We start from the raw sequence: 56,479 nt of genomic DNA, 5'->3' as shown, positions 1-56,479 counted from the left end.
TCCCATCACCGCGCTTTCGGCGATCTTGTTCTTCTTCACGTAATGGAAGAATTTCGGGGTGTCGTCGTCGGTCGTCTCGTCGGTGGTGGTGTCGGGACGTTCCTTCGTCAAAGTGCTCACATCCCAATAATGCCGCAACCGCATGTGCAATTGCTTCGCGAGAGTGGAACAGTGGAACCCATGGCAAGAACATCGGGGTTCGACGAGTCGGCCGAGAGCGGCACACCCCGCAACCCGGCTCTGATCACCGAGGCTGCGCAGTCCATCGAAGATCAGCACCGGGCGCGTGTCCGGAAGTACCTGACGATCATGTCGTTCCGGTTCCCGGCGCTGATACTCGCGGCGATCGCGTACGGAATGTTCGGGAACGCCTGGATCTCGGTGGGCATCATCGCCCTCTCCATCCCGCTGCCCTGGATCGCGGTCCTGATCGCGAACGACAGGCCGCCGCGGTCGAAGGACGAGCCGAGCAGGTACGACCACCGCGACGCAGCGCATGCGCTCGAGTCCAGGCAACACCGCACGATCGAGGGTTGAGCGGCCGCGCTCGTCCGGTCCGGTAAGCGTGCGATGACGGCTGCAACAATGCTCGCGTGACCCGTGACCTCCTGCTCTCCATCTGCGGCCCGCTCCGAGAAGCGCTGACGCGCTGCGCGTACGACACCGACTCGATTCTCGATCTTCTCGGTGCCGACGCCCACGCCGCGCTCGACCGGCACGAACCGGTGCCGGTCCGCCGCGCCACCGCGAACGGCGGCGACCTGGGACAGCTCGTTCGACTGTTCCTCCTGTGCGACGACTGCGATGCGGCCGACGTCGCGTCCGCGCTCGCACCACTCGCGCTGGACGACGCGGTCGCGGCCGGCCTGCTCTCGCGCACCGGCGAGACGGTGCGCGCCGAACTCGACCTCCGCCCCCTCGACCTCGGCACGGGGAACCGGTGGGTGCTGTCGGATCTCGACGGCTCGATGCGCGCCCGACCGACCGCCGACGACCACGTCATCGGTGTCGGTCACGCGTCGCTGTCGCTGCTGCAGGGGACCCCCACCCGTCCGGTGGGCACCGTGCTCGACGTGGGCACCGGCTGCGGCATCCAGGCCCTGCGCGCCGCGGACTATTCGGGCACGGTCACCGCCACCGACATCAACCCGCGGGCACTGGATCTGACCGCGGCGACCGCCGCGCTCAACGGCCTGGACTTCGAACTCCTCGAGGGCTCGTGGTTCGAGCCGGTCGAGGGCCGGACGTTCGACCAGGTGGTCGCGAATCCGCCGTTCGTCGTGAGCGAGGCCCGCGTCGTCAACAGCTACCGCGACTCGGGCCTGGACCTGGACGAGGCGAGCGAGCTGATGATCTCCCGGTCGGCGGAGTACCTGAACACCGGTGGGACGGCGGCGCTGCTGGCGTCGTGGCTGCACGTGGAGGGCGAGGACTGGCGACACCGGATCGCCTCGTGGCTGCCGGCACACGGGATCGATGCCTGGATCGTCCAGCGCGACGTCGCCGATCCCGCGCTCTACGTCGGCACGTGGCTGCGCGACGGCGGCGGTGACCCTCGTGACCCGGCCGTGCAGGCCCGTGCCCAGAGATGGCTCGACCACCTGGAGCAGGCCGACGTCGAGGGCGTGGGCTTCGGCTTCGTCTATCTCCGGCGCACGGACGAGCCGTCGGACATCCTGTGCGAGGACCTGCGCCACGGCTTCACCGACCCACTCGGCGACGAGGCCCTCGCCTACTTCGAGCGTCTCGCGTGGCTGCGGGAGCACGATGTCCTGTCGGCACGGTTCGCGGTCCGGCCCGACACCGCCCTCGAGCGGGTGTACCTACCGGGCGAGGACGGCTGGGATCAGGTGGTGGCGCGCGTGCATCGCGGCAACGGACCGCAGTGGCAGCACGAGGTGGACGATCTCACAGCGGCACTGCTCGCGGGAATGCGTGACGACGGACTGGCGTTGGAAGAGCTCATCACGCTGCTCGCCTTCGCGCACGGTGAGGACGAGGAGTCGCTGACGGCCACGGCAGTACCGCTGGTCCATTCGCTTGTGCGTCACGGGCTGATCGAGCCCGCCTGACGCGCGTTCCCGGGCGGGTACCTTCTCAGGAACTTCTCAGGGGAGGCACCCGGAACGCGCAGGTCACGGGCCGCAGAGGTGAATCCGTTCGGGAACTTTCCCGGGCCGTCGGAGCGTTGAGGCATATGAGACACCCCGACGAGGAGGCACGTCATGACAAGCCCCAGCACCACTCGACCCCGCACCGCCGATTCCGATCTGGACAGCCAGAGCCCGGCCGCGGATCTCGTTCGCGTCTACCTGAACGGGATCGGCCGGACAGCACTGCTGACCGCTGCAGACGAAGTCGACCTGGCGCGGCGGATCGAAGCTGGGCTCTATGCCAAGCACGTGCTGGAGACCAAGAAGCGCCTCACGGCCGTCAAGAAGCGGGACCTCGCCACGATCGTCCGTGACGGCGAGGCCGCCCGGCGCCACCTGCTCGAGGCGAACCTGCGTCTCGTGGTGTCGCTGGCGAAGCGGTACACCGGACGCGGCATGCCGTTACTGGACCTCATCCAGGAAGGCAACCTCGGTCTGATCCGTGCGATGGAGAAGTTCGACTACGCGAAGGGCTTCAAGTTCTCGACGTACGCGACGTGGTGGATCCGTCAGGCCATCACTCGCGGCATGGCGGATCAGAGCCGCACCATCCGCCTGCCCGTCCACCTCGTCGAGCAGGTCAACAAGCTCGCCCGCATCAAGCGCGAACTGCACCAGCAGCTGGGCCGCGAGGCCACCGACGAGGAGCTGTCGCAGGAGTCGGGCATCCCCGAGCACAAGATCGCGGACCTGCTCGATCACAGCCGCGACCCGGTGAGCCTGGACATGCCGGTCGGCAACGACGAGGAAGCGCCGCTGGGCGACTTCATCGAGGACTCCGAGGCGACGTCCGCGGAGAACGCCGTCATCGCCGGGCTGCTGCACAGCGACGTCCGCAGCGTCCTCGCGACGCTCGACGAACGCGAGCAGCAGGTGATCCGGCTGCGTTACGGCCTCGACGACGGCCAGCCCCGCACGCTCGACCAGATCGGCAAACTGTTCGGCCTCTCGCGCGAGCGGGTGCGCCAGATCGAGCGCGAGGTGATGGGCAAGCTCCGCCAGGGTGAGCGTGCCGATCGACTGCGCTCGTACGCCAGCTGACCCGAACGCTCTCCCGCGCCTCCCGGCCGGTCGTGCCCCCTCCCCCCTCGGGGGCCACGACCGGCCGGGTTTTCGCATTTCCCGGCCGGGTTCCTGCGGTTCCCGGTCCGGTTCACCACTCCCGCAGTCGCCGCGGACCCAGATCCGCCATGCTCGGCTCCGGTCCGATCCGCACCCGGGCATCGGTCACCTCGGCACCCTGCGCCGACGCGAGCACCGGTTCGCACGCGAGCGAACGAACCTCCGGCAGGTCGTCGGCGAGGGCGGACACCCGCTGCACGAGATCGACGAGGGCCTTCTTGTTGACCGGGACCGCGCTGCGGTAGCCCGACAGCAGGGGTGCGGCCTTGGGCGCGTCGATCAGCTCGGTGGCCTCGTCCTCGGTCAGTGGCAGTACTCGGTAGGCGCGGTCCCCCAGTAGATCTGAGATCACGCCGGCCAGCCCGAACGAGATGAGCGAGCCGAACGACGGGTCGTCCTGGACCCCGACGACACAGCCGATGCCCTTGGTCGCCATCTTCTGCACGTGCAACAGGGGCTCACCGGACGCGGCCGCAAGATCGCGGTACGCCAACCGCACGGAGTCCGGTCCCACCAGGTCCAGCCGCACGCCTCCGAGGTCGGGGCGGTGCCGCCACTGTTCACCGGTCGCCTTGACCGCGACCGGGTAGCCGAGTTCGTCCGCCGCCTCGACCGCCTCGTCCTCGGTGGTCGCCGCGCGGAACTCCACCACGTGCACCCCGTAGCACTCGAGCAGTTGCGCCGCCTCGAAGTCCGACAGCCACCGCCCGTTCGACTCCCCCAGCCAACCGTCGATCAGCCGCTTCGCGCGGTCCGGGTCGATCCCGTTGGGGCGCACCACCTTCGACACCGGACGTCCACGCCACGCGGAGTACCGCCAGGCCCGCGCCAATGCCAACGCGGCACGTTCCGGGCCGGGGAACGACGGCACCGAGCCGCGCGTCGGATGCCCGTCCGGACCGCGCACCGCCAGGACGTCGGGGATGCCCTCGGTCGCCAGGAACGTGGTGAGAATCGGCTTGTCGGCGCCGATCACGGCCTCACGCAGGGCCTGCGCGTACGGCTCGACGGGCACCGCGACCGGCGGCGCGAACACCGCGATCACGGCGTCGACGTCGAACGATGCGAGTGCTCGCGACACGGCCCCGGCGAACATCTCGGGAGTCGCCTGCGCGCCGAGATCGACCGGCTCCCCCACCTGCAGCCCCTCGCGGCGCGCGGCATCGGAGGCGAGCACCCCGAGGGCGGTCGAGTTGCCGACCACCGCGACCCGCGGCCCGGCCGGCAGCGGCTGGTATCCGAAGAGCATCGCGCAGTCGAACAGCTGGGAGATCGACCCGACCTGCACGACACCGGCCTGTTCGAAGAGCGACCGCACGATGGAATCGTCCATCTCGACACCGGTCGCCGCCAGCGCCGGGGGCACCGCGTGGCGTCCGCTCTTGACCGCGACGATCGGCTTGTTCCGTGCCACCCGCCGGGCGATCCGGGAGAACTTGCGGGGATTGCCGAAGCTCTCCAGGTACAGCAGGACCACTTCGGTGTCGGGATCGGTGTCCCAGTACTGGAGCAGGTCGTTGCCGGACACGTCGGCGCGATTGCCGGCGGAGACGAAAGTCGACAGTCCCAGTTGACGTTTGGCGGCCTGGTCGAGGATCGCGATGCCCAGGGCGCCGGACTGGCAGAAGAAACCGACCTTGCCCGGATTGGGCAGCACCGGGGCCAGCGTCGCGTTGAGCGAGACGGCGACGTCGTTGTTGGCGACGCCGAGCGCGTTGGGGCCGATGAGCCGCATACCGTGCGCCCGCGCGGCGTGCACGAGCCGGCGTTCGGAGTGCCGTCCGTCCGGACCGGTCTCGCTGAATCCCGCCGACACCACCACCAGCGCCTTGACGCCCTTCGCGAGGCAGTCGTCGAGCACCGCGTCGATGGACTCCGCCGGCACCGCGACCACTGCCAGGTCGACGTCGTCGGGGATGTCGCGCACCGTCGGGTACGCCCGGACGCCACGGACCGACCGGTGCTCGGCGTTGACCGGATACACCGGACCGGAGAAGTTGCCACGCAACAGGTTCACCAGCACCGCGTTGCCCACCTTGGAGCTGTCGGTGGACGCCCCGATGACGGCGACGGACCGCGGGCTGAGGACGTTGCGGACGCTGCGCGCCTCGGCAGCGCGCTCGCGGGAGTTCCGCACCGACAGCAGCGCTTCGGTTGGGTCGATCGCGAACTCGAGGCGTAACACTCCGCCGTCGAAGCTGCGGCTCACCTGGTATCCGGCCTCACGGAACACCGAGACCATGTTCCGGTTCTCCGCGAGCACCTCCGCGACGAACATGTTCAGACCGTTCTCCGCCGCCGCACCGGCGAGGTGTTCGAGCAGGATCGGCCCGAGCCCGCGGCCCTGGTGGGCGTCCGCGACGACGAACGCGACTTCGGCGGACCGGCCGTCGCCCACGTCGAGCAACCGCTCGTAGCGGCCCACGGCGATGATCTCGTCACCCAGGATCGCGACGAAGGCGACGCGGTTGCGGTGGTCGACGGTGGTGAAGTTGACGATGTCGCGCTTGGACATCGTGGGGTACGGACCGAAGTAACGCAGATACCGGGTGCGCTCGGAGAGCTTGCTGTGGAACTCGACGAGCTTGTCGGCGTCGTCGGGGACGATCGGCCGCAGGTGGACGACGCCGCCGTCGGAGGCCAGCACGTCCGCCAGCCAGTGGCGCGGGAAGTTCCGTGCCCGTTCCACATCGACTTCCTTGGCGTCTTTGGCGGTGCCGTCAGTCACGGGGATCCTCCGGATCGAGTCCGAGCAGTGGGAACGTGGCGCGGCGGGTCGCGATGATTGCCGCGTCGATTCGGGTCAGGGCCCGGTCCATCGAGGCGACACCCGTTTCCGGCGTACCTCCGGGTCCGTCCCACGGCATGTACGCGGTGTCGCCGGACTCCCCCATCGTCGTCGGGAGATCGACGCTCGGTGCAAGGGAGTGTGCCTTCTCACGCCACGAGTCGGGAATCGTGGTGGCGGGATCGATCTCGCGATCCAGCGCCGCGGCGATGAGATGCGTCCAAGACCTCGGCACGACACGGATCAGGCCGTAGCCGCCACCGCCGACCGCGAGCCACCGCCCTTCCGCGTATCTGTCCGCGAGGTCGCGCATCGCCAGGTACGCCGCCCGCTGCCCGTCGACGGTCAGCGCGAGATCGGCCAGCGGGTCCTCCCGATGGTTGTCTGCGCCACACTGACTGATCACGATCTGCGGGCGGAAGGCTGCGATCGCGGCGGGAACCACCGCGTGGAATCCCCTCAGCCACAGCGCATCGCCGGTACCGGGCAGCACCGGGAGGTTGATGGCGGTGCCCTCGGCCGCGCCCGCCCCCACCTCGCTGGACCAGCCGGTGTTCGGCCACAGGGTCGCCGGGTGCTGGTGGATCGAGACCGTCAGCACCCGTGGGTCACCGAGGAACGCATGCTGCACGCCGTCGCCGTGGTGCGCGTCGATGTCGACGTACGCGATGCGGTCGAATCCGTTGTCGAGCAACCACGAGATCGCGATCGCGGCGTCGTTGTAGACGCAGAAGCCCGACGCCCAGTCGGCCATCGCGTGGTGCATTCCGCCGCCGATGCTGACCGCGCGCCGGGCGCGGCCGGATGCGATCGCCTCGGCCGCCGCCAGGGTTCCGCCCGCCAGGATCGCGCTGGCCTCGTGCATCCGGGGGAAGACCGGGTTGTCCTCGGTGCCCAGCCCGTGCCGGGTCTCGACCTCCGCGGGCAGCGGGCCGTCCTGAACCGATCCGGCAAGCTTCACCGCGTCGATGTACGCGGGGGTGTGGATGCGGAGCAGGTCGGTGTCCGTGGCGGCGTCGGGCCGCACCACCTCGGCGCCCTCGACGAGCCCGAGTCCGTGCGCCAGATCCATCGTCAGCTCGAGACGGGTCGGGTTCATCGGATGCTGGGGACTCCAGCGATAGCTGAGATAGTCCGGGCTCCACACCACGACGCGGTCGCTTGCGGAAGCTGAGATGCCCTCGACGGGACCTGTCGACGCGGTCATGGACCCAAGTTACTTGCCGCGGCACGGCAGGCGCGAGGCGCCATGTCCGGGACCGGTTCGGAGCCCCGACGGCGGACCGGACGCGCCTGGCGCCCGAGCGGAACCCGGAACGTGATTTGCCCGGTAGAATCACTCCGGACGAAGGGGTGTAAGAGTGAAGGATCTGGTCGACACCACGGAGATGTATCTCCGGACGATCTACGACTTGGAAGAAGAGGGCGTCGTCCCGCTCCGCGCGCGGATCGCCGAACGGCTCGAGCAGAGCGGACCGACCGTGAGCCAGACGGTTGCCCGCATGGAGCGTGACGGATTGCTCCAGGTGGCAGGCGACCGTCATCTGGAGTTGACCGAGAAGGGCCGCAACCTCGCGGTCTCGGTCATGCGCAAGCACCGTCTCGCCGAGCGGTTGCTCGTCGACATCATCGGACTCGACTGGGACCAGGTGCATGCCGAGGCCTGCCGGTGGGAGCACGTGATGAGCGAGGACGTCGAGCGGCGCCTCGTCGAGGTGCTGAACAACCCGACGACGTCGCCGTACGGTAACCCGATTCCCGGGCTTGCCGAACTGGGACTGGACCGCCCGGCAGGCAACGCGGAGACGCTGATCCGGCTCACCGACGTGCCCCCGGGCAAGCCGACCGCAGTCGTGGTTCGGCGACTCGCCGAGCACGTGCAGTCCGATCCCGAACTGATCGGCCAACTCCGTGAGGCGGGCGTGGTTCCCGATGCCCGGGTTACAGTCGAGACCCGACCCGGCTCGGTGACGATCACCGTGTCCGGTCACGACGAATTCGACCTTCCCGAGGAAATGGCCCACGCCGTCCAGGTGAAGCAGGTCTGACAGACCGCTTCGCCGGTTCGACGCCGGTGCCAGAGGAGATGAACGGTGAGACTTCTGGTTACCGGCGGTGCCGGCTATGTCGGCAGCGTGTGCGCCACGGTACTGCTCGAGCGCGGCCACGAGGTGGTCGTCGTCGACGATCTGTCGACGGGTAATGCCGACGCGGTTCCCGTCGGCGCCGATTTCATCGAAGGCGACGTGGCTGCTGTCGCCGGATCCGTTCTCGGATCCGGCGACAGCGCACCTCGATTCGACGGTGTGCTGCATTTCGCGGCGCAGTCGCTCGTCGGCGAGTCGGTCGAGCGCCCCGAGCAGTACTGGCAGGGCAATGTCGTCACGACGCTCGCACTGCTCGAAGCGATGCGAGTCTCCGGTACGCCACGTCTGGTGTTCTCGTCCACGGCCGCCACCTACGGCGAGCCCGAGCGGACACCGATCACGGAGGACGATCCGACTCGTCCGACCAACCCGTACGGCGCCACGAAACTCGCGATCGACCATGCGATCACGTCGTATGCGAACGCGCATTCCCTCGCGGCGACGAGCCTGCGCTACTTCAACGTCGCGGGCGCCTACAAGGGCGCGGGCGAGAACCGTGTCGTGGAAACGCATCTCATCCCCCTCGTGCTCCAGGTCGCGCTCGGTCAACGCGAGAAGATCGCGGTGTTCGGAACCGACTGGCCGACCAAGGACGGCACCGCGGTGCGGGACTACATCCACGTACTGGATCTCGCGGAGGCCCACCTGCTGGCGCTCGAGTCGTCCGAGCCGGGACGGCACCGGATCTACAACCTCGGCAGCGGCGCAGGATTCACGGTCCGCGAGGTCATTTCGGCCTGCGAACGAGTGACGGGACTCCCCATCACCGCCGAGGACGCGCCGCGCCGCGCCGGTGATCCGGCGGTCCTCATCGCATCGAGCGACCGCGCGATCGACGAGCTGGGCTGGAAGCCCGAGCACACCGATCTCAACGAGATCGTCGCCGACGCATGGACGTACCTGCAGGCGCTCGGAGACCGGTCACACGCCGCGCGGCGATAACCCGCCCCGCGGCGGCAGCTGCACGCCGAGGTCCTGCGCCACCTCGTATCCGAGATCAGCGAGGTCGCGCAGGGCATCCGGCCGGATCCCGGCCTGCAGGGCGTCGTCGAGCAGGTTCGCGAGCCGATGACACGGATCGGCCGCGAGCGCGGCACACAGCGCGACACCCGCCATCGGACCGTCGCCGCGCACGTACGAGCTGTAGCCGAGCAACGCGAGCGGTTCGGCGCGCTCGGGATCGGGTAACGACCTGCCCAGATGAATCCACATCTGTTCGGCCGCGTCGGCGCGCTCCCCGATCGTCAGCGCGAGCAGCGCGTCCCGGACGTGCGGATTCTCCAGTGCGAGCGCCATATCCGCGCACTCGTGCGCCGTGATCTCGTCACCCGAGTCGAGTGCTGCGATGCGCGCGAGGACGCGTTCGAGGTGGGCACGTTCGACGCCGGCGGGATCGGACGCCGTGTGTGCCAGAGCGACCCCCCGCACACTCGCCTCCCGCGCCGCGTCGATGATCTCCGCGATGCACGCCTGCTCGCCGGCCGGAACCGGATCGAGCACTGCTTCCAGCTCCTCACGGGACCCCCGGATCGCACGCCCCCCGAACACCTGGGCCGCGGCCACCTCGGATGCGGCGGGGTCCGGCAGCACGCCGCGGCTGTGCCCCACGAGGTCCCGCCACTGCGCGCCGGCCTCGATTCGCGGGACGAGATGCGCGGCCGCCAACTCGGTTCCTCCGGCGCACAACAGTTCCCGGAAACGATCGACGATCGCAGAGTGCCGCCACAGGTCGCCCGAACGCGCGCGGGGTGGGATCCGATCGTCCACAACGACCACGAGGACCCGGTCGGCACCCTCCCGGATACTCACCGCCGCGAACTGGTCGAGGACCAGTTCCATCACGCCGTGCACCCCAGCGGGATCGTGGAGCACGAGGTCGTGGCGCATCACCGCGCCGACGCTGGTTCCGGTGAGACAGATCGCGACCAGTGAGCGGCGGGGGTGGAACCCCAGCAGGGCCGGTACGGCGCTGATGAGGTCACCGGGGTCGGATATCCGGACCGCGTTCGGGGTCCCGAGATCACTGTGTCCGGACAGAGCCGGGTTGTGTGGGCGGGGCGAGTCGTGTGAGAAGGCCGGTGTCGTCATGCCCCGACCCTGCCGCTCAGGGCGCCCCCGGCCCGGGGCACGACCTGGGGATTCGGTGGACCTGTGGATGTCGCCGCCGCCTGTGCAGAACCCCGAGCTCACGGCTCCGGGCACAGACAGGACTGTCGGTTTGCCGTGTTAGCGTCGGCGGCTCAGCCCGCGTGGACCTTCAGTACCGCCGCGGTGAACAGCTCGTCGAGAGCGGCGGTGTCGGCATCTGCCCCGAACGACATGAACGTCGCCTGCACCCGCACGTCGTCGAGCTGCGCGATCAAGGTGAGCATCGACTGTGTCACCGCCTGGTCGCCCCGGCCCGAGCTCACCGAACGTCGCAGCGCGAGGGTGTCGTCGGCATCGATCGGCGGGGGCGGAGTCGGGGTGGTCCGGACGAACGAATCCACCCCGTTGCGGGTGGCGGTCACCTCCGGGCACTCGGACAGCTGCGCTCCGAGCTCCGCGAGCGGCGTGGCGACCCGGATCAATTCGATCGTGATCGTCGAGCGGTTGGCGTTGTCGGTGCCCACGACCATCGCGGTGCCGTCGGGGCCGTAGTCCTGGACGGGAGGCTTGCAGCCGGCCGGTTCCACCTTGGCGCCCGGTGCGATGCCAGTCAGGTCGGGCGCAGCCTGCGAAACTGCCTGCGGGGGAAGCACGACCGCCGGGTACTGCGGCGGGAAGGCAGCCGGGTCGAGAAGGAGGTCTCCCAACGGCCGCGCATCGGCGGCGACGGACTCGTCCGACAGCGGAGTTCCCGTCACCGCCTCCGAACAGCCTGTGAGCAGGACAGCCGATCCCAGCAGCACCGCCGCGGCGATCCGCTTCCATTGCGACATGCTCGAGCCTCCATCGTCCCAGCGCCGAGGTGTCCGCCTCGTTCGCGTTCCGCGCGGACAGCCTGTCACACGCGAACGGCGATCGAGGTGAACATCGATCGCCGCGGGTACAGGCGTCGCCGCGCCGGGGCCGGGAATCAATGCGGCCGACCCGGTGTTGGCCCTCGAGGGACGAGATTCGATGATCTTGTTCGACAGTGGCACCGCAGCGCCCCGCCGCTGGTCCCCCGCTCCGGTTTCGGCACGCGGGAGCCGGTGAGGGACACTGGAAGCAGAAGTTCGAAGGAAGGGAGCCGTCATGGACGAGCAGTCGAAGATGTACGAGCTGGAGTTCCCGGCACCGCATCTGTCGTCGGCCGACGGCCTGGGACCGGTCCTGGTTCACGGTCTCGAGGGATTCTCCGATGCCGGGCACGCGGTGAAGCTGGCGACCAAGCACCTGCGTGAGAGCCTCGAAACCGAACTCGTCGCGTCGTTCGCGGTGGACGAGCTCATCGACTATCGATCGCGGCGTCCGACCATGACGTTCAAGGCAGACCACTTCTCGGACTTCGAGACTCCTCAACTCAACCTGTACGCCCTGCGCGACACCGCGGGCACGCCGTTCCTGCTGCTGGCCGGCATGGAGCCGGATCTGCGCTGGGAACGGTTCACCACGGCGGTCCGCCTGCTCGCAGAGCAATTGGGCGTGCGCCGGACCGTCGGGATCAATGCCATTCCGATGGCCATCCCGCACACGCGGCCGCTCAGCGTGACCGCGCACTCGACCAACAAGGACTTGATCAAGGATCATCACCGCTGGTCCGGCGAACTCCAGGTCCCCGGCAGCGCATCGTCGCTGCTGGAACTGCGGATGAGCCAGCACGGCCACGAGTCCGTGGGCTTCTCGGTGCACGTTCCGCACTACCTCGCGCAAACCGACTATCCGGCCGCCGCGGAGACGCTGCTCGAGAACGTCATGGAGATCGCCGACCTCGAACTGCCGCTCGTCGCGCTCGGCGAGGCGTCGGCTCGGGTCCGCGAGCAGATCGACGAGCACATCGCGTCGAACGAGGAGGTCCAGTCGGTGGTCCGGGCGCTCGAGAACCAGTACGACTCGTACGTCGCGGCCCAGGAACAGCAGTCGACGCTCCTCGCGAGCGACGACGACCTGCCGAGCGGTGACGAACTGGGCGCGGAGTTCGAACGCTTCCTCGCCGAGCAGGCCCGCCTCGACGACGACGCACCCGGGGACGACGATCAGAACTGAGGTTTGATCGACCCAACATTTGGTCGTTCGTCCAGGTATCGTGGACGACGAAACCCTTCCGTTATCCGAAGTCACACTGACGACTCATATGGCGCATAGCGTCTCGGTGCACGGATATAATCGGACGATCGATATCTGAGCGGTGCCCGCGTGCCGGGCAGCAGCTTCAGGAGGCGATATGAGCGACTCCCGCACGCGAATGCTCCGCCCGGTGCCGGACACCGAGCCGCGGCTCGTGTTCCGCACCATCCACGGGTACAGGCGCGCGTTCCGCATGGCCGGCGCGGGTCCGGCCGTCCTCCTGTTGCACGGCATCGGCGACAATTCGTCGACGTGGAGCGAGATCATCCCGCACCTGGCTCAGAACTACACGGTGATCGCACCGGACCTCCTCGGCCACGGGCGCTCCGACAAGCCCCGCGCCGACTATTCGGTGGCCGCCTACGCGAACGGCATGCGCGATCTGCTCTCGGTGCTGGACATCGACAAGGTCACCGTCGTCGGTCATTCGCTCGGCGGCGGCGTCGCGATGCAGTTCTCCTACCAGTTCCCGCACATGGTCGACCGTCTGGTGCTGGTGTCGGCCGGCGGTGTCACCAAGGACGTGCATCCGCTGCTGCGCCTGATCTCGATGCCGGTGGTCAACGAGGCCCTCAAGCTGCTGCGCATTCCAGGTGCGATGACGTCGGTCCGCGCGATCGGCGAGGTCGTCTCCCGCCTCCACGGGTCGCCGCTGCGTCCCGGCACGATGCTGCACGACACCCCCGACCTGGTCCGGGTGCTCGGCGCCCTGCCAGATCCGACGGCGTACGAGGCATACCTGCGGACGTTGCGCTCGGTGGTCGACTGGCGCGGTCAGGTGGTCACGATGCTCGACCGGTGCTATCTGACCGAGAACCTCCCGGTGCAACTGATCTGGGGCGCGCGCGACTCGGTGATCCCCGTCAGCCACGCACATCTGGCGCATTCCGCGATGCCCGGCTCACACCTCGAGATCTTCGAGGACGCAGGTCACTTCCCGTTCCGCGACGACCCGCTCCGCTTCCTCGGTGTGGTCGAGAACTTCCTCGAGTCGACCGCACCGCTGGAGTTCGACGAGACCCGCTGGCGGAACCTGCTGACCGACGGCGTCGGTGAGGGCGCCATCACCGGCGCTCCCGCGACCCGCATGGCGGTGCTCGACGCGATGGGCTCCGACGAACGCAGCGCCACCTGAAACTCGATCGCGGCGGCGTCCCGGGTCCGGAAGCCCGGTACTGCTCGGCAAGGCTCTAGCCTGTAACGGTGCTGCTTCCCGATCTTCTCCCCGAAACCGTCGACCCCCACGGCGTAGATGCCGACGCACTGTTCGACGCGTTCACGTCGTGGACGAGCGATCGCGGCCTGCAGCTGTACCCCGCGCAGGAAGAGGCGCTCATGGAGTTGGTCTCCGGGGCCAACGTCATCCTCGCCACGCCCACGGGTTCCGGAAAGTCGATGGTTGCACTCGGTGCCCACTTCTTCGCGCTCGCTGCATGGCGGAACGGCGGGGGCCGGCGAACGTTCTACACCGCGCCGATCAAGGCGCTGGTCAGCGAGAAGTTCTTCGCGTTGTGCGACGTGTTCGGGGCCGACAACGTCGGCATGATGACCGGCGACGCGTCGGTGAACTCGTCGGCGCCGATCATCTGCGCGACCGCCGAGATCGTCGCGAACCTCGCGTTGCGTGAGGGGCCGGGCTCGGACATCGGCCAGGTCGTGATGGACGAGTTCCACTTCTACTCCGAGCCGGACCGCGGCTGGGCGTGGCAGGTGCCGCTGATCGAGCTCCCGCAGGCGCAGTTCCTGCTTATGTCGGCGACGCTCGGCGACGTGAGCCACCTGTGTGCGGACCTCACCCGCCGCACCGGCCGGCCCACCACGGAGGTGTCGGGCTCGGAGCGCCCGGTGCCGCTGCACTTCTCGTACTCGCAGACGCCGATCGGCGAGGAGATCGAGGAGCTCGTCACGACCCATCAGGCGCCGGTGTACGTCGTGCACTTCACGCAGGCCGCCGCGCTCGAGCGGGCGCAGGCCCTCACCAGCGTGAACCTCGGCACGCGCGCCGAGAAGGACGCGATCGCCGAGGCCATCGGGGCGTTCCGCTTCACCACCGGCTTCGGCAAGACGCTGTCGCGGCTGGTCCGTCACGGCATCGGCGTGCACCACGCCGGCATGCTGCCGAAGTACCGCCGGCTCATCGAACGGCTCGCGCAGGACGGCCTGCTCAAGGTCATCTGCGGCACCGACACACTCGGCGTGGGCATCAACGTGCCCATCCGCACGGTGCTGCTGACCGGCCTCACCAAGTACGACGGCACCCGCACCCGCCAACTGCGGGCCCGCGAGTTCCACCAGATCGCCGGCCGCGCCGGCCGCGCCGGCTACGACACGATGGGCACCGTCGTCGTGCAGGCGCCCGAGCACGAGATCGAGAACGTGCGCGCCCTGGCGAAGGCCGGCGACGACCCGAAGAAGCGCCGGAAGGTACAGCGCAAGAAGGCACCCGAGGGTTTCGTGTCGTGGGGCGAGGGCACCTTCGACAAGTTGATCGCCGCCTCCCCGGAGCCGCTGAGTTCTCGCTTCTCGGTCAGCAATTCGATGCTCCTGAACGTGATCGCGCGCCCCGGCAACTGTTTCCAGGCGATGCGGCATCTTCTCGAGGACAACCACGAGTCGCGGCCGGCGCAGCGCAAACACATCCTCAAGACGATCTCGCTGTACCGCGGCCTGCTGCAGGCCGGGATCGTCCAGCAACTCGACGAGCCCGACGAGTACGGCCGGATGGCGCGGCTGACGGTGGATCTGCAGCGCGACTTCGCCCTCAATCAACCACTGTCGCCGTTCGCGCTCGCATCGCTCGAACTGCTCGACGTCGAATCGCACACCTATGCACTCGATGTCGTATCGATCATCGAGTCGACGCTCGACGACCCGCGACAGATCCTGATGGCACAGCAGCACGCGGCACGCGGCGAGGCCGTCGCGGAGATGAAGGCCGACGGGATCGAGTACGAGGAGCGCATGGAGCTGCTCGAGGAGATCACCTGGCCGAAGCCGTTGGCGGATTTGCTGTTCCCGGCCTTCGAGATCTACCGCGCCGGTCATCCGTGGATGAGCGAATTCGCCCTCTCCCCCAAGTCCGTCGTCCGCGACATGGTGGAACGGTCGATGACGTTCGCCGAACTGGTGAGCCACTACGGCCTCGCCCGTTCCGAGGGCCTGGTCCTGCGGTACCTCGCCGACGCGTATCGCGCGCTGCGGCAGACGGTTCCGGCGGAGGCCCGCACCGAGGAACTCGAGGACCTCACCGAGTGGCTGGGTGAGCTGATCCGCCAGGTCGATTCGAGCCTCCTCGACGAGTGGGAGCAGCTCACCAATCCGGGCGCCGAGTCCGACTACCAGCAGGTCGCGTTCGGCGCCGACATCCCGCGCCCCATCACCGCGAACACCCGCGCGTTCAAGGTCATGGTGCGCAACGCGATGTTCCGTCGCGTCGAACTGGCGTCACGCCGGCGCTGGGACCAGCTCGCCGAACTCGGCGACGGTCTGGACGCCGACGACTGGGCCGACCTGCTCGAGCTGTACTTCGACGAGTACGAGGAGATCGGGACCGGACCGTCGGCACGCGGCCCCCAGCTGTTCCAGGTGACCGTCGAACCGACACTGTGGCGGGTCCGGCAGGTCCTCGAAGACCCGCAGGGCGACCATGGCTGGGCGCTGCTCGCCGAGGTCAACCTCGCCGAATCCGACGCGGCCGGTGAGGTGGTCTTCGACGAGTTCGAGGTCGCGGAGGGTTGATCCGGGCGAACTCCGGGCGGTTACTGCGTCATCGACCGAGTGTCGCGCGCAGTAACAGCCCGACGAAGCAGACTGCAGCGGTACGGTTTCGGCATGTCTGACATCGTGATCGGGATCCTGGCCATCGCCGTCGGTGCGGTGTTCTGTTTCAGCGGTACGGCCGCCATGCGGTTCGTGATCGCGCTCTGGGGTGCGTTCGCGGGTTTGAACCTGGGCGCCGGCCTGGTCTCCGCGATCACCGGTGACGGCTACTTCGCCACCGCACTGGGTTGGATCGTCGGCATCCTGGTGGCGCTGCTCTTCGCCGTGCTGGCCTACCTGTACTACGCGGTGGCGGTGACGTTGGCGATGGCGTCCGTCGGATTCGCTCTCGGCACGGCCGCGATGGTGGCGGTCGGCGTGACCTGGAACTGGGTTGTCGTCCTGGTGGGCGTGATCCTCGGTGTGGCGCTGGCAGTCCTCACGCTCGCCGTCGATCTGCCCGCGGTGTTGCTCGTGGTCGTCAGCGTCCTCGGCGGTGCGGTCGCAATGGTGGGCGGCGTGATGCTGCTCGCCGGGGCCGTCGACACGGCCGACTTCGACCACGCGTCACTCACGACGACCATCTCCGACGACTGGTGGTGGTACGCGATGTACGTCGCGCTCGTCGTCGCCGGCGTCGTCGCGCAGTCCCGGATGCTCGGACGGGAGCGGTCGCTTCGCGACCAGTGGCGCCACACCTCCGCACCGTCCGTCCCCTCGAACACCTGACCGGTCCGAAGACGACGTCGGGCTGTTACTGCGACATCCGCCGAGAGGCGAGCGCAGCAACAGCCCGACGAGACGCCCTACGCGTTCGGCTTGAACGGACCGGCGCTGCGCGGCTTGCGGTTGGACTCCTCGCGCCGCACGGCCTGCAGTTCCTTGACCCGCTTCTCTTCCTTGCGGACCTCGACGAGGTTGGCGCGCTCGGCGACGAGCCAGTCGGGCTGATCGGCCAGGAGCGCCTCGATCTGCTCGGTGGTGAGGGCGTCCTCGATGCCACCGCGGGTGAGGCCGGAGATCGACACACCCAGCTTGGCGGCGACGACGGGACGCGGGTGCGGACCGTTGGCGCGCAGTTCGGTCAGCCATGCCGGCGGGTTGGTCTGCCACTCGCTGAGCTCGTCGCGGGTCACCACGCCGTCCTGGAACTCGGCGGGGGTGGCCTGGAGGTACACACCCAGCTTCTTCGCCGCGGTTGCGGGCTTCATCGTCTGGGGGGTCTTCTGCGACGTCATACGTCAAGGGTAACGAGCACGCGCTGCGCGGCTGCACCCACCGCTGCAGGTAGCCTTGCCGAGTGACAGAGGCGACTGATCCCCGACCGTTCCGGCTCGCGTACGTCCCCGGCGTCACCCCCGCCAAGTGGGTCCGCATCTGGAACGAACGCATCACCGACACCCCGCTCGAGCTGGTGGCGTCGACCGCCGCCGAGTCGACCGCGGCCCTGCGGGAGGATCGCGCGGATGCGGCGCTCGTGCGGCTGCCGATCGACCGCGACGGCCTGAGCGCCATCACGCTGTACGCCGAGACGCCCGTCGTGGTGGTGACGAAGGACCACGTGTTCACCGCCGCGGACGAGATCGCGCTGTCCGACCTCGCCGAGGAACTGGTGCTGGATCCGCTGGACACCCCGATCACCTGGGATCAGCTGCCCGGTCGGCCCGCCCTGGACCGTCCCGCCTCGACCGGCGACGCGATCGAGTTGGTCGCCGCGGGCGTCGGCGTCCTGGTCGTGCCCCAGTCCCTCGCCCGGCTGCACCACCGCAAGGATCTGACGTACCGGCCGGTGGCAGGCGCGCCCGAGTCGGAGGTTGCACTGTCTTGGGTCACCGACCGCACGACCGAACTGGTCGAGGAGTTCATCGGCATCGTCCGCGGACGCACCGCCAACAGCTCGCGCGGACCCAACCCGCACGAGACGCCGCGGACCAAGGACAAGGCGCCCCGGGCGGCTGCGCCGCGCACCGCGAAGCAGTCCGCCCCCACGTCCGGCAAGGCACGCGCCAAGGATTCGCGGCGTGGCAAGCCCGGCAGCAAGGCGAAGCCGGGCGGGCGCAAGCGCCGCTGAGGGCCCGCCCGCGTCACGACGCCGCCGTCACCGCTCCCGCCGGAGCGGCGTCCCGAAGCAACTCGGCGAGCTGCCGGTAGCCGTCCGCGCGCCCGCTCGAGACGCGGAACACCAGTCCGATGGTCCGGCCGGGGGTCGGTGCCGCGAACCGCGCCGTGGCGAGGTCGCCGCGCCGGGTCTCGACGGGTACCGCCGAGTCCGGGACCAGGGTGACCCCCAATCCGCCTGCGACGCACTGCACGACGGTCGCGAGCGAGGTGGCCCGGGTGTCGCCGGACAGCGGGTGTGCGTCGACGGACCGGCACAGATCCAACGTTTGATCGCGCAGGCAGTGCCCCTCGTCGAGGAGTAGCAGCGGTAGTTCGTCGAGGACGTCGAGTGGCATGTCGTCGCGGCCGGCGAACGGGTGTTCCCTCGGCAACACGACGACGAAATCCTCTCGATACAACGGAATCTCGATCAGCCCCGGAGCCTCCGACGGCAGCGCCAGCACCGCGACGTCGATGGCGCCGGTGCGGAGCGCGTCGAGCAGTCGCGCCGTCTGGTCCTCGATCACCTGCGGCACCAGGGCCGGGAACTTCGCGCGGAGCGCCGGCAGCAACGCCGGCAGCACGTAGGGCGCGACGGTGGGGATCAGTCCGAGGCGCAGCGGCCCGACCAGCTTGTCGCCGACCCCGGCGGCCGCGGCGACGAATCCGTCGGCGGCGTCGAGGATCAGTTTGGCCTGGGTCAGCAACTGCTCCCCCGCCGCCGTCACCAGGACACGCCGGGTGCTGCGTTCGATCAGCTGAACTCCGAGACCGTTCTCGAGGGACGCCAGCGCCTGCGACAGTGTGGGTTGGCTCACACTCAAACGCGCTGCGGCCGTGCCGAAGTGGCGATACTCCGCCACCGCGACAAAGGCACGCAGCTGTGACAGTGTCGGTTGATAAGTCCCATCAGCCATACCTATCAGTGTAGTGCCACCTATCACCTTTACCTTTTGAAAGGTTTCGGGCACTATGGAGTCATACCGAAGAGCGCAGGACACGGAGCCTCGAACGAGAGCCACCGCAGACCCGCTCGAGGTAGCGCCCACCACCGATCCACGGTGCGTGGCCTGCGCATACAGATGTTCACAAATCAAGTAGGAGGACGACACATGGCTCTGCTGACCATCGGCGACCAGTTCCCGGCATACAACCTGACCGCCGTGATCGGTGGCGATCTGTCCAAGGTCGACGCCAAGCAGCCCGACGACTACTTCACCACCGTCACCAGCGACGACTACGCCGGCAAGTGGCGCGTCGTCTTCTTCTGGCCCAAGGACTTCACGTTCGTGTGCCCCACCGAGATCGCCGCGTTCGGCAAGCTGAACGACGAGTTCGCGGACCGCGACGCCCAGGTGCTCGGCGCCTCGGTCGACAACGAGTTCGTCCACTTCCAGTGGCGTGCACAGCACGAGGACCTCAAGACCCTCCCCTTCCCGATGCTCTCGGACCTCAAGCGTGAGCTGGCCGAGGCCACCGGCGTCCTGAACGCCGACGGCGTCGCGGACCGCGCCACCTTCATCATCGACCCGAACAACGAGATCCAGTTCGTGTCCGTCACGGCCGGTTCCGTGGGCCGCAACGTCGACGAGGTCCTGCGCGTCCTCGACGCCCTGCAGTCCGACGAGCTGTGCGCCTGCAACTGGAAGAAGGGTGACCCGACCATCGACGCGGGCGCTCTCATGACCGAGGGTGTCTGACCCATGTCGGTCGAGAGCCTCAAGAACTCGCTTCCCGAGTACGCCAAGGATCTCAAGCTCAACCTGAGCTCCCTCGCTCGCTCGACGGAGCTCAACGAGCAGCAGCTGTGGGGCACCTTCCTCGCCTGCGCGGCCGCCACCAAGTCGGCGACCGTGCTGAAGGAGATCGCGGAAGAGGCCGCCGACGTGCTGTCGGCGGAGGCGTACAACGCCGCCCTCGGTGCCGCATCGATCATGGGTATGAACAACGTCGCCTACCGCGCCAAGAGCTTCCTCGGTGACGAGTTCGCCCAGGTGCGCATGGGTCTTCGCATGAACATCATCGGCAACCCCGGTGTCGAGAAGGCCGACTTCGAGCTGTGGTCGCTGGCCGTGTCGACGATCAACGGCTGCCATGACTGCACCGCCGCCCACGACGCCGTCGTGCGCAAGGAAGGCCTCACCAAGGAGCAGGTCTGGGAGGCCGTCAAGGTCGCCGCGACTCTCCAGGGTGTCGCCCAGTCCGTCGTCGCGAGCGAGACGCTCGCCTGATCGGTCCCCGTTCGACGGAAGGCCCGGTACACGACTCACGTCGCGTACCGGGCCTTCCGTCGTCTCCGGAGTTAATCTGGGCCCCATGGCAATCGAGGTCCACGTCGTCCGCGTCTTCACCGACCCCGACGGTAAGCACGGGAACCCGTTGGGCATCGTCGACGCCGCTTCCGTGGGTCTCTCCGAACGGCAGGCACTCGCGAAACACCTCGGGTTCAGCGAGACCATCTTCGTCGACCTCCCCGACCCGGGGGCGGACGCCGCCCGGGCGCAGATCTTCACTCCAGCCGCCGAACTCCCCTTCGCCGGACATCCCACCGTCGGCCTGTCGTGGTGGCTCGACGAGCAGGGCCGGGGCGTCGACGCTCTCGACGTGCCCGCCGGCCGGGTCGCCACGTGCGAGCGACACGGCGCGACCTGGGTACGCGCGCGGGCCGATTGGGCACCCGATTTCGCGTTGTACCCGATGCCGGACGTCGCGGACGTCCTCGCGGCCCACGCCCACGACTTCACCGCCGGCCACCACTACGTCTGGGCGTGGGAGGACGAATTCGAGGGCCGGATCCGATCCCGGATGTTCGCCCCCGGGCTCGGCGTGCCCGAGGACGAGGCCACCGGCTCGGCCGCAGTCCACATCACGGCCCACCTGCGTCGCTCACTTCTCATCAAGCAGGGACGGGGCTCCCAGATCCGAACCACGTTCGGCGACGACGGCTGGGTCGAGGTCGGCGGCCGGGTACGACCCGAACGCACGATCACGGCCTGAGCCGCGCACCGGTCACCGTGGTAGCACCCGATCGACGGCGGCATCGACGAGGTCGTCGATCTCCTTGTCCGAGAACAACTCCGGCAACGTGAGTCGATCGACGATCAGCCAGTTCAACGCCATGTAGAGCAGCGTCACGGTCGTCGGGTCCCCCGGCATGTCCGACTCGACGTGGTTGGCGATGTTGAAGTCGAGATCCTGACGGACGCGTTCGGTGAGGACTGCGCGCAGATCGGGCCGTCGGGTCGCCTCCAACCGGAGTTCGAGCAGCGCGAGAAACCCGGTGCGGAAAGCCGCCACCCGCCCCACCGTCTCCTTCATCAACGCCGTGAGGTGCTCTCGGTCGTGCGCCCCACGCAGACTCAGGTCCATCGTCGCGTCGTCGGGCTTGAGCCGCTCGTAGATCCGCGCCCCCGCCTGGGTCAGCAGGTCGTCCCGGTTGGCGAAGTAGTTCGACGCGGTACCCGCCGGCACCTGCGCCTCCGCGTCGACCGCACGGAAGGTGAGTCCGCGGGCACCCTCCCGCGCCAGGACCTCGATCGCGCCGTCGACCAACGCTGCTCGCCGCTCCGGATTTCGCCGCACCTTGACACCACTCCATCTGTAGTACTAACTTTTACACCACTTCACTCAGAGTACTACGGACGGAGTTGTATATGCGTAAGCTCGTGTACTACGTCGCGGTCTCCCTGGACGGATACATCGCCGGGCCCGGCGGCGAGGTCGACTTCTACCCGCTCTCCGATTCGATGGCCGCGTGGATCAACGAGCGCTACCCCGAGACAGTGCCGACACACATCCGCCACCAGGCGGGACTCCAGGACGCACCCAATCGCGCGTTCGACACGATCATCATGGGGCGCGGCACCTACGAGCCCGCGCTCGCCGTCGGCATCACCAGTCCGTACGCCCACCTGCGCCAACTCGTGGTCTCGACGACGCTCGGGACGATCCCCGACCCAGCGGTGGAGCTCGTGTCGAACGATCCGGTCGAGGCAGTCCGCAAACTCAAGGCCGAGGACGGGCTCGACATCTGGCTCGCCGGCGGCGGTCAACTCGCCGGCGCGCTACTACCCGAGATCGACGAACTGATCGTGAAGAGCTACCCGGTGGTGGGCGGCGCCGGACTACCGGCCTTCGCGGGCCCGTTCCGTCCGACGGCCTTCACGCGCACGGACCTCACGTCGTTCGACAACGGCGCGAGCGTGTCGTGGTTCAGCCGAACACCGAACGCGAACGCCTGACCGAGCGATCAGCTGCTGCTACCGAAGCCGGCCGTCTCGGGGGCGAACACCACGCGGTACCACACGCCCTCGGCCGGATCGTATGCACAGGGCTCGATGACGACCGCCCGGTAGGCCTTCTCGAGCAGCAGCGCCTTGTTGCACAGGTACTCGGCCCCCTCCCCCGAGAACTCGCCTCGATAGATGGGACCGAACTTCCACGGTGTCGCGTCGGCAGCACCGGCGCCGAGCGAGGTGGCGAGCACCAGCAAGTCCCGCAACATGACACAGCCCCGCCGGGAGGGGGACACCGGCGGGGCTGCGAGCTCTGTGAGCAGTTCGGTACGAGACCGATCAGAGGGAGAGCGTCTGCCCCGGGAAGATCAGATCGGGGTTGGCGACCTGGCCGGCAAGGTTCGCCAGCGAGACACCGTGGTTCGCGGCGATCTGCGACAGCGTGTCACCGAACTGGACGACGTAGGAGCCGACACCGGCGGGCAGGGTTTGCGCCCAGTCGTTCACCTGCTGCTGGACGGGGGCCTGCGACACGACCGGAGCCGGGGCGGGCTGAGCGATGGACTCGACCGAGCCACCCGGGGTGCTGCCGCCGGTGAGGTACTGGCCGCACACGGGCCATGCGCCGACACCCTGGCCGTCGAGAACGTTCTCGGCGACGCGGATCTGCTCGGCCTGGCTAGCGTTGCTGGCGCTACCGGTGCCGCCGTACGCCTCCCAGGTGCTCTGGGAGAACTGCAGGCCGCCGTAGTAGCCGTTGCCGGTGTTGGCCGCCCAGTTGCCGGACGACTCGCACTCGGCGACACCGGACCAGTCGTGGCTGCCGGCAGCCGATGCGGTACCGGTGCCGATCGCCAGCGGGATGGCGACGACGGCGCCGGTGGCAACGACTGCGCCCAGGGCGCGCTTGATCGTGAAGCTGGTCATACGGGTGAATCCTCTCCGCTCCTGCGGGTGAGACGGCGCTCTCGCGCCGACCGGGTCGGGCGGAGTTCCATCCGCCTCACCCCTGCCCCCTCGAAGGTTTCGGGTGTCCGGACCGCGGGGCAGGATCGTGCAGCGGCGGACCGGCGTGGCTCGTTTGTTTCGAGCCGGACACGACGCTAGGGGACGGTCACGAAAAGGTCACGGTCCGCGATTTCGGTACGGACGTCCAGGTAACGAAGGCCGTCGGCGACGTTTCCGCAGAACCCCTCGGCGTGTCCGCAACTCGGCAGACCGGTCGTTATCCACTCGTTATGTGATTACCGTCATAGTCAATTCGTGCCGTGGGTCACACGGATCAGCCGCGGCTGAGGTCCCCCGCCGCGAGATCGGCGGCACTGAGTAGCACCTCGATCTCGTCCCCCAGTTCGACACCGTGCGCGAGGGGCAGTCGGTCGCCGCTCCAGAATCGGCCCGGGTCGTACCAATTGGTCCTGCGATCGCCGGTCAGCAGGCCCATCGCCTCGAACGTCGACGCCACCACCTCCGCGCAGTAGGCGCTCTCCAGACCCGCACCCGATTCGCGGTCGCCGCCGCGCGACCGCAACGACGGCAGCCGGCCGCCGAACCAACGCGACGCCAGCTTCGCCGTCGACGGGAACGGGGTGCCGTCCAGGCGGGCGATCGTCCGCAGCAGGGCGTCCTCCTGCTCACGGGTCACGGGGCCGGCGAGCTGACGCAGCCAGCCGCGCTGCCCGTAGCGCGCACCCCACACCTGAACGGCGGCACGCAGGTCGTGCAATTGGACACCGCGCTGGAACTTCCCGGTCCACATGTCCTGCAGCGAGTGCCCGAGCTCCGCGTGCCACATCAGCGGCGGGAGGTCGTCGAGCACGACGGACATGCCGACGTGGTTGACGGGACTGTTCGTCAGGGTCTGGATCGCGCGGTCGGCGCCGGTGTGACCGCGGAAGATCCAGATGTCGCCCGTGCGGGTCGCTTCCACCGCGTCGTCGAGGCTGACCTGTGATGGATGCATCCGCCGAGTCATCCGCCTAGCCTAGAGCGATGCGCATCGACAGCAGACATCTGTGGAAGGCCCTCGGACTGGCCGGCGCCCTCGGGGTCGCGGCCACGGGCGCACTGGCGGTACGAGCCGAACGACAGCGCCGCGCATACACACCCGACGAGGTCCGCGACCGCCTGCACACCCGTTTCGCACAGGCGTCGGCGGCCGCGGACCGGACCGTGGTGGAACTCGTCGATACGAAACCGACACTGCGGCAACGGCTGTCGCGGGTGCTGCGCCGCCGCTGAGCCGGATCAGCCGAGCGCTTTGGCGACCCCGGCCGCCATCTCGGCGACCTGCTCGTCGGTCATGACGAACGACGGCGAGAACTGCATCGCACCCTGACCGGCCGCGCGGCCGGAGATCCCGAACTCGCGCAACGTCTTCACGAACGGCAACGCCTCCGCGGGATCGACCAGCTGGACCGCAGCGACGGCACCGATGCCGCTGCGCACCTCCGCCACCCGGGGATGTTCCGCGAGCGGGGCGAGATGCTCGTGCAGCGACGCCTCGAGCCGCTTCGACTCCCCGAGAAGGTCCTCGCGCTCGACGATGTCGAGATTGGCCATGGCCGCGGCCGCGGCCCCGGCGTGGCCGCCGTAGGTGTACCCGTGCCGCCACCACACTCCCCCACCGAAGAATGGTTCCGCGACGGTCGGCGCGACGAACACCGCACCCATCGGCACGTACCCCGACGTGAGTCCCTTGGCTGTGGTGATCATGTCCGGCTGCAGGTCGAATCGCGTCGAGGCGAACCACGACCCGCCGATCCGGCCGAAGCCGGTGACGACCTCGTCCACGACGAACAGGATGTCGTGTTCGCGGCAGATCTCGCGGACCTCGCTCAGGTACCCCTCGGGCGGCAGGTAAATGCCGCCGGCACCGATGATCGGCTCACAGAAGAACGCCGCGATCTTGTCGGCGCCCTCCCGCTCGATCAGCCCGAGCAGTCCCTTCGCGTCGTCCCACTCCACGGTGCGGGCGTCGGCCATGAGGTCGCCGTAGCCTTCCCGGTTGACCGGGATCCCGGCCAGTGCGGTGCCCGCGACGTGCATGCCGTGGTACGCCTTCTGCCGGCCCACGATCAGCGTCTTGGACGGCCGGCCGACCTCGGTCCAGTACCGGCGGGCGAGTTTCGCGGCGGAGTCGACCGAGTCGGAGCCACCCGAGGTGAAGAACACCTTGGAACCGGGAACCGGCGCGATCGCGGCCAGACGCTCCGCGAGGGCCACCGTGGTGTCGGAGGTGAAGTCGCCGAAGTTGGAGAAGTGCGCGATCTTCGACAGCTGCGCGGCGACGGCGTCGGCGATCTCGGTGCGGCCGTGCCCGACGTTGGTGAACCACAGTCCCGCGGTGGCGTCGAGGTAGCGGGTCCCCGCGTCGTCCCAGATGTACGCGCCCTCACCGCGGGTGACGACGAACGCGCCGTCGCGCTGCACCGCCCCCATGTCGGCGAACCCGTGCCACAGTGCTCCACTCATCCGCGCTCTACCCCTTCGATCGTGCTTGCCGGTCGTGTGCCGCTTTCCGCGACTATGCCACGGAAACCGGATCGGGCTCGTCGCCGCCGAGACCGCGCCACCGCCGGCCCAATCGTCCGGAGGCGTTGACCGCGAGCGCCATCAAGGTCATCGCCACGAGCAGCACGACCAGGCCGACGGCGAGCTGGAGATATCCCTGCTCGCGCGGATCGAGGAACGGGTACGGATACCAGTCCACGATCGGTCCCCGGATCAGTGTGTACACCCCGTAGACGACGGGGAACGCGAGCCAGCTCAGCGACTGCAGATCGGTGATCCGGACCCGCGGCGGGTTGACGATCCAGTCGAGGAAGAGCACCAGTGGCAGGATGCGGTGGAGGGTGTCGTTGATCCACCGGTCCTGCAGCATGACGTCGACGTTCGCGAGCAGGACCGCATAGATGATGCCGGTGATCACCATGTAGACCGTCGCCGCGCCGCGAACCAGCTGCCATCGGGTGTCCTGCGGGTCACGGACCGCACCCACCAGCAGCACGATCGCCGCGAGAACATTGCTCAGGATCGTGAAGTAGCTGAAGTAGTTCGCGACGGAGAAGGTCGGTTCGTCGATGTTGCGGAGCGGAATCCACGCGAGCGCGACGATGCCGAGGGCGGCGAACACGATCCGCAGCACGCGAACGATCGGGTGGGTCCGCCGGATCGCGGGACCCGGTGTGACGGCGGTCATGCGCGTATGTTCGCACGCCCCGGGCGGTTCCAGCCGGAATTGCCGTTGCACGCTTCGATAGGCTGTGCGGAGCATGTCGACAACACCATCAGCAGCCGAGACCGGGTTCGATCGCCGCGAGGCGAGGAAGCGGCTCGGTGCCCTCACCCTCCGCGACGAGCACCGCCTTCGCCGACGCCTCGACCGCGCCAAGTCCCCGTCCGCGCTCGCCGCACTCGCCGACGAGATCTCCGCCGCCGAGCTGCGCGTCGAGGGCCGCCGGGCGCAGGTCCCGCCGATCACGTACCCGGAAGCGCTGCCGGTCACGCAGCGCCGCGAGGACATCGCCGCCGCGATCGCATCGCACCAGGTGGTGATCGTCGCCGGCGAGACGGGTTCCGGCAAGACCACGCAGATCCCGAAGATCTGCATGGAACTGGGTCGCGGCATCCGCGGCATGATCGGGCATACCCAGCCTCGCCGCCTGGCGGCCCGCACGGTCGCCGAGCGGATCGCCGAGGAGGTGGGACGCGAACTGGGCGACACCGTGGGCTACACCGTCCGCTTCACCGACCAGGTGTCCGACTCGACGCTGGTCAAACTGATGACCGACGGCATCCTGCTCGCCGAGATCCAGCGCGACCGGATGCTGCGCCGGTACGACACGCTGATCATCGACGAGGCCCACGAGCGCAGCCTCAACATCGACTTCATCCTGGGCTACCTCAAGCAGCTGCTCCCCCGGCGCCCCGACCTCAAGGTGATCATCACCTCGGCCACCATCGACCCGGAGCGGTTCGCCGAACACTTCGCGGTGGACGGCGTGCCGGCACCCATCGTCGAGGTGTCGGGCCGGACGTTCCCGGTGGAGATGCGCTACCGCCCGCTCACCGTCGAGGTGGGCGAGCAGACCTTCGACCGCGACCCCGTCGACGCGGTGTGCGAGGCCGTCGAGGAACTCGCCGCCGAGGGTGACGGCGACATCCTGGTCTTCCTGTCCGGCGAGCGCGAGATCCGCGACACCGCCGACGCCCTGCGGGACCGCAAGTACCGCAACACCGAGATCCTGCCGCTGTACGCCCGGCTGTCGGCCGCGGAACAGCACCGGGTGTTCTCCCCCCACACCGGGCGGCGCGTGGTCCTGTCCACCAACGTCGCCGAGACGTCGCTGACGGTGCCCGGCATCCGTTACGTCATCGACCCGGGCACGGCCCGCATCTCGCGCTATTCGGTCCGCACCAAGGTGCAGCGCCTGCCGATCGAACCGATCTCGCAGGCGTCGGCCCGCCAGCGCGCCGGACGATGCGGTCGCGTCGCGGACGGAATCTGCATCCGCCTCTACGCGGAGGACGACTTCGAGTCGCGGCCCGCGTTCACCGAGCCGGAGATCCTGCGCACCAACCTGGCGTCGGTGGTCCTGCAGATGACCGCCCTCGGGCTCGGCGAGATCGAGGCGTTCCCGTTCGTCGAGGCACCGGATCCGCGGGCGATCCGTGACGGCGTCGCGCTGCTCGAGGAACTCGGCGCCATCGCCGGACCCGGTCAGCGCCGCGTCGACGCCGACACCGAGACAGCCCGGGACAAGCCCGTCGGCCCGCAGCTCACCGCGACCGGCCGCGAACTGGCCCAGTTGCCGGTCGATCCGCGGATGGCGCGCATGCTGGTCGAGGCGCACCGCAACGGCTGCCTCCGCGAGATGCTGGTGATCGTGTCCGCGCTGTCCATCCAGGACGTCCGCGAGCGCCCCGCCGAGTTCCAGCAGGCCGCCGACGAGAAGCACGCCCGCTTCGCCGTCGAGAACTCCGACTTCCTCGCCTACCTCAAGCTGTGGGAGTACCTGCGCGAACAGCGGAAAGAGCTCAGCTCCAACCAGTTCCGGAAGATGTGCCGCAACGAGTTCCTGCACTGGCTGCGGATCCGCGAGTGGCAGGACCTGCACGGCCAGCTCCGTCAGATCACCCGCGGACTCGGCTGGGAGCCGGGCGATTCCGGCGGCCCGGACGCCGCGACGGCGTCCGAGACGTCGATCCACCAGTCGCTGCTCGCGGGCCTGCTCTCGCACATCGGGCTGCGCGAGGGCGACAAGCGCGACTTCCTCGGCGCCCGCGGCAGCCGGTTCGCGATCTTCCCCGGCTCCGGCCTGTTCAAGAAGCCGCCGCGCTGGGTGATGGCGTCCGAACTGGTCGAGACGTCGCGACTGTGGGCGCGGATGGCCGCCCGCATCGAACCCGAGTGGGCCGAGAAGCTGGCCCCGCACCTCGTCAAGCGCACGTACTCGGAGCCGCACTGGTCCACCAAACGGGCGTGTGCGATGGCGTACGAGCGGGTCACCCTCTACGGCGTCCCGCTCGTCACCGGACGACCCGTCACCTACAGCACGATCGACCCCGAGGCATCGCGGGAGTTGTTCATCCGGCACGCACTGGTGCAGGGCGAGTGGCAGACACAGCACAAGTTCTTCCACGCCAACCGCGCGCTGCTCGACGACGTCGAGGAACTCGAACACCGGGCCCGACGACGCGACATCCTCGTCGACGACGAGACGCTGTTCGAGTTCTACGACCAGCGGGTCGGTCCGGAGGCGGTGTCCGCCAAGCACTTCGACACGTGGTGGAAGCAGGCGCGACGCTCGGATCCGAATCTGCTGAACTTCACCACCGCCACGGTGGTCAACGCCGACTCCGCCGCAGTACTCGAGGGCGACTACCCCGACGCGTGGCGTCAGGGCGACATCCAGTTCCCCTTGACGTACCAGTTCGAGCCCGGCACCGAGAACGACGGCGTCACCGCGCGGATACCGGTGGCGCTGCTCGCGGGCCTGCGCCCGGTGGGATTCGACTGGCTGGTGCCCGGCATGCGCACCGAGCTGGTCACCGCGCTGATCAAGACGCTGCCGAAACAACTCCGCCGCCAGGTGGTGCCGGCCCCGGACTTCGCCGCGGCCGCGCTCGCCGCCGTCAAACCGCGATCCGAGTCCCTGATCCACGCGATGGCGCGCGAGCTGTCGCGGCTCGGTTCGTGCCGGATCGACCCGACGGACTTCGACGTAGCGTCGCTGCCGCCGCACCTGCGGATGACGTTCGCGGCGGTGGACGAGAAGGCCAAGGTCCTCGGCAAGGACAAGAGCCTGGCCGCGCTGCGCCGGTCCCTGGCACCGCGGGTCGAGGTGGAGGTCGCCAAGGCCACCTCGACCACAGAACGGGCCCCGGCACCGGTCTGGACCGCGCAGACCCTGGGCACGCTGCCGTCGTCGGTGACCCGGACCCTGGGCGGCCAGAAGGTGACCGGCTACCCGGCGCTGGTGCCGGAGGACTCCGGCGTCGCGGTGCGGGTGCTCACCACGCCGGCCGCGCAGCGCGCCGCCATGCGGGCCGGCACCCGCCGGCTGCTGTTGAACGCTGTTCCGACGCAGGCCAAGTCGGTGACCAACGGGATGAGCAACGCCGACCGTCTCGCGCTCGGCCAGAACCCGGACGGCAGCTTCGACGCGCTCCTCGAGGACTGTCGCGCGTGCGCGGTCGACGAGCTGATCGCCGAGAACGGCGGCCCCGTGCTCGATCCCGCCGCGTTCGAGACGTTGACCGGGAAGGTCCGCGCGCAGCTCGCCACCCGTGTCGCACGGCTGCTTCACCTGCTGCTTCCTGCGCTCGCAGAGGCACATCGTCTGTCGGTGATCCTCGAACGATCGGTCGGCGAGGCCGCGGACGACGTGCGCGAGCAGCGAGAGTCGTTGCTGTTCCCCGGGTTCGTGACCGAACTCGGCTCCCGGCGACTCAAGGACCTGCCGCGGTACCTGGCGGCGGCGTCGCTGCGGCTCGAGTCGCTGCCCGGCAGCGCGCAACGCGACCAGGCGGGGATGGATGTCCTCGATCGCGTGTACTCCGCCTACGACCGGATGCTCTCGGCCCTGCCGGAGGAGCGCCGAGGAGACGACGACGTCAACGAGATCCTGTGGAAGATCGAGGAGTTGCGGGTGAGCCTGTTCGCACAGTCACTGGGCACCGCGATTCCCGTGTCGGAGAAGCGGGTACTCAAGTCGATCGACGGGATCCGGCGGTAGCGCGCTCACCCGGCGGCCTGCCGGCCGGAGTCACTCGGTTACGGACTCCGCGTCGGCGAGCTCGGCGGTGCGGCTTTCGCGGTGGGCGCGCAGGTCCTTGATCTCGCGCTCGAAGTCCTCCGCGGAACTGAAGGAGCGGTACACAGACGCGAAACGCAGGTAAGCCACCTCGTCGAGGTCACGCAGCGGACCGAGGATGGCCAATCCAACCTCGTGGCTGGGGATCTCGGGCGACCCTGACGCGCGGACTGCGTCTTCGACCTGCTGGGCCAGCAGGTTCAACGCGTCGTTGTCGACCTGGCGGCCCTGGCACGCGCGGCGTACACCCTGGACCACCTTCTCCCGACTGAACGGCTCGGTGACGCCACTTCGCTTGACTACGGCCAACACGGCCGTCTCGACGGTGGTGAATCGGCGGCCACACTCCGGGCACGAGCGTCGACGACGGATCGCCGCGCCCTCGTCGGCCTCTCGGGAATCGACCACGCGCGAATCGGGATGCCGGCAGAACGGGCAGTGCATGGTGATTCCTTCGTAGCCATCGTGGCCGCTGCGCCGCTTCTCGACCGATGCCGGTTCCAGCAGGACCGACTCACGCAGGGGAGACACGATATCGACGCGACCACGCGATGTGGTGTGACTGACAGGATTCGAGGATACCCGCCCCACCCATACCGACAGCGACTCCCGGGTACCCAGGCGGATCAGCGCCGAATCCGATCGTGCCGGCAGCACCATGATCGAACGCCTCCTCCATTCGCGACCGGAGCCCGGTCACCTCACGAACGACTCTGTTCCCTGCACCTGCACCGTGTCGGTCGCCCCCGACTCCCCGGCGGCCAAGTTCGCGAGCGCATCCAGCCCCACGACGATGCCGACGGTGACGACGACGGTCGCGACAATCGCCGACAGACCTGCGAATCGTGGCCGCGGGCGGCGCTGATCGTGTGACGGGTGGGAGGTGACCGAGACCCGAGATCCGCGCGAGCCGTACCGCGGCACGGCGTCGTAGTGCATGAGACCGGCAACCGGACGCCGCGAGTCCACGGGCCGGATGCGCGCCGGGCGGTACTCCCGCACGGTGCCACGGTCGATGATCACGCCGGACGAATCCGCCCGCATGTAGACGTCCCGGCGGCCCGTCGGCGTCCGACCGACCGATCCATTCCCCGAAAGTGCGATACCCATCCGAACCTCCCAGCCAGTCGTCGAGCCGTTTCACTAGTCGGACAGAGCGCGAACCGGACGTGTGGCGCTTCCTCCGGACACGTCGCGAGCAATCCGAGCAAACCGTGTTCGATCATGCGTTCGATAGAACACATATTCGATTTCTACCACGCGGCTGCGACAAAGTCAGTAGTTTCGACGACACAGGTCGAACAGATGTTTGAAGTAGTGGGGTGATCGGGATAGATTCGTGGCAGAACACACAGACACTCACCGACTCAGCCCGCGAGCCGCTGGAGCCGCGAAGGAGGCCACGCGCCATGAAGGACGACAGCTCGAGTTCCTCCGGCAAGTCCGGACGCACGTCGCCCGACGACGCCCAGGCCGCCGCCGGGCTGGGCACGGGACTCGACGCCGGCCAGCTCACCGACCGTCAGCGCAACGTCCTCGAGGTCATCCGGACGTCGGTCGCCGAGCGCGGTTACCCGCCGAGCATCCGCGAGATCGGCGACGCGGTCGGCCTCACGTCCACGTCGTCCGTCGCGCACCAGCTGCGCACACTCGAGCGCAAGGGCTTCCTGCGGCGCGACCCGAACCGGCCCCGTGCGGTCGATGTCCGGGGACTGGACACGCTCGACGGCCTGGACGACACGCGGTCGACGCCGAGTGCATCCGCGGCCATGAAGTCCACCGACGAACTGCCGGCCCCGACGTTCGTGCCGGTGCTCGGACGCATCGCGGCGGGCGGCCCGATCCTGGCCGAGGAAGCCGTCGAGGACGTCTTCCCGCTACCCCGCGAACTGGTCGGGCAGGGATCGCTCTTCCTACTCAAGGTGGTCGGCGAGTCCATGATCGACGCTGCGATCTGCGACGGCGACTGGGTGGTCGTGCGGCAGCAGAACGTCGCGGAGAACGGCGACATCGTCGCCGCGATGATCGACGGTGAGGCGACCGTCAAGACCTTCAAGCACACCGGCAAGGATGTGTGGCTCATGCCGCACAACCCCCTGTTCGACCCCATTCCCGGCAACGACGCCGCGATCCTCGGCAAGGTCGTCACCGTGATGCGCAAGCTCTGACCCGTTACGACGACAGGGGCCGCGGCACTGGGTGCCGCGGCCCCTGTCGTCGTGAGGAGCGAGAAGTGCGGGTCAGCCGAGGTTCAGTCCGCGACCGATGATCTCCTTCATGATCTCGGTGGTGCCGCCGTAGATCGTCTGGACCCGAGAGTCCATGTACGCCTTGGCGATCGGATACTCGCGCATGTAGCCGTAGCCGCCGTGCAGCTGCAGGCACCGGTCGATCAGCTTGACCTGCGCCTCCGTGGTCCACCACTTCGCCATTGCGGCTTCCTGGACGGTGAGTGTGCCCGCGTTGAGCTGCTCGATGAACTTGTCCACCAGGATCCGCACGGCCGTCGTCTCGGTGGCGAGTTCGGCGAGCACGAACCGCGTGTTCTGGAAGCTCCCGATCGACTTGCCGAACGCCTTGCGGTCACGGCAGTACTGGATCGTCATGTCGAGGCAGGATTCCATCGCGGCGGCCGCCACGACCGCGATCGACAGGCGCTCCTGCGGCAGGTTCTGCATCAGGTAGATGAAGCCCATGTCCTCCTCGCCGAGGAGGTTCTCGGCCGGCACCCGGACGTCGGTGAAGCTCAGTTCCGCGGTGTCCTGGGCCTTGAGACCGATCTTGTCGAGGTTGCGTCCCCGCTCGAAGCCCTCCATGCCGCGTTCGACGACGAGCAAAGAGAAGCCCTGCGCACCCTTGTCGGGATCGGTGCACGCGACGACGATCACGACGTCGGCGTTGATGCCGTTCGTGATGAAGGTCTTGGCGCCGTTGAGGATCCAGTGATCGCCGTCCTTGACGGCGCGGGTTTTGATGTTCTGCAGGTCGGACCCGGTGCCGGGCTCGGTCATCGCGATCGCGGTGATGAGTTCGCCGGAGCAGAACCCGGGCAGCCAGCGCTGCTTCTGTTCCTCGTTGGCGAGCTTGATCAGGTACGGCGCGACGACGTCGTTGTGGAGCATGAAGCCGACACCGCTGTAACCGCCGCGGGTGGTCTCCTCGGTGACGATCGCGTTGTACCGGAAGTCCTCGACTCCCCCGCCGCCGCACTCCTCGGGCACCGCCATACCGAGGAAGCCCTGCTTGCCGGCCTCGATCCACACCGATCGGTCGACGATGTTCTGCTCCTCCCACTGATCGTGGAAGGGCGCGACGTGCTGATCGAGGAACTTGCGGTAGGACTCCCGGAACAGTTCGTGCTCCGGTTCGAACAGGGTGCGTTCCACTGCGTCTCCTCATGTCGAGATGTACGGCGATCTGCCGGCGGCCGCGGGCACGCAGCAGCAGACCTACTTCCTCGACATGACCGTAAAGCGAAGATCAACGTCGATCCATGACCGAGACGAGCACGATTCGTGACCGCGTGGCGCAGATCACGAATCGTGCGCGACCTCTATGCGCGGCGCATCGAGTTCAGCCGGCGCATCAGCGGGTAGGCGACCAGGATGCCGACCGAGCCCCACGCGATGCCACCGAGTTCGACGGAACCGATCGACAGGGTGAGGTTGCCGATCCCGGCGACGAGGGCGGTCGCCACGACGGTGAGGTTGACGGGATCGGTGAAGTCCACCTTGGCGTCCATCCAAATCCGGACACCGAGCACGCCGATGAGGCCGTACAGCACCATCGTGGCGCCGCCGATCACGCCGTCGGGCACGGTGAACACGAGCGCGCCGAACTTGGGCGAGAAGGACAGGACGATCGCGGTCGCCGCCGCGACCCAGTACGCCGCGGTCGAGTACACCCGGGTCGCGGCCATGACCCCGATGTTCTCGGCGTACGTCGTGGTTCCGGATCCGCCGCCGGCGCCGGCAAGGGTGGTTGCCAGACCGTCCGCGAACAGGGCGTTCCCGGCCAGGTCGTCGAGCGAGCGGCCCGTCATCGCGGCGACCGCCTTCACGTGGCCGACGTTCTCGGCGATCAGGACGATCACGACCGGCAGAGCGAGCAGGATGACGGACAGATCGAACGACGGACCGCGCAGGTGCGGCACACCGAACCACGCGGCCTCACGCAGCGCGTCCACGCGGTCGTCCGCGAGCCCGCCCGTGATCGCGGCGAACACCCAGCCGATCACGACGCCGATGAGGATGCCCAGGCGACCGATGATGCCCGGCCCGATCACCGTGGCGAGGAGGATGCCGAGGAGCGTCACCGCGGCGATCAACGGCTGCGCCTGGAACGACCCGGCCGCGGTGGGCGCCAGGTTGAGGCCGATCAGCGCGACCACGGCGCCGGTCACCACCGGCGGCATGACCGCGTCGATCACGCGGGCGCCGATCAACTTCACCGCCAGGCCGACGAGCATCAGCACGACACCGGCGGCGAGGACGCCGCCGAGCTGCGCGGCGGGCCCGTCACCGGCGGCCGCGGTCAGCGGCGCGATGAACGCGAACGACGAACCGAGGTAACTCGGGATCCGCCCGCGCGTGATGATGAGGAACAGCGCGGTGCCGATGCCGGAGAACAGCAGCGTCGTCGTGACCGGGAAGCCGGTGATCGTCGGCACCAGCAGGGTGGCGCCGAACATCGCGATCACATGCTGCATCCCAATGCCGATGGTGCGCGGCCACGACAGCCGCTCGTGCGGTGCGACCACCGCGCCGTCGCTGATCCGTCGGCCGTCGCCGTGCAGCGCCCATCCGAACATCCCGGTGGCTTCCCGTTCGGGCGCGCGTTGCGCGTGGTCCTCTGTACTCGTCACAGTTGGCCAATAGTAGAGCTACCGCCTGCGCCGATACACCACCGCACCTGGACTCGCCACCCGAATCACATCCGTACCGAGTGCCCGGTCCGAGCGAAAAGGGGCTACAGCGGTTCCGGCCTCTTCCCCACCGTCGATCGACAAGTCGACCGCCGAAAGGGTTGGCGGCCACCCACCGGACGGTGGGTGGCCGCCAACCCTCGAACAGATCCGCTAACTCGCAGGAACCATCGGGTAGACCCGATCCACCCCGTTGCCCGCGACCCGGACGGTGAGCGGCGATGCCCCGTCCCACGCGTGTGCGGCTACCGATGCGGACGAATTGACCGGGATGCTCACCGGACCACCGGTGGTCACGTTCCGATCGCGAACGGCGTCCCGATGTCGGACGTCGAGAGTCAACGATCCGGGGACCCCGATGCCGTCCAGGGCATACACGTAGTCACCGTCGGTTTCGCGCTCCAGCGACAGGGTGGTGCCCGGCAGCAATCGCAACCCGGTGCCCTGCGCCGCCACCGACCAGTTCGCCTGCTCACTGGCGAGCTTCAACATCGGCGCGACCGGGAGATTGCTGCGCAGGCTCAGCCTGCGCTGACTCTGATCGACGTTCACCGAGGTGGTGGCACCCGGCAGTAGCTCGATGCCGTCGAACTCGTCGATCCAGCCGTCACCGTAGAGCGAGATGTCGATGTCTGCGGCCCGGCCGACGGGAACCTTGCCCATCGTGATCTCGAATGCAACGCCGGCGGGAACACGGAACAGCTCGGACTGTTGGTTGTTGATGACCGGGAGGTTCTCGATCCCCTCGACGGCGCCGCCGCCGGGCGCGGTGACCTCCAGATCCCAGTCGATGATCGTGCCGTCACGATTCTCGGCATTGTCCTTGACCAGAACGAGGACCGAATCGTCTCCCGACTCGCGGCAGGTCGGGCATTCGTGCACCTCGGTCGTCTGCGGCAACCGGACCAGGTGCATCGGGTTGTCCGGGGATCCGACGAACAGGTAGCTCTTGTCGGCCGGGTTCAGAGCAGTCGTGTAATACCAAGTGTCGGCGGCCGCGTCGGCCACGACCATCTTCTCGACGCCAGGGTAGTTGTTGTCGTACACGACTATCCCGGTCTTACCCTTGCCCAGGTCGCGCAACGCGATCGGTGTTATCGCGTGGCCGCCGATGTCCCCGGCGATCGTGAGAATGTAGCTGTCACCCCGAGCCCAGGCTGCCTCGAGTTTGTCGAGAGTGTCTGCGACCGAGGACGGAGAATTCGCAGCGCTGGTCGGAGGGGAGATCTGGGTACTGGCGTACCGAGAGATCAATCCGTCGAGTTGATCCGACGCCGGATCGTCGTAGACATCCGGCCCCGTCGCAAGATGTTCCGCCTTGTCGAGTTGGTCGGTGGCGAAAAGCCCGGCCAGCGCCGCAAAGCCGAAGCAGTGCCCGCCGCTCCACGTGTCATTCAAGTCCGCCTGGAGTGCCTGGCCTGTCGCGGTGAGAACGCACCCGCCGTCGACGATTCGCGCACAGATTCGGTCGTCGTAACGGGACTGCATCACGGAGGGAGTGAGCCCCCGGCGATGCTCCTGCGACGACTCGCCCCAGTTCTCGAACGAGAACCCGTCGCGTCCGACCTCGAATCCACTGGTCGCAATCAGTGTGCCCAACGTGGGGTCGACCGCGACGTACGACTCCGAGTCGCCGGACGAACCCAGCGAACCACTCGACCCGAGAAGATCCGATACCGGCGCCACACCTCCGGGACGCCAGTTCGGCCGGAATGGCTCGGAAGCAACGTTTCTCGGGACAGCGGCGCGGTGGACCGACCCCGGCCCGTTTTCGACCGGACGGCCCGGCCGTGATGTCCACTCCCCAGCGAGACGAGCAGGTCGGCGGTAGCTTCAGACCAGCAGTCGGACGGGCGTTCACATATCGCCCGAGAGTTCGAATCACGCTGCCGGGCCCGTCGCGATCCGGACGCAGAACCGGACCGAGGAGATACATGAGTACTACGGATCGAGAACCGGCGGCGGCCTCTCTCACCGAAGGCCTCCCTGTGAACGGCGCCGTCGTCGAGACACCGAAGTCGGGGATCAACAAGCCGGTCTTCTACCTCTCGTCGGCCATCATCGTCGTCATCACGGCGTGGGCGATGATCGCACCGGACAACGCGGACACCGTGATCGGCAGCGTCGTCGACTGGATCGCGGGCGCCTTCGGGTGGTGGTACTTCCTGGTCGCCACCCTGATCATCGTGTTCGTGCTGTTCCTGGCGCTGTCGCGCTACGGCAAGATCAAGCTCGGCCCCAACCACTCGCTCCCGCGGTACAACGTCTTCACGTGGGGCGCGATGCTGTTCGCCGCGGGTATCGGCATCGACCTGATGTTCTTCTCCGTGTCCGAACCGGTGACGCAGTACATCGCGCCGCCGGTCGGCGAGGGCCAGAACACCGAGGCCGCCCGTCAGGCCGTGGTGTGGACGCTGTTCCACTACGGCATCACCGGCTGGGCCATGTACGCCCTGATGGGCGCCTCCCTCGCGTACTTCGCGTACCGACGGGGGCTGCCGCTGTCGATCCGGTCGGCGTTGTACCCGGTGATCGGGAAGCGCGTGAAGGGTGCCGTCGGCGACGGCGTCGAGGTCGCGGCCGTGATCGGCACGATCTTCGGCATCGCAACCTCCCTCGGGATCGGCGTCGTCCAGCTCAACTACGGGCTGCACTTCATGTTCGACCTCCCGCAGAACACGGCGATGCAGACCGCGCTGATCGCGCTCGCGGTCCTGATGGCGACGGTGTCCGTCGTCTCGGGCGTCGACCGCGGGATCCGACGCCTGTCGGAGCTGAACGCACTACTCGCCCTCGCATTGATGCTCTTCGTCCTCTTCGCCGGCAAGACGCGGTTCCTGCTCGACGCGATCGTCATGAACGTCGGCGACTACGTCAGCCGCCTCCCCGGAATGTCGCTCGACACCTTCGCGTTCGATGCACCGCAGGAGTGGCTCAACTCGTGGACCCTGTTCTTCTGGGCGTGGTGGATCGCGTGGGCACCGTTCGTCGGCCTGTTCCTCGCCCGGATCTCGCGCGGGCGCACCATCCGTCAGTTCATCGGCGCGGTCCTGACCATCCCGTTCGCGTTCATCGCGCTGTGGATCGCGATCTTCGGCAATGCCGCGCTGTCGGTGGTGATCGACGGCAACAGCGAATTCGGTGAGACGGCCATGTCCGCCCCCGAGAGCGCCTTCTACTCGCTGCTCGACCAGTACCCCGGCGCCCTGTTCAGCGCGGGCATCGCGACGTTCACCGGGCTGCTGTTCTACGTCACGTCGGCCGACTCGGGCGCGCTGGTGTTGACCAATCTCACGTCCCACCTGAACGATCCGGAGGAGGACGGCCCCAAGTGGGGCCGGATCTTCTGGGCCGTCGCGACCGGTCTGCTCACCCTCGCGATGCTCATCGTCGGCGGCGTCACGACGCTGCAGAACGCGACGATCATCATGGGCCTGCCGTTCTCGTTCGTGATGCTGCTGATCATGGCGGGCCTGCACCGGGCCCTCCGGACCGAGGGGTTCCGTGAGGACAGCCTGCGCGCGGTCCTGCACTCGTCGTTGTCCGAGCGGGTCGGCCCCGAGCGCGGCGTGCAGCGCACGTGGCGTCAGCGCCTCACCCGCACCCTGTCCTACCCCGACGACAAGGACCTGCGGGCGTACGTGGACCGCACCGCGCGGCCGGCGTTGCAGGCCGTCGTCGACGAACTCGCCAGCCGCGACATCACCGCCGACCTCACCGCCAACCGTGAGGACAAGACCGGGGTGCCGCACCTGGACCTCACCGTCGAGATGGGCGACGATCCGCCGTTCCGGTACCAGCTGTGGCCCGAGAAGACAGACATGCCGTCGTTCGCGATGAACTCGGCGAGCGGGGACGCCGTCTACTACCGCCTCGAGGTGTACCTCACCGAGGGCAGCCAGCAGTACGACGTCATGGGCTACACCCGCGAGCAGCTCATCGGCGACGTCCTGGACCAGTACGAGCGCCACATCGAGTTCCTCCGACTCCGACACACACCGACATTGGAGTGATGCAGCTATGACCGACACCGCAGCCAGCCTGTTCATCGGCGGGCGTTGGGTCGCCGCCGAGTCCGGCGACACCCGCGACATCCACTGCCCCGCCGACAGCACCCCCGTCGCCACCGTCTCCGAGGCCGGGACCGTCGACGTCGAGAGGGCGATCGCGGCAGCACGCGAGGCCTTCGACACCGGTCCGTGGCCGCGGACCGTCGCGGGAGAGCGGGGCCGGGTGCTCCGCAAGGTCGCGGACCGACTGCGCGAACGCAAAGAGGAGTTCGCCCGCGCCGAGTCATTCGACACCGGGAAGCGGATCGTCGAGAGCCGGATCGACATGGATGACGTCGCGGCCTGCTTCGAGTACTTCGGCTCCATCGCCGCCACCGACGCCGGACGCCTCGTCGACGCCGGGGACGCCAACGTGCTCAGCCGCATCCAGTACGAGCCCGTCGGGGTGTGCGGGCTGATCTCGCCGTGGAACTATCCGCTGCTGCAGGCGGCGTGGAAGGTCGCACCGTGTCTGGCGGCCGGAAACACGTTCGTGCTCAAGCCCAGTGAGCTCACCCCCTCCACCGCGATCCTGCTGATGGATCTGCTCACCGAGTGCGGAGTGCCCGCCGGTGCCGCGAACCTCGTGCTCGGCGCGGGCGCCGTGGCCGGGGCCCCGCTGTCCGAGCATCCGGACGTGGACATGGTCTCGTTCACCGGCGGACTGGTCACGGGACGTCGGATCGCGGCGACCGCGGCGGCGACGGTGAAGAAGGTGGCGCTCGAACTGGGCGGCAAGAATGCCAACGTGGTGTTCGCCGACGCCCTGTTCGACGCCGCCGTCGACAACGCCCTCAACGCCGCGTTCGTGCACTCGGGCCAGGTGTGCTCGGCCGGGGCACGCCTGATCGTCGAGGAGTCCATCCACTACGAGTTCGTCGACGCCCTGGTGGCTCGCGCCCGGCAGATCCGCCTCGGCGGCCCGTTCGACGACGACGCCGAGACCGGCCCACTGATCTCGGCCGCCCACCGCGACAAGGTCAGCGCATACGTCCGCAAGGGTGTCGAGGAGGGCGCCGTGCTGCGCTGCGGCGGCGAGTGGGGCTCCGGTGATTTGGAGAGCGGCTACTACTACCTGCCGACCGTGCTCGACGGCGTCCGGCAGGGCATGTCCGTCGTCGTCGACGAAGGCTTCGGTCCCGTCGTGACCGTGGAGACGTTCACCGACGAGGAGGACGCGGTGCGGATCGCCAACGACACGCGCTACGGCCTGGCCGGTGCGGTGTGGACGCAGGACGTCGGCCGGGCGCAGCGGGTCGCGAACCGGATGCGCGCGGGCACGGTGTGGATCAACGACTTCCACCCCTACCTCCCGCAGGCGGAGTGGGGTGGCTTCGGTGAGTCCGGCTTCGGCCGCGAACTCGGACCCACGGGCCTCGACGAGTACCGCGAGGCCAAGCACGTCTATCAGAACATCGCTCCCGGGGTGAGCGGGTGGTTCACGGACCGGAGCTCGGAGCGATCGGAGAAGGAGTGAGCATGACGCCCCAGCAGGAGCACGAGTACGACTACGTTGTCGTCGGTGGCGGGTCGGCGGGCGCCGCGGTCGCGGCGCGGCTGAGCGAGGACCCCTCGGTGACGGTCGCGCTGATCGAGGCGGGGCCCAGCGACGTCGGGCTCGACGAGATCCTGATCCTCGAGGACTGGATGGCGCTGCTCGAATCCGGTTACGACTGGGACTATCTCATCGAGCCCCAGGAACACGGCAACTCGTTCATGCGGCACGCCCGGGCGCGGGTGCTCGGTGGGTGCTCGTCGCACAATTCGTGCATCGCGTTCTGGCCGCCGCGCGAGGATCTCGACGAGTGGGCCGGCAACCTCGGCTGCACCGGCTGGGAGGCCGAGGCGATCTTCCCACTCGTCAAGCGCCTGGAGAACAACTCGCGACCCGGCGACCACCACGGCCACGACGGCCCGGTGGTGCTGCGCGACATCCCACCGAACGACCCGTGCGGTGTCGCGATCCTCGACGCGTGCGAGCAGGCCGGTATCCCCCGCGCAACGTTCAACGAGGGCGAGACGATCGTCAACGGCGCCAACTTCTTCCAGATCAATGGGCGCGAGGACGGCGTGCGTTCGTCGTCATCGGTGTCGTACCTGCACCCGATCCTCGACCGGGAGAACCTGACGGTCCTCACCGATCACTGGGCGAAGAAGTTGCCGATCGAGGACGGCCGGTGCGTCGGCGTGGACGTGCTGTTGAAGGACGGCATCCATTCGCGGCGAATCACGGCGCGCCGCGAGGTGATCCTGTCGGCGGGCGCGATCGACTCCCCCAAGCTGCTGATGCTCTCGGGTGTCGGCCCCGCCGAGCACCTACGGGAGATGGGCATCGAGGTGCTCGTCGACTCCCCCGGTGTGGGCAGCAACCTGCAGGACCATCCCGAAGGCGTGATCCAGTGGGAGGCAAAGCAGCCCATGGTGACCCGATCGACCCAGTGGTGGGAGATCGGCATCTTCTCCCCTACCCAGGAGAACCTGGACCGCCCCGATTTGATGTTCCACTACGGCAGCGTCCCGTTCGACATGCACACCGTGCGGCAGGGCTATCCGACGTCGGAGAACGCCTTCTGCCTCACACCCAACGTCACCCACGCCCGATCCCGGGGCACGGTCAGATTGCGCAGCATCGACTTCCGGGACAAGCCGAAGGTGGATCCGCGGTACTTCACCGACCCCTACGACATGAACATCATGATCCAGGGCATCCGCCTGGCCCGGGAGATCGTCGCCCAGCCGGCGATGGCCGAATGGGCGGGCCGGGAGTTGTTCCCCGGCACCGATGTCCAGACCGACGAACAGATCGCCGACTACATCCGGCGCACCCACAACACCGTCTACCACCCGGTGGGTACGGTCCGGATGGGGCCCGACGCGGACTCTCCGCTCGACCCTCAGTTGCAGGTCAAGGGCGTGCAGGGCCTGCGGGTGGCGGACGCCTCGGTGATGCCGAAGATCGTCGCGGTGAACCCGAACATCACCACGACGCTCATCGGCGAACGCTGCGCCGACCTGATCAGGAATTCCTGACCGGCGGGGCCGCTACGAGCGGGACCGGCGCCGCACCAGAGCGAACGTCGCAAGTCCCGCGACCAGCGCGCCGACGCCGAGGACCGCCGTGGACCACCGGGGAGCCGAGGGCTTCTCGGTGGTCTCACCGGAGGCCTGGGCCGGGTCCTGGCCGTGCCCCTCCGACGCCGACAGTGACACCGAGCCACCGGACCAGCTGCTGCTGCGCGCCAGTTCCGTTGCGCCCCTCAGGATCTGAACCGGGGGCAGCGGGCCACCGGCCGACTCGGAACCCGCGAGCAGGTCGCCGTCCGGCGTGAACGCGATCGCCTCGCCCTGCGGCTGGTTCGGCAACGCCACCCGCACCGGTGTGGTGGCGGTGAGCGCCCGCACCAGATCGCCGTCGGGTGCCGAGTACAGGTAGACGTCGGTGTAGGTGCGCAGCGCGGCGACGGTGCCGTCGGCGCTCACCGCGCCGCCGGTGACGAGGGTGGACCCGCCGACCGGCACCGGACCGCCGGGCGTGCTGGTGGGGCCGAGACGTACGTCGCCGACTCGCTCGAGCGGTGTGGGCCCGGGCGACGCCAGGTCGCCGAGCGCGGCCGCACCGGCGGGGCGGTAGATGCCGTTGGTGACGAGGACTTCCTTGGTGACGATCAGCGGAACGCCGTCGCGCTGGATCAGCAGCGCCTCGGCGTCGTGCGGGCCGTCCGGGTACGTCAGCCGGTGCAGCTGCCCCGCGCCGGTGGCCGGGTCGAGGTCGATGAGCGCGACGGTGGAGCGGATGCGCTCGTTGTCGCCGGCGTCCGACAGCCACAGCCGGCCGTCCGGCCCGACACCCATGTCCTCGATGTCGTACGGGTCCACCGGCACCGACAGCGTGCCGGTCACCGCACAGTCGCCGTCCATCACCACGACGGCGTCGTCGGTGCCGCTGTCGCCGATCCCGTAGGTCTTCCCGCCCGCCACCGCCAGCCCCGACAGCTCCGCGAGGGCCGGATCCCCCGGCGTGCAGACCTGCTCGAACTGTGCGCCGGTCACCAACACTCCGGAACCGGAACTCTGCGCGGCCGCGGGCGCGGCCAGCAGCATCGACGGGACCAGGACGAGTGCCGCTCCGGCGAGTGACAGCCGGGCCGCGCCGCGAGGACTACCCACGCCCCGCGAACTCGACGAGGGCCGAGGCGAGCGACTCGGGCACGCGCACGCGCATCCGGGTGCCGCCCTCCTCGTGTGAGGTGTCGAGGATCTGGCCGTCCGAGTGAATCCGGGCGACGAGGTCCCCGCGTGAATAGGGCACGAGCACGTCGACCTCGATCTCCGGTCGCCGAACGATCTCGCCCAGTCGCGTCCGAAGCTCATCGATGCCCTCCCCGGTCCTGGCGGACACGAACACCGCACCGGGCAGCAGCCCGCGCAGCTGGGTGAGAACCACCGGGTCCGCAGCGTCGATCTTGTTTACCACGATCAACTCGGGCGGCGCGGTCGTATCGTTCTCGCGGATGACCTCGGTGATCACCTCACGGACGGCCTTGATCTGATCGGTCGGCAGCGGATCGGATCCGTCGACGACGTGCAGCAGCAGATCGGCGTCGGTGACCTCCTCGAGGGTCGACCGGAACGCCTCGACCAACTGCGTCGGAAGGTGCCGCACGAAACCGACGGTGTCGGTGAGCACGTATTCGCGACCGTCCTCGAACGACGCCTGGCGCGTGGTCGGATCCAGCGTCGCGAACAGCGCGTTCTGTACCAGCACACCGGACCCGGTGAGGGCGTTGAGCAGGCTGGACTTGCCGGCGTTGGTGTAGCCGACGATCGCGACGGACGGGATCTCACTGCGCAGGCGGTGGCTGCGCTTGGTATCCCGCGACGACTTCATCGCCTTGATCTCGCGCCGCAGCTTCGCCATCCGCTCACGGATACGACGACGATCGGTCTCGATCTTGGTCTCACCGGGACCACGCAGACCGACGCCGCCGTTGCTGCCCGCACGGCCACCGGCCTGCCGGGACATCGACTCGCCCCAGCCGCGCAGCCGGGGCAGCATGTACTCCATCTGAGCAAGCGCGACCTGTGCCTTACCCTCGCGGGAGGTCGCGTGCTGCGCGAAGATATCGAGGATCAGCGCGGTCCGGTCGATGACCTTGACCTTGACGACCTTCTCCAGCGCCGTCAGCTGCGCGGGCGTGAGCTCGCCGTCACAGATGACGGTGTCGGCGCCGGTCGCGAGGACCACCTGCCGCAGCTCGTCGGCCTTGCCCGACCCGATGTACGTCGCGGCGTCGGGCTTGTCCCGGCGCTGGACCAGGCCCTCGAGAACCTCGGAGCCGGCAGTTTCGGCGAGGGCGGCGAGCTCGGCCATGCTCGCGTCGGCCTGCGCGGCGGTGCCCGACGTCCAGACACCGACGAGAACCACGCGCTCGAGGCGCAGCTGCCGGTACTCGACCTCGGTGACGTCGGTGAGCTCGGTCGACAAACCCTGCACTCGGCGCAGCGCGGCGCGCTCGTCGATCTGCATGTCGCCGACGGACGGCGCCGCGGAATCGTCGAAGTACTCAGCCTCGCCGGAGGTTGCGTGGTCGTCCGCGGTGGACGGGACGTGGGTGCGATGTGTTTTCGTCATACACGTTCATGGTCCCACGAAGCGAGACCGGCGTGCACGCGCATTTCCGTCCGCCGCCCGGCACCCGGGCGAGCCCGGCATCAACCCAGCTCGGTCCACCAGCGGTCGTCGACCGTGCCGGACGCGACCAGCACCGACGGCCCCCGTAGCGCCGCCCGACCACCGTCGATCGACACCTCCACACGGCCGCCGGGCACCCGCACCTCGACCTTGCCGTCGGTGTCGCCGGATGCCCGCAGCGCCGCGGCGGCGGCCGCGACGGTGCCCGTGCCGCACGACCGGGTCTCGCCCACGCCGCGCTCGTGCACGCGCATCTCCACTGCACCGTCGGCGAGCGGGGTGAGGATCTCGATGTTGACGCCCTGCGGGAAGAATCCGGGATCGAATCCGGGCGCCGCCGTCAGATCCAGCGCCGCGAGTGCCGCGGACGTGAGAGTGGGGTCGACGCACGCGAGGTGGGGGTTACCGACGTCGATGCCGATGCCGTCGAGCAGGCGCCCGCCGACCGTTGCGGTCGACGACCCGAGCTCGCGCACCTGTCCCATGCCGACGGTCACGTCGCCGTACACGTGGTCGGCCGCGTGCACCCGGACGGGGCGGGCGCCGGCGCGGCTGCCCACGACGAACTCGTCGTGCAGCTCGAGGCCGGTCGCGCGCAGGTAGTGCGCGAAGACCCGGACACCGTTGCCGCACATCTCGGCGATCGAGCCGTCACCGTTGCGGTAGTCCATGAACCAGTCGTCGGGACCGACGCCCTGGGGCAGTTCGGCCAGCACGCCCACCGCCGCGAGCGCGCCGGCACGGGCCACCCGCAGCAGGCCGTCGGCTCCGAGCCCGCGACGGCGGTCGCACAGCGCGGCGATCCGGTGTGCGGGCAACGCGAGATCGGCGTCCGGATCCGGCAGGATCACGAAGTCGTTCTCGGTGCCGTGGCCCTTGCTGAATTCCATGGGACTCACTCTAGCGACCGGTCCGCATGCTCCAGCGCGGCCTCGACGAGGTTCGGATCGGCCCCGTCCACCCAGTGCACTCGCGGATCCCGCCGGAACCACGACCGCTGCCGGCGGACGTACCGACGGGTACCGATGAACGTGCGCTCCACCGCCTGGGCGAGGTCGTACTCGCCGTCCAGCATGGCCAGCACCTGCGCGTACCCGATGGCCCGCTGCGCGGTCACACCCTCACGGAGCCCCACCTCGACCAGCGCCCGCACCTCGTCGACCAGGCCCCGATCGAACATCAGCTCGGTGCGCAACCGGATCCGCGCGTCGAGCGCCTCGGTCTCGCGGTCCACACCGACGATGACGGCCCCCCAACGCGGTTCACCGATCTTCGGCGCGGACGCGGCGAACGGCTTGCCGGTGAGCTGCACGACCTCGAGCGCCCGCACGATCCGCCGCCCGTCCGTCGGCAGGATCGACGCCGCCGCCTCCGGATCCACCCGCGCGAGCTCCGCGTGCACCACGGCCACGCCGCGTTCGGCGAGCACGGACTCCCAGTGCGCCCGGATCTGCGGATCGGTCGCCGGGAACGCCCACTCGTCGAGCAGCGACTGCACGTACATCATCGAACCGCCCACGATGATCGGCACTGCGCCCCGCGCGCGGATGTCCTCGATGTCGCGGCGCGCCGACTCCTGGTACCGCGCCACCGTCGCGGTCTCGGTGACGTCCAGCACATCGAGCTGGTGGTGGACGATTCCACGCCGCTCCGGCACGCTCAGCTTCGCGGTGCCCACATCCATCCCGCGGTAGAGCTGCATCGCGTCGATGTTGACGATCTCGCCGCCCAGCCTTTCCGCGAGATCCAGGCCCAGATCCGACTTCCCGGTGGCAGTGGGACCCACGACGGCGATCGGAGTACGACCCTGATCGGTCACGGCAGCCACATCCCGACGTGGTAGCCGACCCCGAAAGGCGCCCCTGAATACAGCGACTCCGCCTTGCGCGGACCGCCGTCCGGGCCGCCGAACGCGGCCGAAAGTGTCTGCCACGCAGCACGGCCGGACAGCCCGATCTCGCCGCACAACCGGGCGTCGAGACCTCCGAGCGCCCCACAGTCACCGCTCGCGAGGGCCCGACCGAGCACCGCCTCGACATCTGCAGACCGCTCGTCGAGCGACCCGGGAGCCTTGTCCGTCAGCGTGTTCGCGCCGTCCGCCACGATCAGAAGTCCCTGCGGGGACGGCGACGCGTCGAGTTCGTGGCGCAACTGCTCGCCCAGGCGCACGCACTCGGCGATCGGCGTGTCGGGCGCGAGGATTCGCACCCGGACCGTGGCCGACGGTGCGGCGCGCCCGCGCAACCACCCGGCGACGAGAGCCGCGAGCGGCATCGCCGGGTCGACCTCGCCGCGGTCGGATTCGCCGGGGGCCAGGCACACTCGCACGTCGACCCCGAATCCCGCGAAGGTGCCGCACGATTCGGGGGAGATCTCGGCGGCGGGCGCACCGGGATCGGCGACACCGATCACGGTCCACTGCCCGCACGCCTCTCCCAGCCTGCCGGACACATCCAGCACGGCTCGGCGCAACCGGTCGGTTTCCGGCGCTGCGGCCCCGGCCAATTGGGGCACCAGCAGCGGGGGCGAGGGCACGAAAGCAGCGGCGGTCAACACACTGCGCCACGGTAGTCGACCCGAGGTGACGCCCTCGGAGGGTCATACCTGTTTCAATAGTCTTGAACAGTCGCTGCAGGCTCCCACCATTTCCGATCGACCGACGGACCCAGGTGGGAGGCGACAGTGCGATCAGGCAGCCGTGACGCGCGGCAGAGACGAGGAGCTATGACCGAGAGCAACGCACCCAAGCCGGGTACCCCCAAGCCGGGTGTCCCCAAGCCCGGCGCCGCCAAGCCGGGTGCCGTGACATCGAGCTCGCCCAAGCCCGGTCCGGCTCCGACCCACGCCATGCCCGCCGTGGCCACCAGCGATCCCAGCCTGTTCGGCCGGGTCGACGACGACGGCACCGCGTGGGTCAAGACGGCCGACGGCGAACGACAGATCGGCTCGTGGCAGGCAGGGGACGCCGCCGAGGGCCTCGCGCACTTCGGACGACGGTACGACGACCTGGCGACCGAGGTGACGCTCCTCGAGACGCGCCTGGCCTCCGGTGCCGGCGATGCCAAGAAGACCCGGGCCGCAGCCGCGGCGCTCGCCGAGTCACTCCCCACCGCGGCGGTCATCGGCGACATCGACACACTGAGCGTTCGTTTGACGGCGATCATCGCGGGCTCCGCGCAGGCCGAGGAGCAGGAGAAGCAAGACAAGGAGCAATCGCGGCAGGAGCAGACCTCCCGCAAGGAGGCGCTCGCGGCCGAGGCCGAGCAGATCGGCAACGAATCCACCCAGTGGAAGGTCGCGGGTGACCGGCTGCGCGAGATCCTCGACGAGTGGAAGACCATCCGGGGACTCGATCGCAAGACCGACGACGCCCTGTGGAAGCGGTACTCGAAGGCCCGCGAGGCCTTCAACCGCCGGCGAGGCACACACTTCGCCGAACTCGATCGGGAGCGCGCCGGCGCGAAGTCCCGCAAGGAGGAGCTCGTCACCCAGGCCGAGGCGTTGGCGACCTCCACTGACTGGGGTCCGACGGCAGGCGAGTTCCGGGACCTGCTCGCCGAGTGGAAGGCCGCCGGACGGGCGCCCCGCGAAGCGGACGACGCCCTGTGGCGCCGTTTCAAGGAGGCGCAGGACGTCTTCTTCGCCGCCCGCAACGCCGCGGCGTCCGAACGCGACGCGGAGTTCGCGCAGAACGCCGTCGCCAAGGAAGAGCTGCTGAAGTCCGCGAGCGCCATCGATCCCGACAAGGATCTCGAGGCGGCTCGCGCGGCGCTGCGCGACCTGCAGGAGAAGTGGGACGCGATCGGCAAGGTTCCGCGCGAGCGGATGCACGATCTCGAAGGCAAGCTCCGCGCCATCGAGAAGCGCGTGCGCGAGGCCGCCGACTCGGAGTGGCGCCGCACCGATCCCGAGGCACTGGCGCGGGCCGCCCAGTTCCGTGAGCGCGTCGCCCAGTTCGAGGAGCAGGCCGCCAAGGCCACCGCGGCAGGCAAGACCAAGGACGCGGAGAAGGCCCTCGCCCAGGCCAAGCAGTGGCGTGAGTGGGCCGAAGCCGCCGAGGGCGCCGTCAACGAGCTCTGATCGGTAACGAGTGAGGGGTGCGACGCCGGTCGGCGTCGCACCCCTCACTCGTGTTTCGGGCGACCTGGGTCGCCGGAACTCAGTTCTGCCAGTCCTCGCGCGCCGAGTCCTCGCTCGCGGCGTTGCGGCGCGCCTCCTCGGCAGCGAGCTGCACCGCGGTCCGGCTCCACACCACCTTGATCCAGTGGAAGGTCAGGACGATGACCGTGATCCAGCCCAGCACGAGACCGAATCCCGGACCCGAACTCGAGGCCTCAGTCGCCGGGAGGGTCTGCCGCGACCAGATCGCGAGCATGCCGAACACCGCCGACACCGCGGTACCGGCCAACGCGATCCACGCCAGCACCCACCGCCGGGTCACGAGCGCGAGAATCGAGAAGACTCCGCCGAACACGAGTGCCATCCACACGAAGATGCGCGACGGCAGCTTGATGTTCTCGTCGATCGCGTCCTGATTGCCGACGAGTACGTCCCAGCCGTTCACGGATCCGGTGTGCGGCAGCGTGAACGACAGCAGGAGCACCAGCACGCACACGGCCACGACGACTGCGCGCATGCCGGGGTCGATCTCCCCCGCGACCTTCTTCTCGGCGGCCTCGAAGTCCTTCTGGTACTCGTCCATCGGATCCGGAACGCCCGGGACACCCGGGCCGTCTCGGTCCGGCCGGTTCTCGCTACCGGAAGCGTCGCCGCTGTCCGAGGTGCTCATGCGTTGCATCCCATCTGTGCTGGCAGCGGTGCGGGGGCGCCGACCTGCGGCAGCCCCAGCCCGACACCGATCGGCGGGGTCTTCGGCGTGACCCCTCGTTCGAACGAGTCGCCGGCGCGGGTGCGCCGGTGGGTGAGGACGAGATTGTCCGCGACCAGGTGGTGCGGGGCAGCACCGGTCACGACGACGGTGATCACGTCGCCGGGGCGCAGGTCGCCGTCGAGGTTGCCCTCGGGACGGAAGTGCACCAGGCGACCGTCTCGTGCGCGTCCGCTCATGCGCGCGGTCTCGGCGTTCTTGCGGCCGTCGCCCGCGGTCACCAGCAGTTCCACCTCGGTGCCGACGAGCTTGCGATTCTCGTCGAGGGTGATCTCCTCCTGCAGCGCGATCAGCCGGTCGTAGCGTTCCTGCACAACGGCTTTCGGCAGCTGGCCGTCCATCTCGGCGGCCGGGGTGCCCGGACGCTTGGAGTACTGGAACGTGAAGGCGCTCGTGAACCGCGCCTGCCGCACCACGTCGAGGGTCGCCTGGAAATCCTCCTCGGTCTCCCCCGGGAAGCCGACGATGATGTCGGTCGTGATCGCGGCATGCGGCATCGCGGCACGAACCTTCTCGATGATTCCGAGGAACTTCGCGCTGCGGTACGACCGGCGCATCGCCTTGAGGACCCGATCCGAGCCGGACTGCAGCGGCATGTGCAGCTGCGGACACACGTTGGGGGTGGTCGCCATCGCCTCGATGACGTCGTCGGTGAACTCGGCCGGATGCGGGGACGTGAACCGCACCCGCTCGAGCCCCTCGATCTGCCCGCACGCGCTCAGCAGCTTCGCGAAGGCGCCGCGGTCCCGCGGGATCTCGGGGTCGGCGAACGAGACGCCGTACGAGTTTACGTTCTGCCCGAGCAGTGTCACCTCGAGGACACCCTCGTTCACGAGCGCCTGGACCTCGGCGAGGATGTCGCCGGGGCGCCGGTCGACCTCCTTGCCACGCAGCGCGGGCACGATGCAGAACGTGCAGGTGTTGTTGCAGCCGACGGAGATCGACACCCATCCGGCGTAGGCGGACTCGCGCTTGGCCGGCAGCGTCGACGGGAACGCCTCGAGCGATTCGAGGATCTCGACCTCGGCCTTCTGATTGTGACGGGCCCGCTCGAGCAGCGCCGGCAGTGAACCGATGTTGTGAGTGCCGAACACGACGTCGACCCACGGGGCCTTCTTCACCACGGTGTCGCGGTCCTTCTGCGCGAGACAGCCGCCGACGGCGATCTGCATCCCGGGGCGCTCCTCCTTGACCGGAGCGAGATGGCTCAGATTCCCGTACAGCTTGTTGTCGGCGTTCTCACGCACCGCACAGGTATTGAAGACCACGAGGTCGGCCTGCTCCCCCGGCACAGCCCTGGTGTAACCGGCGTCCTCGAGTAGACCCGAGAGCCGCTCGGAGTCGTGCACGTTCATCTGACAGCCGTACGTGCGGACCTCGTAGCTGCGCCCGGCGTTCTGGTCGATCGTCTCCACGCGTCCAGGGTACGGCCCCGCACAAAACCGCCTGTCGGGGCCACATTGGTCCACCGACGGCGACCGCCGCGACTGTATCGTTCAAGATCGATCGGCTCTAGACCAGCGGGTACGCAAACAGTCCATATAGGGTTACGCGTTATGACGCAGCCTGAGACAACCGGAACGGCTCCCGGGACCCCGTCGATGATCTTGATGAAGGGTGTCGACAAGCACTACGGCGACCTGCACGTTCTACGGAACATCGAACTCGAGATTCCGGCCGGCCAGGTCGTCGTGATGCTCGGCCCCTCGGGGTCCGGCAAGTCGACGCTGTGCCGCACGATCAATCGACTCGAGCCGATCGACAACGGCTCCATCACGATCGACGGCGTCGCAGTCCCCGCCGAGGGCCGTGCCCTCGCGCGGCTGCGCTCGGACGTCGGGATGGTGTTCCAGAGCTTCAACCTGTTCGCCCACAAGACGGTGCTCGAGAACGTGATGCTGGCGCCGGTCAAGGTCCGCAAGATCGACAAGGCCGAGGCGAAGGAGCGCGCCCTGGCGCTCCTCGAGAGGGTCGGCATCGAGTCGCAGGCCGACAAGTACCCCGCGCAGCTGTCCGGCGGACAGCAGCAGCGCGTGGCGATCGCCCGGTCACTCGCGATGGATCCCAAGGTGATGCTCTTCGACGAGCCCACCTCCGCGCTGGACCCCGAGATGGTCAACGAGGTCCTCGACGTCATGGTCAACCTCGCCAAGGAAGGCATGACCATGATCGTCGTCACCCACGAGATGGGATTCGCGCGCAAGGCCGCCGACCGGATCATCTTCATGGCCGACGGTTCGATCATCGAGGACTCCGACCCCGACACGTTCTTCACCGCACCCGAGTCCGATCGCGCCAAGGACTTCCTCGGCAAGATCCTCGGCCACTGACACCGGGGCGGAGGAAAACACCATGAGACGAATCAGATCCCCCCGCATCCTGTCCGTCGTCGCAGCCCTCACCGCGGTCGTGCTGACGGCCTCGGCGTGCGGCAGCAGCGAGCCACGGGACGTGCTCGCCGACGCCGCCGACGGGCACCTCACCATCGGCACCAAGTACGACCAGCCCGGACTGGCGCTGCGCGAGCCGGACAAGACGATGACCGGCTTCGACGTCGAGGTCGCCAAGTACATCGCGAACTACCTGGGTGTTCCCGAGAGCGGCATCACGTGGCGCGAGGCCCCGTCGGCGCAGCGCGAGAACTTGATCAAGAACGGCGAGGTCGACTTCGTCGTCGGCACGTACTCGATCACCGACAACCGCAAGAAGGTCGTCGACTTCGCCGGCCCGTACTACATCGCGGGGCAGTCGCTTCTGGTCCGCGCCGATGACGACACGATCACCGGACCCGAGTCCCTCCAAGGTGGGAAGAAGCTGTGTTCGGTGTCGGGCTCCACCCCGGCGCAGAAGATCAAGAAATCGTACCCCGGCGTGCAGCTGCAGCAGTTCGACAGCTACTCGTCGTGCGTCGAGGCTCTGCACCGCGGCAAGGTCGACGCCCTGACCACGGACGACATCATCCTGGCCGGATACTCCGCCCAGTACCCCGGTGAGTTCAAGCTTGCCGGTGAACCGTTCACCACCGAGCCCTACGGAGTCGGTCTACCGAAGGGCGATACGGAAGCACGGATGAAGATCAACGATGCGATCGAGGACATGATCGCGACCGGGGCCTGGCAGCGGGCACTCGAGGACACCATGGGCGAGTCCGGCTATGCGCTTCCCGCGCCGCCGGCCGTCGACCGGTACTGATGCGGAGGAGGTGAAATGGGACTACTTGATACTTACGGTGATCAGCTGGTCAGCGCGTTCTGGACAACGGTGCAGCTCACCTTCTGGTCGGCGCTCGGCGCCCTGATCTGGGGCACGCTCCTCGCCGCGATGCGGGTCTCCCCCGTGCCGATCCTCCGGATCTTCGCGACCTGGTACGTCAACATCTTCCGCAACACACCGCTGACGCTCATCATCGTGTTCTGCTCGGTGGGCCTCTACCAGAACCTGGGCGTGTACTTCGCCCCCGAGGACTCCCCGAAGTTCATCGATCAGAACAACTTCCGGCTCGCGGTGCTCGGGTTCGTCGTCTACACCGCCGCTTTCGTGTGCGAGTCGCTGCGGTCGGGCATCAACACCGTTCCGCTCGGCCAGGCCGAGGCGGCCCGCTCACTGGGCCTGACGTTCACCCAGAGTGTCCGGATGATCGTGCTGCCGCAGGCGTTCCGCGCGGTCATCGCGCCCCTGGGCAGCGTGCTGATCGCGTTGACGAAGAACACCACGATCGCTTCGGCCATCGGTGTGGCCGAGGCGTCACTGCTCATGAAGACGATGATCGAGAACGAGGCCGACAAGCTGTTCCTCGTCTTCGCGATCTTCGCGATCGGATTCATGATCCTGACGCTGCCGGTCGGCTTCCTGTTCGGTTACCTCGGCAAGCGTCTGGCGGTGAAGCGATGACCCAGCAGTCGAGCGTTCTCTTCGACATCCCCGGCCCCCGGGCCCGGGTACGGAACCGGCTGATCGCGATCGTCTTCGGCATCGTCCTCGTCGCGGTCGCGCTGTACGTGCTCAACGTGCTGGCCGACAACGGCCAGCTCGAGGCCGACAAGTGGTCGCCGTTCCTGGACCACTTCACGTGGACCACCTACCTACTGCCGGGCCTGAAGGGCACGCTGCTCGCGGCGTCCCTGTCGATCGTGTTCGCGCTGATCCTCGGCGCGGTCCTCGGCATCGGTCGACTCTCCGATCACCGGTGGGTCCGCTGGATCTGCGGCGCGTTCGTGGAGTTCTTCCGGGCGATTCCGGTGCTGATCCTGATGATCTTCGCCTACCAGGCGTTCGCCCAGTACGGCGTGTTCCCGTCGAACCAGCTGGCGCTGGCCGCGGTCGTCGTGGGCCTGACCCTGTACAACGGCTCGGTCATCGCTGAGATCCTGCGGGCCGGCATCCTGTCGCTGCCGAAGGGTCAGACCGAGGCCGCGTCAGCGCTCGGTATGCGCAAGGGCCAGATGATGCGGCTGATCCTGCTGCCGCAGGCGATCACCACGATGCTGCCGGCCCTGGTGTCTCAGATGGTGGTTGCGCTGAAGGACTCGGCGCTCGGCTACCAGATCGGCTACATCGAGCTGATCCGCAGCGGCCAGCAGGCGGCGTCGTACTACCGCAACTTCTTCGCAGCACTGGTCGTGGTCGGTGTGATCATGGTGATCATCAACTTCGCGCTCACGTCCTTCGCGACGTGGCTCGAGAAGCGGCTCCGCAGCGGCGGCAAGAAGGGCACCCGCCCGGTCGTCGTGCCGATCGACACCAACGAACTCGACGGCGCCCCCGGCATCGACGAGTTCAGCGACACCGTGAAGTCGCAGCCGCGACTCTGACGGTACGAGCACCGTGAAGGGCTCGCGGAGGAATCAATCCTCCGCGAGCCCTTTACGTTTCCGAGCCGAGGTCGTCCAGTTCCGCCTTGACGACGGCGAACGACATGGATGCCGGGTAGCCGCGGCGCGCGAGCATGCCGACGAGTCGGCGCATCAATTTTTCTCTGTCGTCGCGGTCTGCGATGTCCTCAGCGGTGATACGTACGAGCTTCTTGCGGACCAGTTCGGCGGCCTTCTCGTGTTCGTCGTCGGAACTGATCTGCGACAGCGCCTCGGTGGACGTCTGCTGGTCGATGCCCTTGCGGCGCAGTTCCGTTGCGAGTGCCCGCCGGCCGCGACCGGAGTAGGTGTGCCGAGAGTGGACCCACTGCTCCGCGAACGCGGCATCGTCGACGAGGCCGACCTCGGCGAGGCGGTCGAGGACTCGCTCCACGACGGCCTGCGGGTAGCCCTTCTGCGCCAGCTTCTGCTCGAGTTCCGCGCGGCTGCGCGCACGATCGGTGAGCAGCCGCAGACACACGTCCTTGGCCCGCGCCGCGAGCGTCTCCGGGGAGCCCTGGAGTTCGAACGGTTCCCCGTCCGGGCCGACCTGGCGACCCCGTGAACGCCCCCTGCCCGAGCGGCTCGTGCGCCGTTCGGGGCCGTGATCCGTTTCGCCGTCGGTCATCGTTGGGTGGTTCTCCCCCGCCCGATCGGCATCGCCGGCCGAGCGGGGTACGACACTCACCGGCCTAGAAGTCGGCCGACTCGGCACTGTCGTCGGTCACGACCGCACCGATACCGAGCTTCTCCTTGATCTTCTTCTCGATCTCGTCGCGGATGTCGGTGTTCTCGAGCAGGAACTTGCGGGCATTCTCCTTGCCCTGGCCCAGCTGATCGCCCTCGTACGTGTACCAGGATCCGGACTTGCGGATGAACCCGTGCTCGACGCCCATGTCGATCAGCGAGCCCTCCTTGCTGATGCCCTGGCCGTAGAGGATGTCGAACTCGGCCTGCTTGAACGGCGGCGACACCTTGTTCTTGACGACCTTGACGCGGGTGCGGTTACCGACCGCGTCGGTGCCGTCCTTGAGCGTCTCGATGCGGCGGACGTCGAGGCGGACCGAGGAGTAGAACTTGAGCGCCTTACCACCGGTCGTGGTCTCGGGCGAGCCGAACATCACACCGATCTTCTCGCGCAGCTGGTTGATGAAGATCGCCGTGGTGCCCGAGTTGTTGAGGGCACCGGTCATCTTGCGCAGC

52 protein-coding genes (2 of these 52 cut by a window edge) are annotated in these 56,479 nt (G+C 68.4%); 25 read left to right on the top strand and 27 right to left on the bottom strand.

Annotation, left to right across the window (positions count from 1 at the left end; genetic code table 11):
* On the bottom strand, positions 1-120 hold the 5' portion of the coding sequence (locus DEU38_RS08370) for a DUF3039 domain-containing protein (RefSeq protein WP_114719930.1). 117 nt of this gene lie to the left of the window's left edge; only the first 120 of its 237 coding nucleotides appear in the window; the start codon lies at positions 118-120; its stop codon lies beyond the left edge, outside the window.
* 60 nt (positions 121-180) lie between these two features.
* On the opposite strand from DEU38_RS08370, the gene DEU38_RS08365 reads away from it, so the two are divergent.
* From DEU38_RS08365 to DEU38_RS08355, 3 genes are all read left to right on the top strand, one after another.
* Positions 181-537, top strand: coding sequence for a DUF3099 domain-containing protein (locus DEU38_RS08365; RefSeq protein WP_114719928.1), 357 nt, complete (start codon positions 181-183; stop codon positions 535-537).
* A 56-nt stretch (positions 538-593) separates the two neighbouring features.
* Positions 594-2,072, top strand: a complete 1,479-nt coding sequence (locus DEU38_RS08360) for a methyltransferase (RefSeq protein ID WP_114719926.1) — start codon at positions 594-596, stop codon at positions 2,070-2,072.
* 153 nt (positions 2,073-2,225) lie between these two features.
* Positions 2,226-3,194, top strand: a complete 969-nt coding sequence (locus tag DEU38_RS08355; RefSeq protein WP_114719924.1) for a sigma-70 family RNA polymerase sigma factor — start codon at positions 2,226-2,228, stop codon at positions 3,192-3,194.
* 112 nt (positions 3,195-3,306) lie between these two features.
* Here DEU38_RS08355 and DEU38_RS08350 read toward each other — a convergent pair whose 3' ends face one another.
* Positions 3,307-6,003: a bifunctional GNAT family N-acetyltransferase/acetate--CoA ligase family protein gene (locus DEU38_RS08350; protein ID WP_114719921.1), complete on the bottom strand. Its 2,697-nt coding sequence runs from the start codon at positions 6,001-6,003 to the stop codon at positions 3,307-3,309.
* Complete coding sequence (locus DEU38_RS08345; protein ID WP_114719919.1) at positions 5,996-7,270, bottom strand: acetoin utilization protein AcuC; 1,275 nt, start codon at positions 7,268-7,270, stop codon at positions 5,996-5,998. The genes DEU38_RS08350 and DEU38_RS08345 overlap by 8 nt, the downstream gene beginning before the upstream one ends.
* A 154-nt stretch (positions 7,271-7,424) precedes the next feature.
* Here DEU38_RS08345 and DEU38_RS08340 point away from each other — a divergent pair, with 154 nt between their 5' ends.
* Positions 7,425-8,111: a metal-dependent transcriptional regulator gene (locus DEU38_RS08340; RefSeq protein ID WP_114719917.1), complete on the top strand. Its 687-nt coding sequence runs from the start codon at positions 7,425-7,427 to the stop codon at positions 8,109-8,111.
* Positions 8,112-8,156: 45 nt separating this feature from the next.
* Positions 8,157-9,152 carry a UDP-glucose 4-epimerase GalE gene (gene galE / locus DEU38_RS08335; protein WP_114719915.1) on the top strand — a complete coding sequence of 332 codons (996 nt, stop codon included), beginning with the start codon at positions 8,157-8,159 and terminating at the stop codon, positions 9,150-9,152.
* Here the strand turns inward: galE and DEU38_RS08330 are convergent.
* Positions 9,132-10,298: a DUF4192 domain-containing protein gene (locus DEU38_RS08330; protein WP_114719913.1), complete on the bottom strand. Its 1,167-nt coding sequence runs from the start codon at positions 10,296-10,298 to the stop codon at positions 9,132-9,134. The genes galE and DEU38_RS08330 overlap by 21 nt on opposite strands.
* A 152-nt stretch (positions 10,299-10,450) precedes the next feature.
* Entirely contained in the window at positions 10,451-11,131 is a 681-nt protein-coding gene (locus DEU38_RS08325; RefSeq protein WP_114719911.1) for a sensor domain-containing protein, read from the bottom strand.
* Positions 11,132-11,429: 298 nt separating this feature from the next.
* On the opposite strand from DEU38_RS08325, the gene DEU38_RS08320 reads away from it, so the two are divergent.
* From DEU38_RS08320 to DEU38_RS08305, 4 genes are all read left to right on the top strand, one after another.
* The gene (locus DEU38_RS08320) at positions 11,430-12,380 is read left to right on the top strand and encodes a proteasome assembly chaperone family protein (protein WP_114719909.1); all 951 of its coding nucleotides are present in this window, start codon (positions 11,430-11,432) and stop codon (positions 12,378-12,380) included.
* A 178-nt stretch (positions 12,381-12,558) separates the two neighbouring features.
* Positions 12,559-13,596 carry an alpha/beta fold hydrolase gene (locus DEU38_RS08315; RefSeq protein ID WP_114719907.1) on the top strand — a complete coding sequence of 346 codons (1,038 nt, stop codon included), beginning with the start codon at positions 12,559-12,561 and terminating at the stop codon, positions 13,594-13,596.
* A gap of 68 nt (positions 13,597-13,664) precedes the next feature.
* Positions 13,665-16,199, top strand: coding sequence for an RNA helicase (locus DEU38_RS08310; RefSeq protein WP_114719905.1), 2,535 nt, complete (start codon positions 13,665-13,667; stop codon positions 16,197-16,199).
* Between the two features lie 93 nt (positions 16,200-16,292).
* Positions 16,293-16,949 carry a DUF4203 domain-containing protein gene (locus tag DEU38_RS08305; RefSeq protein WP_114719903.1) on the top strand — a complete coding sequence of 219 codons (657 nt, stop codon included), beginning with the start codon at positions 16,293-16,295 and terminating at the stop codon, positions 16,947-16,949.
* Between the two features lie 77 nt (positions 16,950-17,026).
* Here DEU38_RS08305 and DEU38_RS08300 read toward each other — a convergent pair whose 3' ends face one another.
* Entirely contained in the window at positions 17,027-17,458 is a 432-nt protein-coding gene (locus DEU38_RS08300; RefSeq protein WP_114719901.1) for a DUF5997 family protein, read from the bottom strand.
* A gap of 62 nt (positions 17,459-17,520) precedes the next feature.
* Between DEU38_RS08300 and DEU38_RS08295 the strand changes: the two genes are divergently transcribed.
* Positions 17,521-18,291, top strand: coding sequence for a LysR substrate-binding domain-containing protein (locus tag DEU38_RS08295; protein ID WP_114719899.1), 771 nt, complete (start codon positions 17,521-17,523; stop codon positions 18,289-18,291).
* A 13-nt stretch (positions 18,292-18,304) separates the two neighbouring features.
* Here DEU38_RS08295 and DEU38_RS08290 read toward each other — a convergent pair whose 3' ends face one another.
* Positions 18,305-19,237, bottom strand: a complete 933-nt coding sequence (locus DEU38_RS08290) for a LysR substrate-binding domain-containing protein (protein ID WP_114719897.1) — start codon at positions 19,235-19,237, stop codon at positions 18,305-18,307.
* Between the two features lie 195 nt (positions 19,238-19,432).
* Between DEU38_RS08290 and DEU38_RS08285 the strand changes: the two genes are divergently transcribed.
* The 3 genes from DEU38_RS08285 (at position 19,433) to DEU38_RS08275 (ending at position 21,317) form a co-directional block, all read left to right on the top strand.
* Positions 19,433-20,020, top strand: coding sequence for a peroxiredoxin (locus tag DEU38_RS08285; RefSeq protein ID WP_114719895.1), 588 nt, complete (start codon positions 19,433-19,435; stop codon positions 20,018-20,020).
* 3 nt (positions 20,021-20,023) lie between these two features.
* Positions 20,024-20,551, top strand: coding sequence for a carboxymuconolactone decarboxylase family protein (locus DEU38_RS08280; protein WP_114719893.1), 528 nt, complete (start codon positions 20,024-20,026; stop codon positions 20,549-20,551).
* An 85-nt stretch (positions 20,552-20,636) separates the two neighbouring features.
* Positions 20,637-21,317, top strand: coding sequence for a PhzF family phenazine biosynthesis protein (locus tag DEU38_RS08275; protein ID WP_114719891.1), 681 nt, complete (start codon positions 20,637-20,639; stop codon positions 21,315-21,317).
* Positions 21,318-21,329: 12 nt separating this feature from the next.
* On the opposite strand, the gene DEU38_RS08270 is transcribed toward DEU38_RS08275, so the two are convergent.
* Positions 21,330-21,902 carry a TetR/AcrR family transcriptional regulator gene (locus tag DEU38_RS08270; protein WP_114719889.1) on the bottom strand — a complete coding sequence of 191 codons (573 nt, stop codon included), beginning with the start codon at positions 21,900-21,902 and terminating at the stop codon, positions 21,330-21,332.
* Positions 21,903-21,973: 71 nt separating this feature from the next.
* Between DEU38_RS08270 and DEU38_RS08265 the strand changes: the two genes are divergently transcribed.
* Positions 21,974-22,561 (top strand): dihydrofolate reductase family protein, encoded by a 588-nt coding sequence (locus DEU38_RS08265; protein WP_114719887.1) that lies wholly within the window; start codon positions 21,974-21,976, stop codon positions 22,559-22,561.
* Between the two features lie 8 nt (positions 22,562-22,569).
* Here the strand turns inward: DEU38_RS08265 and DEU38_RS08260 are convergent, their stop codons facing one another.
* From DEU38_RS08260 to DEU38_RS08250, 3 genes are all read right to left on the bottom strand, one after another.
* A complete protein-coding gene (locus DEU38_RS08260) occupies positions 22,570-22,824 on the bottom strand; it encodes a hypothetical protein (RefSeq protein ID WP_114719885.1) in 255 nt (84 codons plus the stop codon).
* A 70-nt stretch (positions 22,825-22,894) separates the two neighbouring features.
* The gene (locus DEU38_RS08255; RefSeq protein ID WP_114719883.1) at positions 22,895-23,482 is read right to left on the bottom strand and encodes a transglycosylase family protein; all 588 of its coding nucleotides are present in this window, start codon (positions 23,480-23,482) and stop codon (positions 22,895-22,897) included.
* Positions 23,483-23,837: 355 nt separating this feature from the next.
* Positions 23,838-24,530 carry a hypothetical protein gene (locus DEU38_RS08250; protein WP_114719881.1) on the bottom strand — a complete coding sequence of 231 codons (693 nt, stop codon included), beginning with the start codon at positions 24,528-24,530 and terminating at the stop codon, positions 23,838-23,840.
* Between the two features lie 17 nt (positions 24,531-24,547).
* On the opposite strand from DEU38_RS08250, the gene DEU38_RS08245 reads away from it, so the two are divergent.
* Positions 24,548-24,796 carry a hypothetical protein gene (locus DEU38_RS08245; protein WP_114719879.1) on the top strand — a complete coding sequence of 83 codons (249 nt, stop codon included), beginning with the start codon at positions 24,548-24,550 and terminating at the stop codon, positions 24,794-24,796.
* 6 nt (positions 24,797-24,802) lie between these two features.
* Here DEU38_RS08245 and DEU38_RS08240 read toward each other — a convergent pair whose 3' ends face one another.
* Together DEU38_RS08240 and DEU38_RS08235 are read right to left on the bottom strand one after the other, a co-directional pair.
* Complete coding sequence (locus DEU38_RS08240) at positions 24,803-26,029, bottom strand: aspartate aminotransferase family protein (protein WP_114719877.1); 1,227 nt, start codon at positions 26,027-26,029, stop codon at positions 24,803-24,805.
* A 52-nt stretch (positions 26,030-26,081) separates the two neighbouring features.
* The gene (locus DEU38_RS08235; RefSeq protein WP_114719875.1) at positions 26,082-26,756 is read right to left on the bottom strand and encodes a Pr6Pr family membrane protein; all 675 of its coding nucleotides are present in this window, start codon (positions 26,754-26,756) and stop codon (positions 26,082-26,084) included.
* 73 nt (positions 26,757-26,829) lie between these two features.
* On the opposite strand from DEU38_RS08235, the gene hrpA reads away from it, so the two are divergent.
* On the top strand, positions 26,830-30,795 hold the full coding sequence (gene hrpA / locus DEU38_RS08230) for an ATP-dependent RNA helicase HrpA (RefSeq protein WP_114719873.1): 3,966 nt from the start codon (positions 26,830-26,832) through the stop codon (positions 30,793-30,795).
* Between the two features lie 30 nt (positions 30,796-30,825).
* Here the strand turns inward: hrpA and nrdR are convergent, their stop codons facing one another.
* Together nrdR and DEU38_RS08220 are read right to left on the bottom strand one after the other, a co-directional pair.
* Positions 30,826-31,317, bottom strand: a complete 492-nt coding sequence (gene nrdR / locus DEU38_RS08225) for a transcriptional regulator NrdR (RefSeq protein WP_114720036.1) — start codon at positions 31,315-31,317, stop codon at positions 30,826-30,828.
* Positions 31,318-31,569: 252 nt separating this feature from the next.
* Complete coding sequence (locus tag DEU38_RS08220; RefSeq protein ID WP_114719871.1) at positions 31,570-31,983, bottom strand: hypothetical protein; 414 nt, start codon at positions 31,981-31,983, stop codon at positions 31,570-31,572.
* A gap of 299 nt (positions 31,984-32,282) precedes the next feature.
* Here DEU38_RS08220 and lexA point away from each other — a divergent pair, with 299 nt between their 5' ends.
* Positions 32,283-33,041 carry a transcriptional repressor LexA gene (gene lexA / locus DEU38_RS08215; RefSeq protein WP_114719869.1) on the top strand — a complete coding sequence of 253 codons (759 nt, stop codon included), beginning with the start codon at positions 32,283-32,285 and terminating at the stop codon, positions 33,039-33,041.
* 72 nt (positions 33,042-33,113) lie between these two features.
* Here lexA and DEU38_RS08210 read toward each other — a convergent pair whose 3' ends face one another.
* The 3 genes from DEU38_RS08210 to DEU38_RS08200 all read right to left on the bottom strand — a co-directional run bounded on the left by DEU38_RS08210 (position 33,114) and on the right by DEU38_RS08200 (position 37,483).
* Complete coding sequence (locus DEU38_RS08210) at positions 33,114-34,259, bottom strand: acyl-CoA dehydrogenase family protein (protein WP_114719867.1); 1,146 nt, start codon at positions 34,257-34,259, stop codon at positions 33,114-33,116.
* Positions 34,260-34,426: 167 nt separating this feature from the next.
* Positions 34,427-35,683 carry a uracil-xanthine permease family protein gene (locus DEU38_RS08205; RefSeq protein ID WP_114719865.1) on the bottom strand — a complete coding sequence of 419 codons (1,257 nt, stop codon included), beginning with the start codon at positions 35,681-35,683 and terminating at the stop codon, positions 34,427-34,429.
* Positions 35,684-35,950: 267 nt separating this feature from the next.
* On the bottom strand, positions 35,951-37,483 hold the full coding sequence (locus DEU38_RS08200; protein WP_258557735.1) for a hypothetical protein: 1,533 nt from the start codon (positions 37,481-37,483) through the stop codon (positions 35,951-35,953).
* Positions 37,484-37,731: 248 nt separating this feature from the next.
* On the opposite strand from DEU38_RS08200, the gene betT reads away from it, so the two are divergent.
* The 3 genes from betT to DEU38_RS08185 are packed head-to-tail and all read left to right on the top strand — an operon-like array spanning position 37,732 to position 42,876.
* Positions 37,732-39,810, top strand: a complete 2,079-nt coding sequence (gene betT / locus DEU38_RS08195; protein WP_114719863.1) for a choline BCCT transporter BetT — start codon at positions 37,732-37,734, stop codon at positions 39,808-39,810.
* Positions 39,811-39,817: 7 nt separating this feature from the next.
* Entirely contained in the window at positions 39,818-41,323 is a 1,506-nt protein-coding gene (locus DEU38_RS08190) for an aldehyde dehydrogenase family protein (protein WP_114719861.1), read from the top strand.
* 2 nt (positions 41,324-41,325) lie between these two features.
* Positions 41,326-42,876, top strand: coding sequence for a GMC family oxidoreductase (locus DEU38_RS08185; RefSeq protein WP_114719859.1), 1,551 nt, complete (start codon positions 41,326-41,328; stop codon positions 42,874-42,876).
* 12 nt (positions 42,877-42,888) lie between these two features.
* Here the strand turns inward: DEU38_RS08185 and DEU38_RS08180 are convergent, their stop codons facing one another.
* The 5 genes from DEU38_RS08180 to DEU38_RS08160 all read right to left on the bottom strand — a co-directional run bounded on the left by DEU38_RS08180 (position 42,889) and on the right by DEU38_RS08160 (position 48,094).
* A complete protein-coding gene (locus DEU38_RS08180) occupies positions 42,889-43,947 on the bottom strand; it encodes a hypothetical protein (RefSeq protein WP_114720032.1) in 1,059 nt (352 codons plus the stop codon).
* A 58-nt stretch (positions 43,948-44,005) separates the two neighbouring features.
* Entirely contained in the window at positions 44,006-45,478 is a 1,473-nt protein-coding gene (gene hflX / locus DEU38_RS08175) for a GTPase HflX (RefSeq protein WP_114719857.1), read from the bottom strand.
* A gap of 80 nt (positions 45,479-45,558) precedes the next feature.
* Positions 45,559-46,428 carry a diaminopimelate epimerase gene (gene dapF / locus DEU38_RS08170; RefSeq protein ID WP_114719855.1) on the bottom strand — a complete coding sequence of 290 codons (870 nt, stop codon included), beginning with the start codon at positions 46,426-46,428 and terminating at the stop codon, positions 45,559-45,561.
* A 5-nt stretch (positions 46,429-46,433) separates the two neighbouring features.
* Positions 46,434-47,366 (bottom strand): tRNA (adenosine(37)-N6)-dimethylallyltransferase MiaA, encoded by a 933-nt coding sequence (miaA, locus tag DEU38_RS08165; protein WP_114719853.1) that lies wholly within the window; start codon positions 47,364-47,366, stop codon positions 46,434-46,436.
* The gene (locus tag DEU38_RS08160) at positions 47,354-48,094 is read right to left on the bottom strand and encodes a hypothetical protein (protein WP_114719851.1); all 741 of its coding nucleotides are present in this window, start codon (positions 48,092-48,094) and stop codon (positions 47,354-47,356) included. Before DEU38_RS08160 ends, miaA begins: the two co-directional genes overlap by 13 nt.
* A 168-nt stretch (positions 48,095-48,262) precedes the next feature.
* Here DEU38_RS08160 and DEU38_RS08155 point away from each other — a divergent pair, with 168 nt between their 5' ends.
* Positions 48,263-49,618 (top strand): DUF349 domain-containing protein, encoded by a 1,356-nt coding sequence (locus DEU38_RS08155; RefSeq protein ID WP_114719849.1) that lies wholly within the window; start codon positions 48,263-48,265, stop codon positions 49,616-49,618.
* Positions 49,619-49,697: 79 nt separating this feature from the next.
* Here the strand turns inward: DEU38_RS08155 and DEU38_RS08150 are convergent, their stop codons facing one another.
* The gene (locus tag DEU38_RS08150; protein ID WP_114719847.1) at positions 49,698-50,336 is read right to left on the bottom strand and encodes a hypothetical protein; all 639 of its coding nucleotides are present in this window, start codon (positions 50,334-50,336) and stop codon (positions 49,698-49,700) included.
* Complete coding sequence (gene miaB, locus DEU38_RS08145) at positions 50,324-51,841, bottom strand: tRNA (N6-isopentenyl adenosine(37)-C2)-methylthiotransferase MiaB (protein WP_114719845.1); 1,518 nt, start codon at positions 51,839-51,841, stop codon at positions 50,324-50,326. Before miaB ends, DEU38_RS08150 begins: the two co-directional genes overlap by 13 nt.
* A gap of 186 nt (positions 51,842-52,027) precedes the next feature.
* Here miaB and DEU38_RS08140 point away from each other — a divergent pair, with 186 nt between their 5' ends.
* From DEU38_RS08140 to DEU38_RS08125, 4 genes are read left to right on the top strand one after another with little or no spacing between them, the layout of a single operon-like run.
* On the top strand, positions 52,028-52,756 hold the full coding sequence (locus DEU38_RS08140; protein ID WP_174909744.1) for an amino acid ABC transporter ATP-binding protein: 729 nt from the start codon (positions 52,028-52,030) through the stop codon (positions 52,754-52,756).
* 22 nt (positions 52,757-52,778) lie between these two features.
* Positions 52,779-53,618, top strand: a complete 840-nt coding sequence (locus DEU38_RS08135; protein WP_114719841.1) for a glutamate ABC transporter substrate-binding protein — start codon at positions 52,779-52,781, stop codon at positions 53,616-53,618.
* Between the two features lie 15 nt (positions 53,619-53,633).
* Positions 53,634-54,317, top strand: coding sequence for an amino acid ABC transporter permease (locus DEU38_RS08130; RefSeq protein WP_114719839.1), 684 nt, complete (start codon positions 53,634-53,636; stop codon positions 54,315-54,317).
* Complete coding sequence (locus tag DEU38_RS08125) at positions 54,314-55,237, top strand: amino acid ABC transporter permease (protein WP_114719837.1); 924 nt, start codon at positions 54,314-54,316, stop codon at positions 55,235-55,237. The genes DEU38_RS08130 and DEU38_RS08125 overlap by 4 nt, the downstream gene beginning before the upstream one ends.
* A gap of 52 nt (positions 55,238-55,289) precedes the next feature.
* Here DEU38_RS08125 and recX read toward each other — a convergent pair whose 3' ends face one another.
* Positions 55,290-55,904, bottom strand: coding sequence for a recombination regulator RecX (gene recX, locus DEU38_RS08120; RefSeq protein ID WP_114719835.1), 615 nt, complete (start codon positions 55,902-55,904; stop codon positions 55,290-55,292).
* A 64-nt stretch (positions 55,905-55,968) separates the two neighbouring features.
* A protein-coding gene (gene recA / locus DEU38_RS08115; RefSeq protein WP_114719833.1) for a recombinase RecA crosses the window boundary here: on the bottom strand, positions 55,969-56,479 show its final stretch. Its footprint extends 527 nt past the window's final position; the window shows 511 of its 1,038 coding nt (coding positions 528-1,038); its start codon lies beyond the right edge, outside the window — the gene reads right to left on this strand; its stop codon occupies positions 55,969-55,971.

The organism is Rhodococcus sp. AG1013 (assembly GCF_003350365.1).
Taxonomy (GTDB): domain Bacteria; phylum Actinomycetota; class Actinomycetes; order Mycobacteriales; family Mycobacteriaceae; genus Prescottella.
The sequence above is the reverse complement of the archived record's forward strand: the minus strand, read 5'-3'. Positions and strand labels throughout refer to the sequence as shown.

Excerpts from the sequence above, each read along its gene's own strand:
- DEU38_RS08365 (WP_114719928.1), top strand. The coding sequence starts at position 181 with ATGGCAAGAACATCGGGGTTCGACGAGTCGGCCGAGAGCGGCACACCC.
- DEU38_RS08355 (WP_114719924.1), top strand. The coding sequence starts at position 2,226 with ATGACAAGCCCCAGCACCACTCGACCCCGCACCGCCGATTCCGATCTG.
- DEU38_RS08345 (WP_114719919.1), bottom strand. The coding sequence starts at position 7,270 with ATGACCGCGTCGACAGGTCCCGTCGAGGGCATCTCAGCTTCCGCAAGC.
- DEU38_RS08330 (WP_114719913.1), bottom strand. The coding sequence starts at position 10,298 with ATGACGACACCGGCCTTCTCACACGACTCGCCCCGCCCACACAACCCG.
- DEU38_RS08325 (WP_114719911.1), bottom strand. The coding sequence starts at position 11,131 with ATGTCGCAATGGAAGCGGATCGCCGCGGCGGTGCTGCTGGGATCGGCT.
- DEU38_RS08320 (WP_114719909.1), top strand. The coding sequence starts at position 11,430 with ATGGACGAGCAGTCGAAGATGTACGAGCTGGAGTTCCCGGCACCGCAT.
- DEU38_RS08315 (WP_114719907.1), top strand. The coding sequence starts at position 12,559 with ATGAGCGACTCCCGCACGCGAATGCTCCGCCCGGTGCCGGACACCGAG.
- DEU38_RS08305 (WP_114719903.1), top strand. The coding sequence starts at position 16,293 with ATGTCTGACATCGTGATCGGGATCCTGGCCATCGCCGTCGGTGCGGTG.
- DEU38_RS08300 (WP_114719901.1), bottom strand. The coding sequence starts at position 17,458 with ATGACGTCGCAGAAGACCCCCCAGACGATGAAGCCCGCAACCGCGGCG.
- DEU38_RS08290 (WP_114719897.1), bottom strand. The coding sequence starts at position 19,237 with ATGGCTGATGGGACTTATCAACCGACACTGTCACAGCTGCGTGCCTTT.
- DEU38_RS08285 (WP_114719895.1), top strand. The coding sequence starts at position 19,433 with ATGGCTCTGCTGACCATCGGCGACCAGTTCCCGGCATACAACCTGACC.
- DEU38_RS08280 (WP_114719893.1), top strand. The coding sequence starts at position 20,024 with ATGTCGGTCGAGAGCCTCAAGAACTCGCTTCCCGAGTACGCCAAGGAT.
- DEU38_RS08275 (WP_114719891.1), top strand. The coding sequence starts at position 20,637 with ATGGCAATCGAGGTCCACGTCGTCCGCGTCTTCACCGACCCCGACGGT.
- DEU38_RS08265 (WP_114719887.1), top strand. The coding sequence starts at position 21,974 with ATGCGTAAGCTCGTGTACTACGTCGCGGTCTCCCTGGACGGATACATC.
- DEU38_RS08260 (WP_114719885.1), bottom strand. The coding sequence starts at position 22,824 with ATGTTGCGGGACTTGCTGGTGCTCGCCACCTCGCTCGGCGCCGGTGCT.
- DEU38_RS08255 (WP_114719883.1), bottom strand. The coding sequence starts at position 23,482 with ATGACCAGCTTCACGATCAAGCGCGCCCTGGGCGCAGTCGTTGCCACC.
- DEU38_RS08250 (WP_114719881.1), bottom strand. The coding sequence starts at position 24,530 with ATGACTCGGCGGATGCATCCATCACAGGTCAGCCTCGACGACGCGGTG.
- DEU38_RS08245 (WP_114719879.1), top strand. The coding sequence starts at position 24,548 with ATGCGCATCGACAGCAGACATCTGTGGAAGGCCCTCGGACTGGCCGGC.
- DEU38_RS08240 (WP_114719877.1), bottom strand. The coding sequence starts at position 26,029 with ATGAGTGGAGCACTGTGGCACGGGTTCGCCGACATGGGGGCGGTGCAG.
- DEU38_RS08235 (WP_114719875.1), bottom strand. The coding sequence starts at position 26,756 with ATGACCGCCGTCACACCGGGTCCCGCGATCCGGCGGACCCACCCGATC.
- hrpA (WP_114719873.1), top strand. The coding sequence starts at position 26,830 with ATGTCGACAACACCATCAGCAGCCGAGACCGGGTTCGATCGCCGCGAG.
- nrdR (WP_114720036.1), bottom strand. The coding sequence starts at position 31,317 with ATGCACTGCCCGTTCTGCCGGCATCCCGATTCGCGCGTGGTCGATTCC.
- DEU38_RS08220 (WP_114719871.1), bottom strand. The coding sequence starts at position 31,983 with ATGGGTATCGCACTTTCGGGGAATGGATCGGTCGGTCGGACGCCGACG.
- lexA (WP_114719869.1), top strand. The coding sequence starts at position 32,283 with ATGAAGGACGACAGCTCGAGTTCCTCCGGCAAGTCCGGACGCACGTCG.
- DEU38_RS08205 (WP_114719865.1), bottom strand. The coding sequence starts at position 35,683 with ATGTTCGGATGGGCGCTGCACGGCGACGGCCGACGGATCAGCGACGGC.
- betT (WP_114719863.1), top strand. The coding sequence starts at position 37,732 with ATGAGTACTACGGATCGAGAACCGGCGGCGGCCTCTCTCACCGAAGGC.
- DEU38_RS08190 (WP_114719861.1), top strand. The coding sequence starts at position 39,818 with ATGACCGACACCGCAGCCAGCCTGTTCATCGGCGGGCGTTGGGTCGCC.
- DEU38_RS08185 (WP_114719859.1), top strand. The coding sequence starts at position 41,326 with ATGACGCCCCAGCAGGAGCACGAGTACGACTACGTTGTCGTCGGTGGC.
- DEU38_RS08180 (WP_114720032.1), bottom strand. The coding sequence starts at position 43,947 with ATGCTGCTGGCCGCGCCCGCGGCCGCGCAGAGTTCCGGTTCCGGAGTG.
- hflX (WP_114719857.1), bottom strand. The coding sequence starts at position 45,478 with ATGACGAAAACACATCGCACCCACGTCCCGTCCACCGCGGACGACCAC.
- dapF (WP_114719855.1), bottom strand. The coding sequence starts at position 46,428 with ATGGAATTCAGCAAGGGCCACGGCACCGAGAACGACTTCGTGATCCTG.
- DEU38_RS08155 (WP_114719849.1), top strand. The coding sequence starts at position 48,263 with ATGACCGAGAGCAACGCACCCAAGCCGGGTACCCCCAAGCCGGGTGTC.
- DEU38_RS08150 (WP_114719847.1), bottom strand. The coding sequence starts at position 50,336 with ATGCAACGCATGAGCACCTCGGACAGCGGCGACGCTTCCGGTAGCGAG.
- DEU38_RS08140 (WP_174909744.1), top strand. The coding sequence starts at position 52,028 with ATGATCTTGATGAAGGGTGTCGACAAGCACTACGGCGACCTGCACGTT.
- DEU38_RS08135 (WP_114719841.1), top strand. The coding sequence starts at position 52,779 with ATGAGACGAATCAGATCCCCCCGCATCCTGTCCGTCGTCGCAGCCCTC.
- DEU38_RS08130 (WP_114719839.1), top strand. The coding sequence starts at position 53,634 with ATGGGACTACTTGATACTTACGGTGATCAGCTGGTCAGCGCGTTCTGG.
- DEU38_RS08125 (WP_114719837.1), top strand. The coding sequence starts at position 54,314 with ATGACCCAGCAGTCGAGCGTTCTCTTCGACATCCCCGGCCCCCGGGCC.
- recX (WP_114719835.1), bottom strand. The coding sequence starts at position 55,904 with ATGACCGACGGCGAAACGGATCACGGCCCCGAACGGCGCACGAGCCGC.